The sequence below is a fragment of the Pseudogemmobacter lacusdianii genome, assembly GCF_030848395.1.
Lineage (GTDB): Bacteria > Pseudomonadota > Alphaproteobacteria > Rhodobacterales > Rhodobacteraceae > Pseudogemmobacter > Pseudogemmobacter lacusdianii.
Window position 1 is genome coordinate 1 of the sequence record NZ_JAVDBT010000011.1, and the last position, 55,993, is coordinate 55,993.

A 55,993-nucleotide genomic window follows, 5' to 3' on the forward strand; every position below is an offset into this window, starting at 1 on the left:
TTGTCTAGCGCTCGGATACAGGCGATCTTCACCTCAAACGACACGCCACTTGGGGAATGCAGGCTCCTGGTCCGAACGAGATAGGCTTGATCTGAGTTTGATATTCGAGGCACGATGCGGTTTACCATTTCCAGATCTGCGCACTTTCTTGCCGCGACGGTTCTCCTTGGCCTAAGTGCACCCGCATCAGCGATGCAGGATTGTTCAAGCACCAAACTGGAAGCGGGTCCGAATTTCATGACAGGTCCCGATTGCACGATCAGCTGGATCGAGCATGGGCGGCTCAATACGTTGATCTGGCGGCCGGTGCAGGACGATTTCCAAGAGGCTTCGCTGGAGATTGTCGGCGATCGCCCTGTGCTGACGGCCAGCGGCCTGCCTGAGCTGATTGATGTCGATCAAGATGGCTGGCTGGACCTTGTGACATTCACCCCGGTCGGGATGGTGAATGGGACCTTCGGGGTCTCGTTGCGGGGAGCGAATGGCGGGTCCTTCACTGCCGCACAACAGATCTACGGTCACACGCTGTCGCGCGATCGCGATGGCTATATCGTAGCCGCCAGTCGCAATGGGCCCGGGCAGCTCTATCAGCTCTACATGATCGACGCTGGAGCCTTTGTCTTCCAAGTCGAGATCGACCCTTTCGCTGCGGCGGCGCCGGGCAGCGTAGATGCCTTTACCTGCTACATCAATTCCGCTCGAAACGGCGGCGTGCCTCAGCCATTGCCGAGCGGGAAGGTTCCGGAAGACAAAGCAGTGCTGGAGCATTACTGCGATCCATCAGCCAATGAGCCGCGCCGCGATGTCGATATCACCGTCCATGCCGCGAGCCCAAGCTATACTCCGACGGACACGGTCTTCTATTGTCGCTTGGAGGGCGGCACTCATGCGGTGTCGATCAGCCAAACACCGAAGGGCATGCGTTATGCCTACGGCTATCTCAACGCAAAGCCCGAACTGATCCTGGAGCAGACCCACGAGGATACTGGCCTCGTGACGGAGGGGGGCGGCAACGCTGCACGCGTAAGTGCCATCACCTTTGGCAGCGGCCCATTCCTCTACATGGCCGGAACCAGATTGGACCCCAGCTCTGGCATTGCGCAGCCTGGGCTCACCGTGGTTCGGGCCGGCATAGCTGTTCCGATCTTCGACAAGGATTGTCTGCCAGAGCACAGCTACGATGGTCTTGCGGCCTTTTATCAGGACTTTAACGGCGGGTGATACTCTTTGGCGGGGAACTTCTGCACAAATCTATGTTGTTTCAGTGTCTTGCCTGATCGTGCTACGCTGTTTGCATGAGCTGCTCATCCAAACCCCGCTAGAAGACCAGTAACTGGCGTGCCTATAATCAAGCGCTGAAGCAACATGACTCACTGACCTGTCCGATGCCACCATTCCCCAAACAGGTTGAGCATGACGCTCATTCGATAAAACCAGGCGATGTTTTTCGATTTAAGCCTTTGGTTAAAAAGGGGTGAAACCTCGTCGATCAGCACATCGGCGCTGGCTTCCGACACAACGCAGGGGACCGGTGCGATTTTGGCGAGACGCTTTTGCTTGACCAGCAATTCCAGTGCCCGGAAACGGCGACCGCCGGCGGGCACCTCGAATATGCCGGTTTCCTTGCCCTCGGCATCCACGACCGGGCGGACATGCAGGGACTGGATCAGGCCGCGACGGGCGATGGATTCGGCCAGTTCCTCAACAGAGATGCCGGCCTTGACGCGCCGGACGTTGAACTGGCTGAGGACCAGCTTGTTGAAAGGAATGTCGCGTGAGGACGACAGGGTGATCTTCTGAACGGCAGTGGCCATGTCAGTGACTCCATGACGGACGCCGGTGAGCCTCTCTCTCCGGCTATCAGCCCGTCACGAAGCGAAGCGCCGCCCTCTTCCTCTGAAGAGAGCGACGCCAGCCGCAGAACCTGAAACCCGGAAATCAGGCACTCCGGTTTTCTGTATCGGCGGATGTACGGGAAAAGCTCGCTCAGACGAAAAGCAGTTTTTTGCTGTGGATCATAATGGGAACACCATACTCCACCTCGCAGCCGAGAATGCAGCCGATCCGTTGGTTATCGACCAGATCCTAAAGTCTGCGGAGACCCCTAAATTACTTGTAGAAAAACGAAACTCTTCCGGAAATACTCCCCTGCATCTTGTCGCTGAGACAGGAGAATCCGCTGAAGTTCTGCTGCAACTTCTCGCCTGGGGCGCCAATCCGAACACGCTTGCCAGCCCGACGGACAATTGGGTCGGTAAGAAGCGCGGCCTCACTCCCCTTCATATGGCCGCAACCCGGAAGGATGATCTCCGCGAAGACATGATCTTGGCGCTACTCGCCTTCGGGGCGGACACGATGGTTAAAGACACTAAGGAGGGCTGGACTGCTCTGCATCGCGCACTCCTGGATCCAAACCCAACTGTTCTGCTTATGCTACTTGAAGGTCAGTTCCAGCAAGAGAACCTGATTGACAGGGCAGGATCGCGCTTATGCCAAATGTGTCTCTGATCGCATCGCAACCAAAGACCTCAACCCACCCAGCTGTGCCGGTTACGATCCTGCCTTACCTGTAATCGAAGACACTCCGGAAGAACCAGGCGCGCCGAGCGCCCTGCTCCCGAGGATCGAATAAGGGGCGCAAAGCTGAAGGTTTAAAGCCTCGCTCGGAGCACTACTGCGCAGCCTGAGCTAGTATGCGCCCCATTTTCTCGTCAGTCGGAGATGTTAGAGGCGATCCCGAGCTCTGGAATACACCATTCCGGTGATGTGGCCGACGAGGCCGACGAGGCCGCTTTCCGGGCGCTGGTTGCGGAGAGCGCAGAACACCAGCGTGAACGGGCGGCGGGAGATCGTCTCTCGGGTCCATACGCCATGGGGCCATCGCAGGGCGCGTCAGTCTATGATGAAGGTGTGCTTTGCCATTCCACCGCCGGGCATGGCGGATTCCAGCTTGCGCCAGAGCAGCATGCCCGTGTGCATCCGCTGCTGCGTTCCTCCTCGGGGTTTTACGAGGAGGACGCTGAATGGGCGGCGGTCGCGCTGGCGTTCCCGGAACTGTTCACAGCCTATGCTGTCACGCAAAGCTTCTGAGCCTTCCAACCCTGTGTCTCGGGCCGCCCGTTCGCGTTTCAAGAGAGGATCTTTCGCCTCTAACGCGATGAAAGCGCACGGTTTAACCCATTCGGGTTATTCATCGGCCCGGCGGGGCCGCCTAGAGCGAAGGGGTTAACAAACCCAAGGACCAGTCCCTTGCCAGTTCCAGCCCCATTCGCCCGTCTTTTCGGTTCTGCCGCTTTCGTCCTTTGCTTTGCGCCTTCGGCCTTCGCAGGCGGCCTCGGCGACGTCGTCGTGACGCCCCCGCCCGAGGCGCCGCGCGCCGCCCCGAGCTTCACGCCCGGCTGGGGCGGTGCCGTTCTGGGCATCGGGGTCGGCACCAGCAAGGCGCGCATCTCGTCGGAAAATGCGCCCGAGGCGCCCAACGTGGAGGAACCCTCGATAACGATCCAAAGCCTGCCGTCCATTACGGACGAGATGCCCGTCCAGATCATGGCGGCCGTACAGGATTTCTCGTCGCTCGCCGCCGATGAGAGCGCCACGACCCTGACCCTGCGCGCCGGCTACAATTGGCAGTTCGGCCGCATCGTCGCCGGTGTGATGGGCGAATATACCTCGGCGGTCGACGCGTTCGGCGTCGCGACCAGCGACGGCTCGCCCGCCGAACTCGGGATCGCCGCGCAGAAGACGCTCTCGCTCCGCCTCGGGTACGACATGGGCCGCTTCATGCCCTATGCCATTGCCGGCCGCTCGTGGAGCGAGGCGGAGCTGACGCGTCTCGGCTTCGACGATGCGAGCACCTCGGTCTCCGGCACCACGCTCGGCCTCGGCGGCGCCTACCGTCTGGCCGATCACTTGAGCGTCTTCGCCGAGGCGACCGAGACGCGCTACGACGATTTCACCTTCGACGGCTTCACCGAGCCGACCTCGGTCTCGGCCAAGGTGCAACGCATCAGCCTCGGCCTCGATTACCGCTTCTAAGTCTCCTCCCGCCTGCCGATGCAGGTCCCTTGCGGCAGCCGAGGATGCCCCTCCCCTCGGCTGCCGTCTTCGTTTAGGGATCGCGCAGGTCAGACGGGGGGCTGCGATGTCGGACACAGGGTTGCGAGATCTCGACATCGACACCGCGCTGGACCTCAAGCTGATGAAAGTGACGCTGCTCTTGCTCAAGGAGCGGTCGGTCACCCGCGTCGCGGGGCAATTGGCACAAAGCCAGCCGGCCGTCGCGGCGCTACTCAAACGCGCGCGGCAGGTGTTCGGCGATCCGCTTCTGGTGCGCGACGGCCAGCACATGGTGCTGACGACGCGCGGCGAAGAAATCTACCGCCAGCTCGAGCGCGCCATCGCGCCGCTTCTGGCCGCCATCAGCGACGGCGGAGCCTTCGAACCCTCCCTGTCGCAAAAACGCTTCCAAGTCTCGATCCTCAGCGCTTTCGCCGAATATCTCGTTCCCGACATCTGCCAGCGGCTGGCCCGCGAGGCGCCGCAGGCCAGCATCGTCTTCTCGACGCCGCGCTCGACCGAGCACATCACGCGCGACCTCGGCTCGGGGCAGTTGGACCTCGTCATCGGAAACAGCCCCGAACCGCCCGGCCATCTGCGCTTCGCGGCTCACTGTTCGCATCCGTTCGGCTGCCTGATGCGGGCCGACCACCCGCTCGCGGCCGAGCCCCTGACCACCGAGCGCTATCTTTCGGCCAAACATATTGCGCCGGATTCAAGTTCCGAGATGAACCTTGGGCCGGTGAAGGGCCGTCTGTCGCAACTCGGCCTGCGCCGCGAGGTCAGCATCAAGGTGGCTGACTTCCACCATGTGCCGGCGATTCTCGCGCAGACGGACGTCATTTTCACCAGCGCCGCGCCCTATGTGCAGGACCTCACGCGGCAAAGCGGCGGTCGGTTGGTCGCGCGCGAGGCACCCGCCGTTCTCAAGAAGATGGACCTCTACGGCTGGTGATCGAACTGACGGCGCATCGAACCCTCGCGCTGCGCGATGCCGTGGCCAACAACCCGCGCATCGCGATGACGGCGCTGCTGCACCGCCTGGTGCTCGACTGCTTCGGGATCCGCAGCTCGGGCAATGCGCTGCCAGATGTTTCCTTGTCGAGCCTGCCGACCGTCGAAATCGCCGGATCCCGCCGCCGCCAGCGGGTCGGGAGCAGATCGTAAACCAGTGGCCCGGCATCGCTGTGCGAGCATGTCACCCCGGCGGGCTTGTTCAGGAGGATCACCAGTCCTGCAACGGGATCAAGCTGTTCCCCGCCCACGGTCATGCGCCTGGGCAGCTCCGCCGTGACCGCAATACGCCGCGTCACGTCATTGACCTTCTCGCCGTCCAATATGATGCGGCCCGCTTGCGCCAGCCCGCCGATCTCGCGGCGCGATCCATAGCCCATCGAGGACAGCAACTTGTCGATACGGGCGTTTACCGCTTTCGACATGACGCAGCCCTCCGATCTGGTTTGATGGTGCGTGGGATGCGGTTCGTCATGCCGTCCCCTCAACCAATGGCTTCAGGCTTATGCCCTTCTCACGCAGGGCCGCGTCGATCCGGCTGAATACCTCGTTGCGGCAGGCCATCTCGCGGTCATGCTGGGGAACCCAGTATTTCACGCGATAGGTGATGCCCTGAGGCCCGAACATCGCCACCTGTACTTCAGGCGATTTGCCGGTGGCGATGGTCTCCGCGCTGACAAGCGCTTCCGTTATCAGTGTCCGTGCCTCTGCGACTGGAAGCGTGGCCGGGAGTGTCAGTTCGGCATGGTCGCGATACTCTGGCCGAGGGGCGCTGTAGTTTGTGATCCTCTGGCGGGAAATCTGGCTGTTGGGCAGGATCACATGGGTGCTGTCGCGGGTAATCAGCCTTGTGCTGCGCCAGCCGATCTCCTGAACCCGACCCTGCGCCAGCCCATCGATCGCAACCCAGTCGCCGATGCGGAACGGTGCCTCGAGCCCAAGCGCGAGGCCCGAGAATGTGTCGGCGACCACATTGCGAATGGCAAATCCCAGCACCGCCAGCAGAAGGCCGGAGCCGGTCAGGATCCCCGACAGGTCCTGGCGGAAGAACAGCGACAGGCTGGCCAGCGTGGCTGCGGCAAAGAGGGCGAGGCGAAGCAGGTCCAGCGCGACTTTCGGCACGGGGCGTCTGCCCTTCCGTCGTCGTGTCAGGCGCGCGGAGGAAATGGCATGCAGAAGATGCGCGCCAAGGAACAATACGCCCGAAAGCGCGGTGTTGCGCAACGGCTCCCACCATGCCGCGCCACCCTCGACCATGGCAGGCAGGGCTTCGCCGAAAAGCGCGAACAACAGCAGTGCCAGCAATGCTCCGATCTGATTTTTAGGGATGTCGGGCCAGATCATTCGCCGTCTCGGTGCATCGGCCGCCTGCGCATCTCTGGTTTGGGGCGCGTTCGCGTCTGATCCAGAGGCATGCGCGAAAACGGATTCAGGCAGATCGGGCAGCGGTGTGCTGCGGCGCGTGGGACTTCCTCGCCGCAGGCATGGCACTGGGCGGGCAAGAGATTACGATACATGGGACTATCCTTTTGGCGGGACATTGAAACAGGGCATCCTCCCCGGTCCCTGTCGCCCGCCGAAAGGCAGGGGCTAACAGGGCCGGGGCGGGACATGCGCCTGTTCGGCGCGCAGGATCGCTGGCATGGGACGTGACCTGTTCATGGAGAAACCTTCATCAGGGGGCACCGCGTGGCAGAGCCTGAGTGTGATATGGATCTTTATAAAAATATTTCAATAGGTTGGCTTCTGTCGTGTCCGCGACGTTCGGCCTTCTGCCGGAGAGGCTTTTCGGGGCGGAAAGATCAAGAGCCAGCAACAACAGCGGCTTTCTCCGGCCGCGTTGCCTGTTTCACCGTGATCGGTTTGTCGTAAAAGACGGCAGGATGATTTTTCTCGACAGGGGCTCAGCATGACGATTGCACTTTGGCATAGCGATGAAGACCTTGATCGCCTCGACGCGGTGCTTTCGGCGCTGCCCGAAGACAACGATCCGATGATCCTTGCCGAATTCGATGGCTTTTGTGCGGGTCTCATCACTTGTCCGGAAATGATTTCGCCGTCTGTCTGGCTTGCCAAGGTCTGGGGGACTGGCGGCCCGCCGGAGTTCGGCAGCGCCGAAGAGCTTCAGGCGGCTCTCGATCTCATCATGGCGCATTACAACCGCGTTGCCGGAATGCTGATGATCCCGGGGGAGTATTTCCCTGTCCTCGACGAGGATCAGCGCAACGGGGACATCATCTGGGAGTTCTGGATGATGGGTTTCGTCGCGGCGATGCGACTGCGGCCTGACGCCTGGGATCTGATTGAGGACAGCAAGGACCGGCGGGCGAAGAAGGCGCTGGATCTCGCAGGCAAACTCTCGCGTATCTCGACCGGGTTCGCCGAAGGGAAAGGCTGGAAGGCTACGAAATTGTCGCGCGAGGCCCATGATCTGATCCCCGATATGGTCGAGGATCTGAACGCCTTCGCCAAGGCGCATACGGCTAAATCCATGCCCGGTCTGCCGCTGGCCGCCAATCTGACTGCTGCGCCCTCAGCTGCATCGAAGCCCGGTCGCAATGATGCGTGCAGCTGCGGTTCAGGGCGCAAGTACAAGAAATGCTGCGGCGCTGTTCACTGATCTCAGCCTTGCGGGAACAGGATCGCGTCAACGTCCATCGCGCCGTTCACGACATGAAGCACTGTCACCTGATCCCCGCGGATCTGGTAGAAGATCAGGTAGCGGCCATGAACGCGGCGCCGGATGCTTTGCGTCTCATAGCGTGGGACAATCGGCCAGGCCTCGGGGAACTCGGCGAGTTCCATGCAGCTTCGGCCGAGTTCACGCACGAAGCTGATAGCGCGTGCGGGATTGTCGCGTGCGATGTAGTCGCCGATGACTTCCAGATCCGCTTCGGCCTCTGCGGTGATCTCGACGATCATTTCGCAGGTTTGCCCATCGCCTGATACTTGGCCTCAAGCCGCGCGAATACGTCGCCGGCCGGTTTGACCCGCCCGGCATCAGCATCTGCAAGCCCCCTGGCCAGGGCCTGATCCAGGACAGCAAGGCGGGCTTCTCGCTCCTGGATCAGGCGGATGCCTTCGCGCAGGACCTCGCTCTTGGAATTGTAACGGCCGGTTTCGACCAGCTTTGTCACAAAGCTCTCCAGCTGTGTTCCCAGATCGGCACTGATCATCGCGGCCTCCGCTATTGCTGGTTTCACAATGCCACGCTTAATAACTGTTATCAATCCTTGCGGTATAACGTTCATGGCGCGGCCTTCCTGCCTATCGCCGGGATCGGTGTTGGATTTCCCCGTCGTCATGAGCTCACAGGGATCAATCTTTCCCTCTTTCCGGCCACTTTGATCGCGGGGTTGGCAGATCGGTTGCATGCTGTGATCGCGCATCAGGCCCTGTCCCTTTTCCCTGTCGAGCACTTGGGCGGCAGGTGCCGATCAGGTGGCCCGCCCAGTATCCGGTCTGATGCGGTGCGGTGCCCGTGGCTGCAGGTCAGGGGGAAGGGCGCGCACTGACATGTTCGTGGTCTGGGTGATCATCGCCGGTGGTTGCCTGTCGGGTCTTCCTGCCGGATCCTTCAGGATCGCCGCTGTCTCCTGTCTCTCTGGAGGTGACGGGACCGCTCGCATGCGTCCTCTGTGATGGGCTGATCTGGCCGAAGATCAGCGCGCGGGAGCGCGCTTCGACGTCTCGGCGCAACAGCGTCGTTGAACTTTCTTCCCCTGCCGGCGGTGCCGTCATTCCTCGCGGAAGACAAGAAAGCCCTGCCTGTGCTGTCAGGGTCCCGGACGGGACTGCGCCGGCCGTCGTCCCCGGCCTCTAGATCGCCATCGAGGCCGCAATGGAGCGGGCCGGAACACGAGAGAATGGAGACAGACAATGGCGACCATCGGCACCTTCAAGAAGACCGGCAACGAATACACCGGCGAAATCGTTACCCTGAGCGTCCAGGCCAAGGGCGTGCGCATCGTCCCCGACCTGCGGGCCACCGGCGAGAATGCGCCCTCGCACCGGATCCTGGTAGGCCGCGCGGAGATCGGCGCCGCCTGGTCGAAGCGCTCGAACGAGGGGCGGGACTATCTGGGTCTGAAGCTGGACGATCCGAGCTTTGCGCACCCGATCTATGCCAACCTCTTCGACGATGAGGACGGCGAGGGCTCGAGCCTGATCTGGTCGCGCCCCAACAGCCGCCGAGGGGAGTAATCCCCCCAACCAGGGCCCCGGTCGAAAGGCCGGGGCCTTTCATCTTGCCAGCGAGCAATCGCCCTCAGCGCAACTCTTCTGTCACGAAGCTGCGCTCGGCCTTGCCGAACCAGGCCGTCTGCGTCTCGCCCGTGTTCCATTCATAAACCAGGCCAATGACCCTGCCATCGTCCTTGTGGCGAAGCCGGGCGATTGGCCGGGCCTCGATGCGGTTGGTGCGGCATGAGCCGCCGCGATGGTCACTGGTCTGCACGTTCATAATACTTGTCTCGACTGTCACAGAACTTCGCTGGCTGGCGATCGGAACCCTTTTCGCAAGGTCGCTTCACGGTTGATTTGCGCGCGCTTTCATCACAACCTGACACAACGGTGGGGGAGCGGCCATGCCGTTACCCTTTTTGGTATCGCTGTTTGAGGACTGCACATTTTCTCGTGCGGGAGGGGTAATGGTTTGGACTACTGTTCCGGAAATGGCCCATTTGGATGCCCGGCTGCGGGCGATTGCACCGATGGGCTATTCACTCGTCATCCATGTGCGCAGTTTGACGCCAGAGCATTATGTCTCCACCTATCCGGAGCGTTGGGTCGAGATTTACACTGAGCGGCAATATGCGATGTTTGATCCGGTCAATCTCTGGGCCAGGACGCATTCAGGTCGCATCAGATGGAGTGAAGTGCCGGTCGAAAAGCTCTCGCCTGCTGGAACTCTGATCATGGATCACGCGCGCGAGTATGGCCTCAACTATGGTTGCGGCGTTTCTCGCAGTCGCATTGAAGAATATGGCACGCTCAGCTGCCTGTTTTGCGCCCGCGAGGATCGGGAACTGACCGACGGTGAGCTGGACGAGGTTGAGGGCATATTCAAACAGCTGCTCGCCTCTATCGAGGCGGCAAGACCGCTTTCAGAGATGGAGCGTGCTATCCTTTCTGATCTGGCGAACGGTTTGCCCTATAAGGAAGTCGCGCATCGGCAGGGCGTCAGCACCGAGACCATAAAGAAGCGCCTGGAGCGGATAAGGGACCTGCTCGGGGCGCGGAACTCGGTACAGGCAGTGGCAATCGCTACCAAGCGCGGTCTGATCCTGAACCAGCCAGCGTCAGGGCCTGAATAGCCCGTGCCAGCGTGGGTCAGCGGACATCGTCGGAGTCGTCACTGAGCGATGCGAGGAGAGCATCGATTTCCGCCCAGACCAGCGGCTCCAGCTGACCCCGCACCAATGACCAGCGGCTGTCGACCCCCAGAGGGTCCTGATCGGCAAGCAGCCGATCAAAGATGGCGGCGGGCACTGCGACGCTGGTCCTGACGGTCCAGCTTGCCTGACTTGCCCGCCTGTCACTGGAGGGGATGGCATATGTTGCTGAGAGCCCCCACTTCTTGACGGCCTTCCGCAGGGCGGCCCGGATCACCTGTCGGGGGGCAATGCCGCAGGCAACCAGCCCTTGTTCCTGGCGCTTCAACGCGTTCACGCGCACGTCGACTTGGATCGAGGCTTTCGAGTCATCTCTTGAGGCTTGATCCTCCGATGCGATGCTGGCGCTCGGCTGCGCCGGCGCACGGGCCTCGGCCGTGCTGGCTGGTTCGTCTCTGTCTCGCGTCTGTGCCGGGTCGGTCCTGTTTTGTTGGGACAGACTGAACGAATAGGCCTGATCCGGCCGTGTCACGAGGGGGATGCGTTTGCGGACCATGTCACTCTCAGCCGCTGATGATGGTGTTCAAGATGTCGGTGGCTTCTTCCAGCGCCTCGACGAGCGGGCGGGCATGGGGCTTCATCAGCGGGTTGGGATCATTCTGCCGCGCAAGAGCGATGGCATGAAGCAGACCAAGCCGATCCATCTCCTTGAAGGCGTTTCGGTGCATCATCACGGTCTCGATGACCGGGAAGCAGTTGACCGCCTGTGCGATCAGTTCCGCATCGGCCTTGGTCGGTTTCGCGGGGACCATGTTCAGAACCACATGATGCTGGGGTAGGGCGCTCGGGTCGTCCACACGGGTCCGCAGATGGGCGAACCAGTCTGCGGTCTGGATGCCGACCTTGAAGTCGGTCGTTGAGAGCATCACCGGGGTGACGATGTGATCGGCCAGCACCGCGACGCTGTCCGACCAGTCCGCTCCGACACCAGCGGTGTCGATGAAGATCAGATCGGCCAGATCCTCGTCGTAGATCCGCTCGATCTCCTGCTCGATGGCGGCAATGCTGAGCGCCCTGGTGCGGGTCAGCAGGGGTGAACTGTACCCGGCACCCTCGGCCCGTTCATACCAGGCACCGAGTGCATCGGTCCCGTCGGTGTCCATGAGGGTGACCCGGCGACCGGCGGCGATAGCGGCGCTGATCAGGGCGCGGCTCAGCGTGGTTTTGCCCGACCCGCCTTTGCGGGCCATCGCGGCGATTACGCGCAAGGAGTCATTTGGCATGGCACACCTGCAATAATGGTTACTCGTAAACATAAGAGCTTCATTGTCGTAGGGCGTTGACCGGGATGCGTCAAGCGGGACGCAAGGCGCAGATCGCAGGAAGCGGCAAGCATTATGCGGCTTCCAGAGGACGTGGCGCAGGCAACGTGATGCAGATCCCATTCCCCTTCCGGCACTTCCCACTCCGCAGGATGCAGGACGCAAAGAGCGCGATGCAGGTGCCAGAAGACATGCTCCAGAGCGCAGATAACGGGAGGCATTTCGCATGGGACGGGATGCAAATCGCAAGGCGCGTGATGCATTCCGCAGACAACGGGAAACCGCCCCTTTGGGTCGGTTTTTCATAATGAGTACAAGCCCGTAGGCCCGAATCCGCTTGTGCTGGGATTCGGCGGGCTTGTACGATTTTGGCAAGAAATAGGAGCGTTAACTTCAAAATGTCCCCGGCCCGCCGACTGACCGAAGAGGAGCGTCTGAGGATCGCCAAAGAGCGGTCTGAAGGCGTGCCCGCGGCCGATCTGGCACAACAGTTCGGGGTCAGCCTGAAGGCGGTCTACAACGCTGTGAACCATGCTCACGGACGGCGCACCTCGAACGGCAGTCGGCCTCAGGTGGTCGGATTGAGGCTCAGCGCGGCCGAGCTGCGCCAGTTTGATGCGGCGCTCTCGGCACGTGGCATCGGGCATCGTTCTGATGCTCTGCGCTGCATGATACTGGCCGCCAGCGACCTGCTCGCGCCCGATGTGCACATGACGGAGGAACTGCGCGGTCTTGGCGCGGCGATGAACCGGGTCGGCAACAACATCAACCAGATCGCCCGCCGCCTGAACGAGGGGCGTGTCCGTGGCGAGCAGGCGGTCCTGACCGGGTCGGAGAAGGCCGAGATCCGGGCTCTGGCCGGGCTGGTCTTCACCATCGCGGATCAGGTCCAGGAGATGAGCCGCAACCGGCGGGCGTCCATCAAGCTGGAGGTGGACAAGGCGCTCGCGCCCTTGATCCGGGAGGCACGCGATGGCGCGGGCTGATGCCGTGAGGGCGGTCAATCCGGCGCTTTTTGATCGCGGCTGGAGCAAGGTTTCTGGCTCGGCCTCCGGGGGCTTTGGCAAACGGGCACAGATGATCCGCGCGGCGCGCGGCCATTCCCCAGCGATATTCAAGGCGATCCGGCAAGGCGGTTGCCACACCGGGGCGCAGCTGCGCGCCCAGCTGTCCTACCTCACCACCAAATCGAGCTTCATCCTCGATTCCCGTGGCACCCATGACGGCAAGAAGCTGCTCTCGCCCGGCGAGATCGAGCGCGTGGCGCGGCGCTTCGAGAACCAGTGGAACGAGCGGCATGCACCAAAGCTCGGCCATACCGCGCATCTCCTGATGGCTTTCCCCATCGGAACCCGCTCCTCTGAGGCACAGGAGATCACGCGCGAGATCTGCGAGCGCTTCTTCGAAGGGGACGGCGCGCAGTTCGATTACATCGCGGCGATCCACGAGGATCGCGCCCATCCCCATGCCCATATCGTGCTGAATCGCCGCAGCAAGGATGGCGAGATGTTCTTCCTCGGGAAGGATCATCACTTCAACTACGACGCCTTCCGCGAAGCCATGGTTGAGGCGGCCGAACGTCATGGGCTGCGGCTTGAAGCCACGCGTAGGCTGGATCGGGGTGTGCTCACCCGCGCTGCCAGCGACGTCGAGATCCGCAAAGCCATGGAAGAGGGCAGGTCACCGGTCGAGCGACATCGCACCGGCGCTGACCTTGATCAGGCTATCGCCGAGGTGGCGCGCAATGCCACGATCTATCGGGGCCTCGCTGCCGAGGCCTCGCGTTCGAACTTCCACGATGTTGCGGAAGCCCTGTCCCGGGCCGGGGATGTGCTTGCCCGGGGTGATCGTATCCAGTCAGACGGAGTGTTGTATATGAGTGATGAAGTTCATGATTTTGACCAACTGATAGATCGGTTCTCGCAGAACATCCGCCAGATCGAAGGGCTGATCGAACGCGCTCCTGCGTCCGAGCGCCCGGTGATCGAGCGCAAATTGACCGATGTGCTGCGCGAGGTCTCGCATCTGCGTCCCCTTGGCGAGCGCTCCGACACATTGCATGAACCCGCATCCCGGGACGGGATCTACGCCGCGCCCAACCTGGTAGAGGCCCACCGAGATCAGCTCGAGGATCCAGGTCTCAAAGCCCGCATCACCGAAGCGGTGCAGGGGACAGGGATCGACAGCGATGCGGTTCTGGCCCGGATGAGTGAGGGTGCGGGCAATGCCGCGCTGGAGCAGCAATGGCTCGCGCAGGATCTACGCGCCATCGCAAAGGAAGAGCAGCTTGATCTGCGCGACACCGCGCAGCGTGATCAGGCGATGGACCGGCTTGAGGCGGTTCATGGCAAGCTGGGCGATGTGCTGACCGAGGTCCGCGTCCTGCGGGTTGTGGAGGATGTGGAGAGGGAAGGGCCGGAAGGGGATGAGGGGGCGCGGCTGTCGGAGACCTCCGCCCACAGGGTTTCGGCTGATAACGAAACCCTGCGCAGCGAGCCGGACATCTTCAGTCCCACTGAGCGTCAGGAATTCCGGGCGCTGGTCAAACAGTTCCAGCGGACTGATTTCAGCTATTCCTATTCCGATGACCCGCGGGCGCGGCGTGATGGCGAGAAGCAGGTGGCCGAGGCGAAAGAGGCCTTCGACCGCTTTGCCGAACGCTCGCCCCAGCATGCTGAAATTGCGACCATGGCATGGGAAAAGGCCACCGATGTCATTCAGCCTCCAGCCAACGGCATTCGGGCCGCACATCGAACCCTCCATGCCGGTGATATGGATATTGCGCAGCGTGATCCGTCGATCCACCTCGGCCCGATCACGGAAGAGGTCCGCGAGATGGCGCGCTTGCGGGCCGAGACCCCCCAAGAGCAGATCCGCGATGCCGTCAGCCAGGAGATCAACCAGCTCCATGCTGCAGGCGCATCCCGCGACCGCATCATCGAGAGGCTGGCCGAAGTTGAGGACGACACCCGCCAGGCCTATGCCGAACGCCGCAACCTTGATCTGACAGCTCCCCAGCTTGCCTCCGCCTTACGACAGGCCGCCGACGGCAAGGTCGATCTGGCCTCGGATGCGGCGCGCCAACGTTTTGTCGAACAGGTCAATGACCGCCTGACGCCAGCCGAAATCAATGATCTGCATCGCGGCGACGCCAAAGTGCTGGACCGGCTCACCCCAAATGCGCTGGAACAGCTGCAGCTGGCGCGGGCCTATCTCGAGGCCAGAGATGTCCACACCAATGATCCGGCGGTGGACCGGGTGCTCGAGCGGATCGTGGAAGAGCGCCATGGCGACGATCTGAGGCACTCCCTCTCCCATGGTGAGAAGGGGATCACCCATGGATAAGGGACGCATGCTTCTTGGCGCCGCAGTTCTGACGCTACTCGGGCTCGCCATCGGCTATGTGCTGGCGACGATCTATTTTGCCGTCCAATTCGGATACTCGACGCGCAGCTTCGATCTCACTCTGTTGGCGCGGAACTGGTTGGGGCTGAGAACCTCGGCTCCGCAGGATTTCCTCTGGGTGAACGGCATCATCCTTGGGACGGGTCTCGCTGCCCTCCTCCTGACCGCGACCATGCTCGGCGATGCGCTGACCCGCTTCGGCACCACGCATTGGCAGAGCCGGGCCGAGATGAAGCGCAACGGCTTCTTTGCCGGACCCGGGGCCGGGTTCCTGCTCGGCAAGATGGGCTCGCCGAAATCGAAAAAGCCCTTCATTGTCTCACGCACCTTTCCGCATGCCCTGGTCGTGGCCCCGACAGGCCGAGGCAAAGGGGTCGGCTTCGTGATCCCTAACCTCCTGACCTATCGAGGCTCAGCCGTGGTGCTCGACGTCAAGGGCGAGAACTTCCGTGAGACCTCGCGCTTCAGGGCCTCGACCGGAGACAAGGTGTTCCGCTTCGCGCCCACCGATTGGGAGCGACCGACGCATCGCTACAACCCGCTGGCCCGGATCGCGGCTCTGAAAAACCCCGATCGCCAGCAGATGGAATTGAAGCTGACCGCCAAGCTCTTCCTGCAGACCGACAACGAAAAGCTCAGTGGTCTTCTCGCCGGCGGGATCGATCTTTTTGTGGCTGCGGGGCTGCTGGCCTTCGAGCGCGGGAACCCGACCATCGGCGAGATCTATCGCATCACGGCGTCGGGCGGAAACAAGCAGCTGGAGTTCCTGAAGCGGGCAGAGGAGGTGAAGAACCCATCGGCCAAGCTGATCTTCGAGCGCATGGCCTCGACCAACAACGACACGTTGACCTCTTACCTCTCACTCCTGATGACCTCCGGTCTTGATACCTGGGACAACCGGGCGATTGACGCCGCCACAGCGACCTCGGATTTTTCGTTCCGAGACATCCGCCGGCAGCCGCATGCGATTTATCTGGTGGTGGAATCTGAGATGGTTGGGCCGCTGGCGCCGCTGATCCGGCTGTTCTTCTCGGATCTGATCGCCTCGCTGCAGGCCGCTGAACCCGGAAAGGATGAGCCCTGGCCGGTGATGATCATGCTTGATGAGTTTGATCGGCTCGGAAAGATGCCGATTGTGGCGGAAAGCATCAAGACGCTGCGCTCCTATGGCGGCAACCTCGCCATCGTCACCCAGACCATTCCGGCATTGGACGAGATCTATGGCGAGAACACGCGTCGCTCCCTTCAAGGCGGGGCGGGGGTTAAGCTCTATCTGACCCCATCCGACCAGAAGACCATTGAAGAGCTGAGCCAGGCTGTCGGCAAGACGACCAAACGGGTGGTCACGCGGTCTCGCTCGGTGGGACGTAACCCGTTCGAGGGCCGCAGCGTCACCGAGCGTACAGAGGAAACTCCGCTCCTCAATGAGGATGAGGCGCGGCGGCTGGATCTGGAGGAGGTGATCCTCGTCGTCGATGCCCAGATGCCAATCCGGGCACGGCGCGTCAAATACTATGAGGATCCCGCCCTGAAGGCGATCCATGCCGCACAGAAGGGGGATCTTCCTTATCCGGACGCCGAAAAGCGGCAATACGATGCACGGCTGCATGAGGCCGAGGCGGCGGTTGCGAAACTGGCGCAGCAGTTGCAGGCGGTGCAGCAGGGAGCGACGCGAGGGCAGGGACCCGATACCCCACCCGACCCGAAGCCGGTGTTGCGAGCACCAGCCCGGCGTGGAACGCTGGCTCTCGCGCCAGAGCCGATCAGTTTGGACCTTTCCGCGCTTGGGCAGACTGAGCAAAGCCGCCTTGCGGTTCAGAAAGCTGTCGTCACGACCGCCGAGATCATCGCTGGACATGGAGGCCTGGGAGCCACTGACTAAACCCGAGCGGGTTCAAAGCATGCCATCTTTGATCGGGGCCGAGGCGTCAACAGTTTTGGCTCTTTTCGGTCGGTCGGCCTCGACCAATGCTGCGTGGACGCATGACCGGAAACTACCGTTCGCCTTGCTCCGCAGAGATCTTCCCGTCAGAATGATATCGATGCGGGACAAAGCCGTCATCCTGCATTCAGGAGATCCAGGACGAAAGTAACACGCTCCTCGACTGTCACTTTGGAAAGCTCAACAAGCTGGTAGCCGAAGCGGGCGTAAGTATCAGCCATGACCCGGCCGGTTGCTTCGGCTTCCTCGTGATCCTGCCTTCTTTCTGCGTCCTGCCCGAAAATGGTCTCCCAATATGGAGCGATAAAGACTATCCTGTTGTAGCGATATGTCTTCGCGGCAGCCTCGACATGGGCGGGAACCCGAAGGCCAGACAGCGTCAGATAGCCGACGACATCGGGGACGCCCCTGTCCATGAAAACCGGATTTTCCAAAGCCGAAGCTTCATGCCACGACCGCAGCTCCCATCCGAGCATGAGTTCGGCAAACATGGCTTTGTCTGCCCATGGCAAAGCGGTGCCGCCAATCTGGACCTGATCGCGGATGATCGCCCGCCCGGCCTCGGGCATGGACGCAAATCCCCGTTCGTGCAGGGCGTCGATCAACGTGCTCTTGCCGGAACCGGGACCACCAGTCACGACAAACATATGGCCACACATGTGCCATCCTTATTTTCCAATGGAGGGGGGCGCTGATGATCGACCCTGCAGGTCGATCTTTATGCGCGTCCCTACAGGCTAGCGTCGTCGACGAAGGTCAGCAATGGGCTCCAAGCGTTGCCAGTGGTTTCATGCGCTGACGGCCGTCCGGCACAAGCTCCACGATGGCTGCTCTGCGGGACAAAGCAGCCATTCGGCGGCAGCCAATTGGATACGCTTGCAATGCACAACCTCTAGGTGATCTCTACAACTTTCGAATACCACTGGGTTCCGAACTGAGCAGCAGGCTCAAGGTACACCTAGGCGCGCAAAGTTGTCGAATGCCGTCAGCTTATTTTAGGGGGCAACTCGCCGCCATCAAGATTGTCGAACATGTCCAGAACATCGACCACGCTTTTTCCTTTCGATTCCATTTCTTTTCGAATGGCCTCTATCATTGGGAGCATCTTCAAGAATGCATGATATATTCTTGACTTTTCTTCGAGCTTCTCAGCGTCGGGTAAGGTTTTTAACTTCTCTCGACGAGCAGCGTGCTCCCTAATGCGATCAGCATTTGTATCAATTTCCTCTACGCCGATATCTTCGTATGCTTGCTCTTCGATGATAAAGTCAAATCCCTTCATCTTCGAAGTGAGATCTCCAGAAATCCTCCTGTAAAGAACGGTCGCAACACAAAGAACGGCTTCAATCTGAACGTAGCTTAACTCATGAAGAGTTGCATCATGGTCTCGATCCGCATGCTTCAGGAAATTTGCGGGATTAGCCAATAATCTCCGAAAATCAGAAGGTAGCTTCTCCGATACTAACAGCAAGAAACCATCATCACGGTGATGGCTGTAAATATCGTTCAGAACTTGGTGCGCGGCAAATGCGATGGTGTAGATGGCAAGAAAATCCCCACCCGAAAAATACAAATCAATCGCAGTATCTATTTGCCGCCTTGCAGCGTCCACCTTAGAAACTGCACCCATTATATGCTTCGTCTCCCTGCCAATGCTATAATGGGAGAATAGCCCTTTCGAAAAGTTGGGCAAGCTATTGCTGAGGACAGCAGATCAGCGGGCGAAAGCGCAGATTCAGGTGGCCACGCGGTGGAGAGATCATGCCCCGCGTTAGGTTGGAACAGCACCTCAGGGTCGAAAATCTCGGTGTACAGTGTCGGCGCTGATCGTCAGCAATGGGCTCTTTGCACCAACGCACGCTACAGTAGGTGCGATCCGCATTGGCATGACGGACCTCGTCGGCCATTTGTCGCGAGCAGGCGTTCGCACCTGCATCCGTGCGCACTCAGGTCGACGATGCCCATCTTGGCCCGAAACGTGATACAGTCTCGTGGTCGGCATGACCGAAGAAGGGTGGGGCCGGTGGACTGGAGGTAGTCCCATGCCCGTTGATTTTCTTCCTATCCTTCGTCCCGTCCGTTCGCCGTGGAACAAGGGACGTATTGTTGGCCAGAAACGCCCGCTTCTACCCCGGCATGTCTGGTCCATACGCGTTCGCCTCGAGATGGCAGGCAATTTACGTGACCTAGCGCTGTTCAACATGGCCGTGGACAGCAAGTTGCGTGGTTGCGATCTCGTCAGTCTCAGGGTCCGGGATGTATTCGCTGCTGGGCGTGTCAAGGAACGAGCGTCGATGATCCAGAGCAAGACCGCGAAGCCGCTCCGGTTCGAAATCACCGAGACGACGCGGCTGTCTCTCGAGCGCTGGATCCACGACCCCGAAATGATCGGCCTGGAGTTCCTTTGGCCCAGCCGAATCCATGGCAGTCCGCATCTGTCGACGCGACAGTATGCCCGGATCGTCCGGGGATGGGTTGTATCGGTCGGACTGGAGCCTAGCGCCTACGGTACACATTCGATGCGGCGAACCAAGGTCGCGCAGATCTACAAGAAGACCGGAAACCTACGGGCGGTCCAGCTGCTGCTTGGCCATACGAAGATGGACAGCACGGTGCGCTATCTCGGTGTCGACATCGAGGATGCTTTGACGCTCTCTGAGGGGATCGACCTTTAAAAAATAATCCGACCGGCGCATTCCGCGCTGGTCGGCCCATAGCCGCCGCTCATGTCGATCGCAGCACATGACGGTAGCCTTGTTCGATCAAAATATTCATTTATGGCGAAGGGACTATTCAGACGTGTAGGCGCAAACGCTACCCACTCATAATTGTACGAAAACTTTCATGGTGCCCTGCCGGAATTCAGCAATGCTGAAGGTCACATGAATGAAGTAGCAAACCTAAGCACTCTGATCCTGCGCATCTAAAGGGATTAAGCCTTCCAGAGCGATCACCGAGTTGCCGGGGCAACCAGGCAATCGCTCCTTCCAGTACCAATCTTCGGTGTGTGCCCATTCGCTTCATAGGAGGGACGCATCTAGATGCGTCCCTCAACAGACGCTAGCGGGCTACCCCTTCCAGGGTTGACGACCCGCCCCAAAAGGGACGTGCCGTTTATGCAAACCACTTCCCCCTCGCACCTCTGGCTTCGCGAAGTAGTACCACCATCGGCTTCAGGAGCTTGATCGGTTGCCCAATCGTAGTCGGCACAATAAGACTGATGCGCGCTATGTTAGATTAAGAGTAGCCACTCCTCAACCGTTTCTTTTGGATGAGCCGCAGCAAATCGATCTTCTCCCAATCGACAAACCATGGATTCTTCTCCATGTATTCGAGCATATCGTCTATAGCTGCGTTGCTGGCCTTGTTGGGGAGGGACCGCCCTGGCTTCTCCGCACTCCTCATAAGTTCGTTGAACCTGCTGATGACGTCCCTGTATAGTTGCCTGCGTTCTATGCGAGCAATGTGAGGGCAGGACAGTAAATCCAGAAATAGGTGCAAGTTTTCTGAATTAAGCCGCAAGTCTGCGTCGTTTAATATCTTTGTTTTCGCAGACTCAAACACCAATGATACCGCCTTCTCGCTCCCAGCCATCCTGCTTAACACGAAGATCTTTGTTATGAACTCGAAGTAGTTTAAAGAACTCTCAATTCCGACAGTTGCGGACACCAGCTCTTCAATATGTTTCGCATTGTAGTCGAAGGCAGTAAGAGCACAAAGAATATTCAAAACTTCAATCGGAACTGCGAAATTGTTTCCAACTAGTTCCGCAATGGCGGATGAAGTCATGAGCTTTGAGATGGCCAGTTGCAGCCTCTCTTGCATGTGAAGGAAATGGTCCAAGTCAGCTTTCTTTAATGCCTCTGCTGACAGAAGAAGAATTGTAGCGACATCTAGTGAGCTGGGAACTGAAGGTGCAAGGGTGTACATGTGCATGCACATGTCGACTGCTGTTGAGATGTATGAAGCTAGGTTTGACTTATATTCAAGACGTACCTCCTCTTCAGACTGGTCGCTCGTTGCTACTAGATGACTTTCAAAAACTCTTTGGGATTCTAGTACCCGCTGAATGCGTGATCTCAGGGCGGCAATGAGAAACCCAGTAACACTCGAGTAATCACTATTCGCCATGAAACATGCGCGACGGAGGCTATTAGGGAAGTCGCTGACAGGAGGAGTGGATCTGGCCTGTGACTTTACTCCCGAAATACGTCTTCCATCCCTCCATATAGTCTCAATAGGTGCATCGAAGAACCGATCTCTTATTTGCTTAGCCTCAGATATCGCCATTGATTTTCTTGTAAAGAAGGGACGGCGGGCAATCTCTGACTTAGACTTGTTTAGGCTCATTTTGTAATCATCGAGGCTACGTTCAAAAGTCTCAATGATGTCTCTTCTTACGCGATCATTGTTATAGAAAATATATATGTTGTCCACATACCTAAAGACGTCGTAGTCTTTTCCCCTAATGTAAGGGCCAGCGCCATTCGCTCCAGGGGCTCGACCTAATGCCGCCTCGACATCAACATCAATCCTGTCTAGGATTATTTCCGCAAATATTCGGCTGACTTCAGGTCCGATGATGATCCCATTAGTCTCGTTGTAGTTCATAAGCTGCATTAATCGATCAAAAGACCCGCCAAAAGTTTCCGCGTTAGTGTCGCTTTTAGCTTCATCTTTCGACTTGGTGGCCCATGCAATTGAATGGGTGTAGATGCTGTCGAAGCATTTACTCACATCTATGGAGGCCATGCTGGAGTACTTAATTTCAAGATTGGAAAAAATTGATGAATCAAAAAACTCATGAAGTCGCCTAAAGCTTCGGTAGGAGAAAATACTTACGGGATGCTTCGCAGACTTATCACGATCTGCGATCTCGATCATTTGGGATCGGTAGGCGAATGCGTTTTCGTTGACACCTTCAACATAGTAGTGGCTAGCGATCTGGTATGGGCGGCGAATTGAGAAATTGCCGCGATTACAATAGTGAGAAATAAGGCTGTGATACTTCCGATAGAAAGTCACTACCTCAAGCTGTGAGCGTGGGTGGGGCAAGCTGAGCCGACGCAATGATCCTTCATCTTTTGAAATCTTGTAGCTAAAGGGAATTGAGAATTGCTTGGATTTTGATGGCGCCAGGAATTCGTCTATCAATACCTGTAGCGTCGCCGGAAAGTCTCCAGATCTCATATTTAAGTAGAAGCCATCATTCGAAATAAGTACTGGAATCTCCGAGGGAGTGGTTTCGCTAAGAAGGGCGCGGTTCCAATCATTCTTTTGAATGATAATGTTCTTGGATTTTCTCATTTTTTCCAGCAGCTAGATAAGTTTTGGAGTGCTTCGGGCGAAAAATTAAAATGCTTCCGATCCTGAACGTGCCTTTGAAGGTCAAGGGATATAATTGCACGGCGGGTGTGTGTTGAAAGGTGTGATAATCTAAGCCTATGGTAAAGTTGAAACTTTTTGTTCATCATGCTTGCGCGGTAAAAATGCATAAGGCTTGATAGTGCTTCCGAGGGCAGATCGATTTCAGAGTAAGTATTGCATAGTCCCGCGCTCATTTTGCGCCCCCTGCTACTGTCCCAAAAGGAGTACCCGCTGTTTAGAAGTAGAAACCTTTGTCGGAGATCTTCCTCGTTTCCGTCTTTCAAGAACTGCAATAATGTATGGACGAAGCGCTTCTTTCTTTTGACGATCTTGGATGGTGCAACATCTAGATTCACTGGCCTATGGCCAGTCTTATTAATTTTCGCACCTATAGAGAACCTATATCCAAGATAATTAAAAGAGCCATGATCCTCAGGTACGTGCAACGTTATAATATCACGCTTTTCAGGCGCTGAGTTGAATTCAAGCTCCTCTGGCAGGATACACTTTAATTCGTCGATGTAATCTTTTGCAGGGCGTCGGCTGCTGCAAACCATAATTATGTCATCGACGTAACGCCTGTAGAAGTGAACCCCAGGAAGTGAGTTGGCAAATTTATCAAGATGCTCCATAAGATAGTACTCGGCTAGCGAGGAGGATAGCGAGACTCCAGTTGGGACGCCTTTGACACGACTCCTTGACCAATTGATGTAGTGTTCCAGGTTCCTGCGTAGTGCATAGGTGCTTTTTGTTCCTCTACTGGCACAGTGAAGAATTTTATCTATATCAACGCTTTCATAAAATTTTTTGATGTCTAAGCGAATGATCGTCATAGGAAGCCCTTCTGAGCAGATGGACTTCAGGGCAGAAATCGTTTCAACACGATTCGTAACCCTTGCTTTGGTCAGGTCAGCAAAATCTTTGTTCACTTTTCTGATGAGAATTGCCGTTTCAAGATCATCAGGTTTACACATCGTTCGACCGTTCTTCGTGAAGACCTTAAAGGAATACGGCTGTATATTGCTGTGAAGCCTTGACTGAATGCGGTCAATAACATCCGCTTGCTGCTGCGCGCTTGCGATCCCATATGCTGCCCAGTCGTCGCGGGTAATTAGATTTTCCAGGCTATATTTTGTGTAAGCGAAGGTTCTCATTTTAAAGTATCCCTATGGTACTTTTAAAAGTAACGTATTTGGGAGAAAGCCTTTTTCTGCCGTTGCTCATGCATAACAACGGCGCTTGCTCTTTGTTATTCTTTGCAAAGGATGCCAGTACAAGCAAATTCGAATTTTTCCTGGTTTTGGCGGCGAGGAATGCTCGCCAATCTTTGCAGGAAGGTTTGGAAGTGATCAAGGCGGCACCACTGATATCCTGAAGGAGCACTTAACGCTGAACGTCTGCTACTCGTGGGCACATACGACATTAGTATGCTGTCGTGCCGTCAAAACCTGCGCCTTCGGAAACGGTTCCGTTGTTCTAGACAGTCGTTCGCGACGCGTGTGGGGGCGACCGCTTTCCGCCTTTCCCGCTCATCCGCAGAAGGCTGATCGACAAGATCTTCCGCCTTGACTTTAGTCGCAGGTTTCACATGTAGTAACGTGACTACAAATGGAGGCCGCGATGACGATTCATACGATCAGCAGCCGTGAACTGAACCAGGATCTGGCCCGGGCAAAACGTGCGGCGCTCGACGGGCCGGTGTTCATCACGGATAGGGGCCGACCGGCCCATGTGCTGATGAGCTTTGCGCAGTATCAGCAGATGAGCGGCCAGCGCCGCAACATCCTCGATGCGCTTGCGGTGCCGGGGCTGTCGGACATCGAGTTCGAGCCGACAAAGGCTGAGATCGTGTCCCGACCGGCCGATCTGTCCTGATGTTCCTGCTCGATACCAATGTGATTTCCGAGTTGCGTAAGGCGGGGGATGGCAGAGCCGATGCCAATGTCACCGCCTGGCTGAGCGGTCAGGATGCCGGAGCACTGTTCATCTCGGCCATCACGGTGATGGAGCTGGATATCGGTGTACGCCGCATCGAGCGGCGCGATGCGGTGCAGGGAGCCATGCTGCGGGCATGGTTCGCAGAACGGGTCATGCCGGAGTTCCAGGACCGGGTTTTGCCGTTAGATACAAGCGTGGCACTGCGATGCGCGGGTCTTCACGTTCCTGATCCGAGATCAGAACGGGACGCACTGATAACGGCGACGGGGCTCGTCCATGGTTTCACGGTCGTGACCCGAAACACCGGTGATTTCAAGGACACAGGGGTGATCTTGCTTAACCCTTGGGTCAGGGTTTGACTGACAGCCAGCGCGCTCTGGTACAGGCTTTCGGGCCGAGCGCATATTACTAGGACACCTGTTCAGGGGACGCCTTCTCCCGGTTCTCGGACGAAATGCAACCGGGATAGGGATTGGCGGGTCCGTAGCCTATCCCATTCTCAACGAAGAAGCCCAATCGCCCGAGCAGCCACGCCCGGCGCCAGCACGAGCCCGCCAGCAGCAGGCGCAGCCAGCGTGGCGGTTGGCGGCCCGAATAGCCAGCGAGATACATCTGGTTCAGAAGACCGCTGCGAAGGCGGGTTGCAGTGCAACCCTTACCCATCTTTCCCGACCGGCACGACTGCAAAGCGATCAGCCGTGAGTGAGGTCTCATAGACGGTCTGCCCGTCTTTGGCGTAATTGCTCTCGCCGATCCGCCCCCTCACATGGACGAGGTCGCCGGGTTTCAGGTTCTCCTTCAGCCAGGCGAAACCCGCCGTGCTGCGCTCAAAAAGGGTGACGGTGTTCCAGTCAGTGCGCTCGCGCAACTCGCCGCTGTCCTTGTCCTTCCAGCTGTCGGTTGCAGCGATGCTGACCTTCAGGACCTTGCCGCCGCCAAGCTCGGTTCTACGGCCGACATAGCCCTGAATCTGGAATTCCGCAAAGGTGTACAACATCTTATCTTTCCTCGTTACGATACTGGATTGAAGGCTCGCCCTCGAAAGGGCGCCTACTTCCCGAGCCTCCGTGCCCGCTCTGCGACCCGGACGATTTGCCCGCCGGCGGCAAGAGCCGCAGATTTCACGGCGGGGGCATTCTGGGTGATCTGGCGGCCGACCATTTCGCCGGTGCTGAGATTTCCCATTCGCTCGCGCGCCTGCACGCCGCGCGTATTCAGCATCCCGCGGGTCATGGCCGCAGTCCCGGCTGCAACCGCTGGCCCAGCCACCACCATGAAGTTCCCCGACAGCCCGCGCACGATCAGAGGCGTTGCAGCGACGAAGCCCTTCGCAAGGAAGATCATCACGAAGAAGGGGATGAGTGAGCCGATGTTCGTGGCGGATGCTGGGTCCCCAACCTGGTCCAGCAAAGCATTTGCCATGCCGACCACGGTCGAGAACATCGCGGCGATGACGACGGGGTAGAAGGCGTAGCTGACGGTGGTCGAGACCCAGCGATGGAAGAAGTCCTTGGTCGCATCGAACAGCGACAGCGCGATCATAACCGGGGCGAGGCCCAACATCAGCGAGAGCATCATCTTGGCGAAGATCAGCACGATCCCGGTCATGAAACCGAGGATGCTCAGCAGGATCAGGCCGATGCCGCCAAGGATCGCACCGGTCATCCAGCCGAGATTGTTGCCTATCGCGTTCAGATAGGCCGAGAACTGTTCGATCAGATTGTCGAACTCGCCGGCAAAGTGGGTCGCGCCAGCCCCGCCGCCTCCGACCGATGCGACTAGTGCGCCCGCAATGTAGTCCAGGCCGCCAATCACAGCGTTCGCAACCGCGTTGAAGCGGGTCCAGTTGAAGGCGAAGAACCCGATCAGGGTCAGCTTCAGCAGGTACCAGAAGAAGGTCGCGCCATCCATGCTGCGGTACTGAAAGGCCATGTTGATGCAGAGGCCGATGAGGGAGAGTGTGACCATCAGCAGGGTGATCGTGCCGATATTGCTCGCCATGGCCCCAAACTGCGATTCCGCAGCCGAGGCGAGGAAGCTATCGGCCGAACCGACCATCCAGCTGACGACGCCCATTACCAGTTGCCCTGCGCTTCGCAGATCACGCGCACTTGGTCTTCAAGCAACCGCTGCGCTGCCATGAATTCGCTGCGCAAGGCAGTCTGCTCGCCTTGGCTGAGCGGGAAGTAGCGCGCTCGGTATTCTTCATCGGCCAGCGTCCAGTCAGGGAAGCGGGTCCCGCATGAACAGTCTTGGCTCGACACGATGTTTTCCCAGGCACGCAGCTCATAAAGGTGTCGCAATGTCAGAGCCTTCCATGCCTCCCGAATATGGAGCTCATCCGCCCATGCCGGGCGCTCGGGCCTGTCATTGCAGATCCGGTAGCGCTGCGGCTGAAGCGTGGGTGTCAGATCGTTGTTTACCGGCGTCTGGCCGATCGCCGGGAGGGCGGCGGCGCAGATGGCAGCGGCGAGAACAAGAACACGCATGGGGTTTCCTTTCATCATTCAGCGGCAAGGCGTGAGGGGGCATCATCAGGACCAATGCCGGGCAGGTAGAATTCGGTGATGCCTCTGGCCCCCTCATGGCGGCCGGCCTGAATGATCACGTCGATGGAGCCCTCGATGTAGGTGATCATGTCAGCATAGGTCATCGGAAGGTCCGTCTTCAGGGCGGCAATGGCAAGACGGCGGACGGCGAGTTGCGGTGTCTCGGCGTGAAGCGTGGTCAGAGAGCCGCCATGGCCAGTGTTGATCGCCTCGAGGAAGGTCATCGCCTCCTTGCCTCGCACCTCGCCTAGAACGATCCGATCCGGCCGCATGCGCAGAGTCGAGGTCAGGAGCGCGTCGGCGCTGCGGACGTCAGATTCCCGGTCCGAAATCAGCGTCACGACATTGAGCTGCTCGGGCCTGAGTTCGGCAGCTTCCTCAATGGTCAGGATGCGCTCTTCATCCGGGATGAGGGAGATGATCTTGCGGGCGGCGACAGTCTTTCCGGTGGAGGTGCCTCCGGAGACGATCATGTTCAGCTTGTTCTCGACGCAAAAGCGCAGGGCAGCTTCGATCTCGCCCGACGCCACCACCTTTCGAAGCGCGAGATTGCGTTCCCGGCGCAGGCCCTCAAGACTGCGCTCGCGCCCATAGAGAAATCCGAGCCTGATCTGCTCGAGGGGGAGCGTCGAGAAGAACCGCAGCGAGATAGAAAACCCGCCCTCGACTGCTGGCGGCTGGATGACCTGGGCTCGGATCGGTCGGTCTCCCCATAGGATGCTGACCGAGACGATGGGCTTTCGGTTACTGAGCGTGGTGTTCGCCGCCGAGGCGATCTGGTTGCCAAGGTCCCTGATCTCGATCTGCGTGAGCGGCTGACCCAGGTCTCGCATGAAGTGATCGCCCTGGAACTCGCCCCAGACCCGGCCATCGGGGTTGATGCAGATCTCGATCACATCAGGGCGGCGGATCGGATCCCCCAGCCGTGCCAGCGAGGCTTCGAGATAGCTTGCCGCCATCAGAGGATCTCCAGATCCCGGTCGACCATCACGGTGATGCGCGTTCCCTGCGGCACGCGGATCACCGGACGGATCGAAAGGTAGTCCTGCATCACGCTGCGGCTGGCATCGCGCAGGTCCGTCGCCACATCGCCTGCCGCATCTGAGGTCCTGTCATCATCGATGCTTGCCGCGACGGCCGCGGGAACCGCGCCGATCAGGGAAATGAGTGCGGCAGAGCCAAACCGCGTGCCAAATCGGCTGTCGACACCGCCTGTAACGCCAGAGCGGCCGAGTTCATCCCCGCCAAAGGCGCTGATCTGGACAGTCTGGTTGTCGGGAAGGATGATCCGATCCCAGCCGACCATCACCCGGGATTGCGCGAGCGAGACCTCAGAGCGGTAGCGCCCGATCAACTGGGCACCGCGCGGGATCAGGATACGGGTGCCGTCAAAGGAATGTACATCTTCTGAGACGACCGCCCGGATCACGCCGGGTAGGGTGCTGTCCATCGCGGTTTCCAAGACGGCCTGGATCATCGTGCCTTGCACCACGGTATGACCGGGGTTCACGATGATCTCGGCGCGGGTCATGGGCGCCGCCGCCGCGCCACCCCGCACGAAGGCCTCGTCGGCGCTCAGCCGGGCTGCTTCGACCTCGGATTCCCCGTTCGCTCCCCCACCCACACCAGACCAGGCTAGCATGGGGGAGGTGATGCGGGCCTCGCGCGCGGCTGCCTCGGCGGCCCGCCGGCGTTCGACTTCGGCAAGCCTTGCATCTTCCTCGCCGGTGCCGGGCGCTCCAAGCCGGGCAATCTCAAGATCCATGCGGATGCGCTCCAACTCGCGGTCGCGCTCGACGATCTGCCGCTCAAGAGCGCTGCGGGCTTCCGCGTTCGAGGCATCCAGTGCCACCAGCTGCGCCGTCAGATCCGCGATTGCCGCCTGCGCCGCTGGATCTCCGGTCTCGACGGGACGCGCGCGTAATTCGGCCAGTTCGGCTTGCAATCTGCCGAGCGTTTCTCGCAACTCGAGCTCTGCAGCGCTTGGCCCTTCAGGAACCGGCGCGGGTGCCGGAGCAGGTTCTGGCGCCGGCGCTGTCGGGAATTCGCCGAAGCCTGACCCGGTGCTTTGGAACTCCTCAGCCGCCGCCGTGGGCAAGCTGGGCTCGGGCTTTGGCTGCATCAGCATCCATCCCAAGCCGCCTGCCATCAGAATGGCGGCGCTGCCGAGCAGGGCCGCAAAGAGAGAGGGGCGTGCGGGCGCTTTACGCTTTCCCGTCGAGGCCTCTATGGCTTTGAGGCGAGCGGAAAGATCGTCAGGATCACTGCTCATGACGATGCCGCGCCCTCAGCGCCTGACATATCCTGGATGCAGATGACCTCCTCCCCGAGGCGCAACACCCATTGGCGGTGAACGCCGGAGACACGGATCACGCCTTCTTCCTGCGCGACGGAATTCACAATTCTCTCGCGGCCGCCGGTCCAGCGGAAAATCGCGGGGATTGGCGCATTCCGCGGGAAGCGGAAGTACGTGAAGGTGCCATCGTCCCAGACGGCAGTTGGTGTGAACTCGGCCTGGCTGCTGACAGCATAATTGCTGTTCGGCACACCTGCAGCAACGGCATTGACGGCGGGCGTGGCGGCATCCGGATAACGGAACTGCACGACATAGTGCGGGGTCTCGCGCGCCTCCACGACATGGAAATAGTAAGAACGCCGGTTGGTATAGACGGTGATATTGGTGGCCACATTCGACGCCACCGGCTTGATGGCAAAGGCCCGGCCGCCGGGCACGCCGTCGAATTGGAATCCCGCCGTGTCGCCCGCGATGATCGAGCGGATGGTTTCCCCCTCACCGAACTCGATCGAGGTCACGCGGGTCAGATTGGTGACCACGCGGTAAACTTGACCCTCGGTCCAGGTTGCCACGCGCACCCGGCTGTCATGCGATCCGGGGCGCGGTGTGGTCTCGGCGAATGCTGGCAGGGCCGCGACGATCAGGATTGCGGAAAGAAGCCGGGAGGGGAGGAGTAGGCGGGGCAGGGCGAGCTTCATTCCGACCGGTCCGATCTGATGGCATATTGGGTGACGGTGAAGCCGAAGGGGTTTTGCCAGACATCGTCGATGCTGCGGGCGCGCTCCGGGCGGAATTCGAACATCAGCGTTGCGGTGAAGAGGCCGACCTGGCCCCCCTGCGGGCTTGTCAGGCGCTTGCGCAGCCGGACCTGGGCGCGGTTCTCGCCGATCAGAGTGATGCTGGCGATCTCGACTGCCATCTCGGATGTCGCGCCGTAGCGGGTGGGAGGGAAACTCTCCTGGCCGCTGGTCCACATCGCCCGCATGCTAGCCTCGGCCGCGCCGATAGACTGCGCCAGCACCCGGTTCACCCGCAGGTCGTTGTCGAGCTGGTTATAGGTCTCGCGGTCGAGAATGTAGCGATAGATCTGGGACTCGATCACCGCCGGACGCTCGGACAGCCGCACCGGCTGGACAGTGGCGTTGGGTAAGGCGAGGCCGCTTTCCGGGTCATAGGGCACAACCACGGGCAGGGGCGGCTCGACAAGGATCGCGACTGCCGCAGCCGCGAGGCAGCCCAGAACACCGAAACTGGCTCCGGACAGACCGATCACCCGCCACTGGCGCTCCCGGCGCAGCGCACCGTAAACCAGCTCTTCCTCGACGACTTCGCGCAGGGCCATACTCGCGCCCGCCGTCATTCGAGGCTCGGCATGGTGAAATCCATGTAACGCCGTTCCTCAGCAATGGTCGCGGCATCGACCACCCCGGCGTTGCCCGCACCAATGGTCTGGATCGCTTCCAGCTCCCACATGCGTGTCATGGCGATGGCCAGTTCCGCAGTGACGCGGGTGTTGTGATCCATCGAGGCCTTGAGATCGTCCATGTCGGGGATCATCGCGACCAGTCGCTCGACCCGTGCCAAGGACTGCGCAGCCTCCTCATGGCTGTTCTGCGCTGCAGCCGAGAGCACCGCGCCTGTGGTGGCCCGCGTGGCGATGCCTTCGGCCCCTGGGTTCCCGCTCGTGGCGATCTCACGCAGCGAGTTCTCGTCGAAACCCGCGCTCGCGAGCGCCTGCTCCATCTGGGTGCGCATCGGCCCGGCGGTGGCCCCGAGCAGATTGCTCCAGTCGCCTTGCTGGATGCCGCGGATCAGGCCGAGGATGTTCTCGAACTTTGCCTCGAGAAGCTGGTCCAACTCACCGCCCATGATGAGACCGAGGATTTCGCGCGGGCCGGTCAGCGAGGCATACATGCTCTGCAACTGGTCGAACTGCTGCTGGAGCATGTCCAGCTGCTCGAGCGCATTCTCGAAGATGTCGCTCTGGATCCCGAAATCCTCCAGCATCTGCTGCAGCTGGCGGATTTCCTGGGCGATGTTCTGAGTATCGACCGTCGGCACGCCCTGGGCCGAGGCGCCGCTGGCGAGACCAAGGCAAAGTGCCGTGCTGATCAGAAACCGTCTCATCGCAAATCCTCCAATCGGAAATCCATGAACCGCCGCTCGGCCGCCTGTGCAGCGGCCAGCGCGATCTGTTCGTCACTCAAGGGTTGGGTCTGCGCCGCTTTGAGCCGGGTGCGGATCGCGACAATCCGGGCCAGCTCGGCACGCGCATAGGTGTTCAGGGCGATGGACGCCTGCACGTCTTCAATCGTTCCGATAAGACTAATTATGTCATGCAAGCGCTGCGCCGCAGCCCGGACCGACACCATGGAATAGTCGCCGTAGACGCCGGATCCATGCGCCGAGAGGCTGAAACTCGCATTGGCCAGCAGCACGGGATCGATGGTGCCAAGCGCATCGGGGCCGCCCACCATCGCGAGGTACCGATTGTATTGCGCCGGGATGACCACGACATAGTTCTGGGTCTCGGCAAAGGGTGGCACGCCGCTGTATTGCTGCACACGGCCGGGCCCGGCGTTATAGGCGGCGAGCGCATGGATGATGTTGCCATCGAACATGCCGAGCATCTGTGCGAGGTAGCGCGCGCCGCCGGTCACCTGCAAATAGGGATCATCGTAATAGGCCGGGTAGATACCGAGGTCACCTGCGGTGCCGGGCATGATCTGCGTCAGGCCAAAGGCACCGACACCAGACTGCGCTCCGATCTGGAAGCGGCTTTCCTGCCAGATCAGCGCCTGCAGCAGGCAGCGCCATTGCACCGGCGTCAGCCCTGCGCGCGACACGCCGGAAAGAGAGTAGGTGTCGCGAGCCCCGCGGATGATCAATTCCTCGACCGTTTCGCGGGCGTCGCCGAACAGTCGGGTCGCGGCGGGGTTGCCGTCTTCGGTCGCAAAGAGCGCCGATGCAGCCGTCTCTCCCCCGTTCCCGGCCTCCAGCGCGGCCACACTCGCACCAACGGACACACTGGCGCCGACAGTCATGGCGCCAAGGATGTTCTCCAATGAGGCCAATTGCTGGCGCTCGATTTCGGCCAGTTGCTCTTCCCGGCTCAGCCGATCCCGCTGCAGCGCGATGTCCAGATCTCGCTGTGCAATCGTCGCCGCCGTCCTGGCAAAGCCCTGAGCGTCAAAGGTCGGTACGCCCTGCGCGCCCAAAGGCTGTGCCAGAGAAATGCCGATCAGAACCTGTGGCAGGATCGGTGCCAGAACCCGGGCCATAGCGTCAGTCCGCCACACCGATCAGGGTGAATGCGCAGGGGTCCGCCACTCGCGAGACCTCGCCGCCCATGGTCGAGACCGTGACGCCAGTTGAGCGATCAGCGAAACTGAAGCAATTGGCTCGTGGGGCCTGCCCACCTGCACAAGCGGCAAGGAGCAGAAGACTGCTGAAGACGGGAAGATGAATAGACCGGGCACCATTTACACCAAACAAGACACTACACCTTCCAGAAATCAGGGCGGTCGCGGTAATCCGCCCCCACGAGTTGCTCGCCCTTCTCCATCCCACCAAGGACGGTCACGAGAGGGCCGAGGGCTGAGAGATCGGCATCGATGACGACCGAGCCACGGTCGTCGCGCACCAGCGCAAGGCGCGAGGCGGTGCCCACGCCCAGAAGGACATCGAGTTCCTTCTCGCTGAGACCGAGCATCGCGTAATCGGCTGCGCTGGCGCGGATGTTTGGCAGCAGGATCTGCGTCGGCACCGCTTCGACGATGGTCTTGCCGGTGCGGGTGCGCTCGAGCTGGCTCGCATATTGCGTCATCATCACAACGACCGCGTTTTGTTTCCGGGCTGTGACGAGCCAGTTGCTCAATCGGTCCGCGAAATAGCCATTGTCGAGCGCCTTCCAGGCTTCATCAATCAGGATCACCGTCGGGCGGCGATCCTCGATCACCCGCTCGACCCGGCGGAAAAGGTAGGAGAGGACGGCCATCCGCTCGCGCTCACTCTCGGAATCGAGGATGCCCGTCAGATCGAACCCGGAGACTTCACCGCCGAGCGAGAAGCTGTCTTGCGGGTTGGCCCCGAAGATCCAGCCATAGCGGCCGGTCTCGGTCCATTCCTGCATTCGCTCGAAGAGATCGCCGTCATCATCGGTCGAGACCAGCAGTGAGGCGAAGTCTGACCAGTTGCGAAGCCCCGCGTGGTCGGCACCGGCGTTCTGGCGCACGACTTCCTGCAGGCGGTTGGTCTGAACAGGGGTCAGCGGCCGGTCGCGGCGTTCAAGGAGCGTTGCCAACCAATCGGCAAGCCAGGCCTGACCTCGATTGTCGATCTCGGTCTGAAGTGGGTTCAGCCCGGTGGGTTTGCCCGCGCGTACGGTGGCATAGCTGCCGCCGAGAGCGCGGACCGCCATTTCCATGCCGGCGCGGTAATCAAAGATGAAGAGCCGGGCGCCGGCCCGGCGGGCCATGGTCATCAGAAACGCAGCCAGCACCGATTTGCCGGAACCGGGACGTCCGAGGATCAGAGTGTGCCCGCCGGTCGGCTCTTTCAGAGGCGAGCCCTGTTCATGGAAACTGAACCGGAAACCGCTGCGCTCCGGGGTTGGAAACAGCGTGATCGGCACGCCCCAGGGCAGTTCCTCACCGGTCTTCCCAAGTGGGGTGCGGTGGAATGTCGCCAGATCCGCGAAATTGTGATTGGTGATCGCCGCCTTGCGGCTCCGCGCGCCGGTGTTCCCCGGGTGCTGCGCCATGTAATGCGCGCGCGAACCAAAGCCTTCCGAGATGAGGTTGATGCCGGAACTGGCCGAGATGTTGCGGATCTCGGCGCAGATATCGTCGAGATGGGCCCGGGATCTGGCATAGACCGCCACGGTCATATGGTGTTCGCCGAAGATCAGGCGCTTCGATTCCAGATCGTCCTGTGCCAGCTCCAATTCCTGCGCGAGGCTGACCGCGCCATCATTCGCGGCCTGCATCAGCCGTAGCTGGCGTTTGATCCGGCCGGCCATGATGTTCGAATTGATCGGTACGAAGGAATGGGTGACGACCATATCGACCGGCAGGTTCAACTCATCGAGCATCAGACTGTCGGTCTTGGCCGGGTAGTTCTTGACGGCAAAGATCGCGCCGAACTTGTCGCCCACGGCGCCATCAGTCAGATGGATCTCTGCGCTGCGGAAGGTCACGCGCGTGTTGGCCACGTCCTCGGCGAGGATGCCGAGGCGCGAGGCCGGGAAGAGAGGGTGCTCCTCGCCCGTGTTCAGGCTGCCGAGGAAGCCCAGCAATTCGCCGCTTTCGGCGGTCAGCAGGCGGGGCTTCAGATCGGAGAAGCTGGAGAGCATGAAGCCCACCACCTCATCGAGCTTGCGTAGGCGCCGCACAGTTTCAGCGGCCAGCCGGGCGCGAGAGGCCGCCGCAACGAAGGGGATCCGGCTGCCTGGGTCTGGGCGTTTCAGGATTGAGAGCGTCAGGGTCTTGTCGCGCAGCCCACTCTTCGCAAGCTGTGCCTGCCAGCGGGCGTCGACTGCCGCTGCAAACCCATCACCCGGGATCGGTGGCAGCCGCGTGTCCACCGCTTTTGACACCTTGTGCAGATAGAAGGAGAACTCCGTCCCGACCTGCGCCACCACACCAGCAAGCAGTGCCCCGATCCGGTCGAGATAGCTATCCTCAGACGTGGTGCTGTTCACCCCCTCAAGGCGGATGCATTGCATCAACTCGTTGCCCCGGGTGCGGATCGTGTTGCCGGCGACCAAGCTGACATAGGGCAGCATATGTGCGAGCCGCTTTTCCTTCCCGGTCCATTCCGGCAGCGCCGAGATCGGGTCGAGTGCGAGATCGGCGCTATATATTGCTTTGGTCGCAGCATCACGGGGCATAACTGTCGCCCCCGTGATGCTTGCGGTTCCGCGTCGGCGGGGTTTCCTGAAGCGTGATCACCAGTACGTCGAGGAAGTTCGGGTCCCAGTCCGCCGCCTTCCACAAGAGCGGCCAGGCAATCCCGGCCGCAACCACGATGATCCAGCTCTGGACCCAGAGGAACAGCATCGACGAGCCAAAGAGCCAGACCATGGCATACATGACCGGCAGCCCCATCAGCTTGGGGGGCCGCAAGAGGCCGATGAAGACGCGCGACTGTTCCGCCATGATGCCCTGGCCTCAGGTGGTCCAGATCGCGGCAACGATGGTCGGTGCGGCGGCAATCCCAGCGATCGCCACCAGCACCCAAAGCGCCTGACGAAAATCGAGAATGCCGAAAAGCCAGGACAGGAAGACCCCGATCAGCGCCAGTGTGCCAATCACGATGCCCAGAGGGCCGGTGATCGCATCAACGATGCCTTGCAGCAGTGTCTGCACCGGCGAGAGGTCGATACTCTGTGCTAGCGCAGGACCTGCGAGCACCACAAAGGCCATCGTTATGACGGCCGTGACGGAAGGGGACTTCATCAACTCGTTCCTTTCAGCCGCGCAAAAACGGCCTGCACTCGGGCCACATGGCCCTGGGTCTCAACGTAAGGGGGGATGCCACCGTGGCGGCTGACGGCCTCGGGTCCGGCGTTATAGGCGGCAAGCGCCAGTTCCGGCGTGCCGAAGGTCTCGAGCATCAGGAGGAGATAACGGGCCGATCCATCGAGATTCTGCCGCCAGTCGTTCGGATCGACCCCGAGAAAGCTGGCGGTATCGGGCATCAGCTGGCCAAGGCCGATTGCACCGGCATGGCTCAGGGCCACCGGGTTATAGGCGCTCTCGACCTCGATATTGGCCCGGTAGAAAAGTGCCCAGTCGGTGACAGAAAGGCCCGCCCGCCTCAGCGCGGCATGGCCACCATAGCGCAAGGCGGTGTCTTCGATGCCTTGGAGTATTTCGGGACTAGCAGAAGCAGGCCGTGGCGCGACGACACTGGCACCAGTGTCACCATCAGTTTGCGGAGTGCTGAAGAGGAAAAGGCGATCCGGCGTCTCGGTGCCGAACTGACGCATGAAGCCCGCGTCGGATGACACCGAGGCCAGTTGGCCGTCCAGCGCCACCCGAAACACAAAGCCCTCGGCCCTCACACCGGCAGGGGTGAACCCGGCTAGGGCGCAGAGGGCCAGAATAAGGGATGAAGCGTCAGCCCTGCTGCGCGGGCGCGGATTCCGGCAGTTGGTGGAGAGAGCGGCCGCCCTCATCGAGCGGAATATGCGCCGTGCGCATTCCGATATCCGAGAGGAAGCTGACAAGCCCAGCGACGGTTTTGAACTCACGGGCCTTGATGTAATTGCGGCTGGTGACAACGATCTTCTCATCGCCGCCCGAAGGGCCGATGGCCCGCACATACCAGGAGCCGTACCAGGCGTTGAGGCGCTTCTCGGCCGCGGTCCGACAGACCACTTCGGCCGAATAGCCCTGGGCGAGCAGCTGTCGCAATCCGTCTTCTGTAACCACATTCGGGGCGTCTTCTAGCATGGTCTCCCCGCGGCTCCTCTCCATAGAATGGGTCAGGCCATGGGGAATCAAATCACCATAGCCGTAGCATTACACCATTATTGATGGCAATGACTATTTGATGCCTTGACGGCAGATCATCGCTCCATAAAGGTGGATAGCCCAAGTCTGTGGCAAATCAAAGCAATGACGGGGCCTCGTCCGAAACATGGTGAAGCTGCGCCTGATATCCTGCCTTGTCGCCATCATGGTGAGTTGCTCCGCCGCCTTAGCATCATGCGATCCCCCTGAACGGCCATGGTTGCCAAGCGACCCGGCCGATGTACGGGCCTATGCCGATCTGATCCGGGACGACTTCGAGGACTACATCTCCGCAGTGCAGGACTACTTCCGCTGCCTCGATGCCGAGCGTGCCCGGGCCTTCTCCGAGGCACAGGAGGTCAGTCAGGATTACGGGCGTTTCCAGAGCGTGGTGGGACACTGAGCCGAAGATCGGACGCGTCAGCCATGCGATAAGCAATGCAATAATGTTGCATTCAATAGTGGTGTATCGTAGCGATAGGGGGTAACTGAGCGAGTCGCCTCCATGTACCCTGCCTTTCGAACCATCGTTTTGACAGCCTCTCTGGCCATGACCGCCGCAGTCTCGAGCCCTGCCCCCGTTCAGGCGCAGACCTACCAGATCGACTGTGCCATCCTCCTTTGCCTCGCCGGCGGCTGGCCAGCCTCCGTCCCCTGCGCACGGGCCCGCGCCGAGTTCATTCGCCGCATCACGCCCTGGCCGGTCGAGCCGCCCCTACAAATCTGGCGCTGCCCGATGGGCGCATCCTTCGGCGGTCAAGCGCCGCTCAGCCCGATGGAGCGGCTCTATGACATTGCGTTCCGCGAGCTACAGGAAAGCGCTCTGTCCACTCCTGCCGAGGCTGTACCCGGGTTGATCCTCGCGCAGACCCAGGAGCAGGCCGATATCGACATTTCCGGGGATGCTTTTGATTTCGTGCGCAGCATCCGGGTCTACCACATCCAGTTCAGCCAGCATCAGAACCGCGATGGCGACTGCATTCGCAGCGATTCCACCCGTCTCGGCTCCTATGGCACGCAAGGCGACTATGGCTGGGCCAGATCCTCGGTTTCCGCTGTCCCGGAGGCATCGAGCCTCGCGTTGCCGGAGCATTGCCGAAGCTATTCCTGGCGCTCGGTCTTCGTGGACTGGCGCGACCATGCCGGAAACTATGGATCGGAAGAGGTCCGCTATTGAGAAGCCGCCGGGGCATTGCGGCCCCGGCGGCTCTCTGTGTCGGGGACGGTCGATCCCCTTTTTGAAGACGACGCCAGACCAAAGGTCCAACACCAAAACCTCAAAGAACACTCACCTAGCCAGAGTATTCTAGACCATCCTTTGAGGTTGCGCAACCAATAATGTTTGATTGATTGCGATGGTGTATTTTTGCTTTGTGTCTGCGACGTCGCCCTGGAGACGACGATCATGGAACTCACCACCGGCGCCATCCTTCGCCGCATCACCCACACCGAACTTTCCTGTGCCGCGCACAAGCTTGCGACTGTCATCCTTGACGCCATTGCCTGGAAGGACGGCTACAATGGCCTGCCGCATGGCACAGCAGCCTTTACCCTCGGTGATCTGGCCGATCGCATGACGGTATCGCGACAGCACCTGCACGCTCTTCTGGCAGAACTGGCAGCCTCAGGGCTGCGCCTACTGCGTCAGCGGGGTAAGGGCCGGTTTGCGCCATGGCTCTTCCGCTTCGGGTGCTGTGACCAACCTGATGCAGATGGCGAAGTGTCAACCACAGCTGACACCACCCCTTATATAAGAGATTCAAACAAAAATGTATTCTCAGGAACGATAGTGGTTGATCGTGAAGAGCCTGAGAAAGCGGCACGCTGGCTGGCTTTGATCGGAAAGGCCAAGACCGCCCTGCCTTGTCGCGCCGCAGACAGCCGGCACATCTGGGAACGATTCAGGGAGTTCAACCGTGGACGAGGTCATGACGCCGTGCCAGCCCGGTATCTGCTGGGGTTCATGCGGAAGTGGCGAGGTGGTGACGTTTCCGGGTCCGACCCTTCCCTCGCAAGCGGCAAACCAATCACGCGACAGGCTGACAAATTGCAGCGCCTGATGGCGCCAGCGCCGTTCATCAATCGATATTTCCACGAAAGTGATCTGAAGCGGAAACTCGGGGTGGATCGCTATGAGAAGCGAGTAGAAGATCTGCGCAGCAGGTTCGGCTGTTCGGTGTTCCAGGCACAGCTGGCTGTGCACGGAATGGCCGTAGCAGAAGGAGTGATCCAGCGATGAGACAAAACCGCGTCTCGGGCTTCGTCCGCAATGATCTTCCGGCCGAGATATCAATGTCGAATGTCGGCAGAAACCACATGTTCCAGACGTTATGTCAGCAGAGTTCAGCGACCCTGACCGCTAGAAAGGGCGGGAAGCGGACTTTCGCCACACCGCCCATAAACGACAGCGCAACGCAGAAAGCGGACCTTAGCGTCTGCAGAATGGTAGGCCGCCGGGCATAGGTAGCTCCCGGTGAACGCCGCCCTGACGGGGTAGCACTGCGCAGGTAGGCGCTCCTTCAGACGCCGTTACTGTGCGTCTTGAGGCGAGAATGCCTCGAATAATCCGACCCAGCGATCCACCACATCCTGCGGAATCGCATTCAATCCTCGTGTCAGCATTCGCTGTTTGACTCTGATCGACAGCGGCACTTTCCAGTGCTCGTCAAGGTTTACGCCCTGCGCCCGCGCCCAGGCTTCGATCTGGCCAACAATCGGCTGGCCTGCCTGCACAACATCCGCAAACCTTACGTCTGGATCGCGCTCCATTCGGTCCAACTCATCGGCGATGATGTCGAACGGTATTAGGTCTTCAATCTCTGCACGCTCGTAGCCAACGTGGTCTGCCACGTTCAGCACCTTCTCCGGGCTTTCCGCATACAGGCCCTGAGCCAAGTTGCCGCGCATCTGGCGGCCAGGCCCATCATCGTCCAACAGCATCATCGGCAGCACTTCATCGCGACCGGTGAGGATGCTTGCCACCACCCGCGCCGTTTTCGTTCCTCCAGACGGTGGGAAAACCAGCTCTCGCTTCGGTGTGATTTTTGCTCCGGAGACCAACAGCGCCTTGATTGCGGTCAGGTAGTGCTGGTCTGACGGGCCCTCAACCAGCACGGGTCGACAACCAACAAGCAGGCTTTCTGCAACGCTCAGGTTCAGTGCGGAATGGACGGCATACGCCGCCCCTGCCTGTTCGTCGCGGCCCTCGCTGTGGCGCAGGTTTGGCGTTGCCTTCGTGGTCCCGTCTGCTGACACATACACCTTCCGAGCCCGCTCAAGTCGATCCGCATCGACAAGGAAGGGCGAATGGGACGTATAGATGATCTGGTTTGTCTTGGAGAGACTCTCAAAGAACGCGGAAAGGTCACGTTGGGCAAGCGGGTGCAGCGACACGCCTGGTTCGTCTAAAAGTAGGACCGCCTTTTTGTGGTCGCCCCGGCTTTCGACGAGAAAGACGAGATAGAAACTCAGGAACCATTGCAAACCCGTGCTCCGGTTCTCAAGTTCGACCTCCGTCGGACGCCGGTCGTCAGCAACCCAAATGCGAAAGTGATTTCCGTCTGCCTCGAACCGGAACCGGTAGTCTCCTTGCTTCCACCAATCCCGAAAACGAGTGGTCAGCGTTGCACCCGCTGATTGAAGCAAGATTGAGCGTGTCCGCTTCTGCTCCGCGATTACCGCAATCTCATCAGCGGTTGGTTCTCGGTTCTCGCCATTCACCTCTTTAAAGTCACGACCGAGTTCGAGGATTTCCTTTGCCTCCAACTTCACGAAGCTAAACAGCACCCGCAGCGTTCTCGTCTTTGCTGCTTCTTTCGCACCCAAATCCAAGCGCGCGAGGTTCTCAACGACATGCGGCAGGTAGATTTCTGAGTCGAGATTGCCGTAGTTGGAGTAGTAGACAAAAGGCGGGATGGCTTTGACCACCGCGTCGGTGACGCCCTCGACCTCACCTGGCGGCAGCGTCGTGAGGACGTGAAGTTGGTCGCCTAGCTCCGAAGACAGTTGACGGACCATAGGGACAATAACGCTAGTCTCTGCCGGTTCTGCTGGTATCAGCGCATCGACGGCAGTTATGGCAGCGCTCAACGGAGCCGCGCTAAGGTTCTCAGCCTCGGGCAGCGCGTCGGCGGCCGCCCTGAGGCCGTGGACCAACTGAGGCTGCAACTCGGCTTCTTTCTTGAGTGCCTGTGCTGCCCCAACAGCATCTGCTGCCCCGGTGAGTTTGCTTGCGAGCCACGCTCGCGCGACAGTCGTTGTCCGTTGGTGCTTTGGAAACTCGATGTAGTAGGTACCATCGAAAAAACGCGTAACACGGACTGTCTCGGCAATCTCGGGCGAGACACCGGCGGCACGCGCGATGGCAGCGCCAGAGACCCCGGTACTAAATTCTGCCTCGATGAAGTGATAGTCGCCCGGCGCGTTACGGATTTCTCCGAACATTGTTTTTGGGTAATCTGAAGTAGGTTGAATCTCACCGTCTTGGGCAGGCTTGAGTTTCCAAAGTGGCAGTAGCAAGTTCGTCTTGCCAGACTCATTGACCCCAATCAGCGCTGTCACATCGTCGGCATCAAGCCAGCCGCTGTCCGACACGGACCGGAAATTGGTGACTCTGAACCTGGTCAACTTCATCTGCGGGCACTCCTAATCAGGCACCATACTACTGGTTGTGCTACCACAAAGCAATGAAACACCATGTGCCGCCATCGACGACAAGAAGGGGAGCACACGAGGATAAGATCGCTGCGGCAAGTCTGAGTGTCCGTTCTGGAGAAGTCGTACTGTGGCATCGCTGCGCACTCGACCGACCGCTTAGGGCCGAATGCGTCAACCCCTGCTACTTCGTGCGCGTCATCTTCATGCGAGCTTTTGGTTAGAAGCTTGCATGAAGATGGCGGCTAAAATCCCAATAGAATAAAGAGAAATTCTCAAGGACGAGAGTTTTCCTTTCCCTGATGCAAGCTTTCTCGCCATATTCATCTGATAGCCTGCAAGGAAGAAGCCGTGTCAGAGACGTCAGAAACGACATGGAACAAGGGGCGTGTGGTCGGAAAAAAGCCTCCCCTGACGCCGGATCAGGTTGCCCTGATCCGGCTGCTCCTGCGCCAGGAGAAGGCGCAGCGCGATCTGGCATTGTTCAACACCGCCCTCGATACCAGCTTCCGAGGCTCGGACTTGGTGCGCCTGCGGGTCTCGGACGTCGCCACCGCGGCAGGGGTGCGCGAGATCATCGAAATCCGGCAGAAGAAAACCGAAAGCCGCAACGTCCGCCCGGTTCAGGTTCGGCTGTCCGAGAATACACGTGACAGCCTACGCGCCTATCTCGCTGCCGCTGATAAACCTCTGCACGACTGGCTCTTTACCGGACAGGGGCCCAGATGGTCCCACAACCATCTCAGCGAAAGCCAGCTCTGGCGGCTGTTCAAATCCTGGCTCGAAAAAGCACGTCTCGATCCCAGTCTCTATGGGCTGCACTCCCTGCGCCGGACCTTCCCAACCCATATCTATCAGCAAACCGGCAACCTACGGGCAGCCCAACTTCTACTCGGCCATGCCAGCATCGAGAGCACCAAGGATTACATCGGTACGGAGCAGGCTGAAGCTCTAGAAATTGCGCGGAGGCATCACCTCTGAGCCATGCAGACCTATCTCGAAAAGCGCCATCCAGCAAAAAACATCGCCCGGTTTTATCGGATGGCCGTCATGCCCAACCTGTTTGGGGAATGGTCGCTTTATCGGGAATGGGGTCGCATCGGACAGGACGGTCAGGTCCGCTTGGACTGGTTTGAAGAAGAGCACCACGCCATCGCCGCCCTGCTCGCGTTAGAAAAGTCCAAACGACAGCGCGGATATTGGGTCATGCCTCAGCAGCTTTCAATGTTTGATTGATAACTGCCCATTATCACCGTACATCCAGACTAAACGGGGAGATATTATGATCCATCCTGGAATCCTGGTCCGGCGAGAATGCCTTGGCCCCAATGCTCTTTCCGTCACTGAGGCTGCGCAAGTGCTCGGGTGTAACCGGCAGACCCTTAGCAATCTCCTCAATGGACGATCTGGTATTTCTCCGGAGATGGCCCTGCGTTTGGAGAAAGCCTTCGGCACATCCGCCCGCGCTTGGATGGAACGGCAACTGAATTACGAACTGGAAACGGTCATGGCACGTGCCGATGAGATCGAAGTCCAGCCATTTACGAGGCAGACCCCATGAACCCGGTTGAAATTGAACAGGCCATTTCGGACCTCGCCGAAGCGCCCTTCGACGCCACAGAATTCCCCTACGCCTTCCTTGAAGCCTTCGGCCGCAAGGAAACGGAAATTAAGAAGCTGCGCAAAGGCGATTCCAACAAGTCGGACCTCGGCGGCGTTCTGCAACGCAACAACATCCACATCGCGACCTGCGCGCCTGGTGAGGTGTCTCAGACCCTCGCGGCACTCAAGGCCAGCCCCGCCACGGCCAAGCACAAGGCCAAGTTCATCCTCGCAACCGATGGGCAGACCTTCGAAGCGGAAGATCTGATCGGCGGCGACACGGTGGCTTGCGCCTACCCAGATTTTCCGGACAGCTTTGGCGTTTTCCTGCCGCTCGCGGGCATCTCGACCGTCAAGCAAATCAAAGAAAGTGCCTTCGACATCAAGGCAACTGGCCGCCTGAATCGGCTCTATATGGAGTTGCTGAAGGACAACCCGGACTGGGGGAAAATCGATCGGCGGCCCGATATGAACCATTTCATGGCACGACTGATCTTCTGCTTCTTCGCCGAAGACACCGATATCTTTGCCTCATCTCGGCTGTTCACCGGCACGATCGAGCAGATGTCGAACCGTGATGGCACCAACACGCATGAGATCATCAGCGAAATCTTCCGCGCAATGAACGTGCCGCTAGCAGACCGAGCCGATGCCAATCTACCTCGGTGGGCCGATGCCTTCCCCTATGTGAACGGCGGGCTGTTCTCTGGCTCTACCGAAGTGCCGCGCTTCTCCAAGATCGCTCAACGTTATCTTAGCCATATCGGTGGGCTGGACTGGACCAAGATCAACCCCGACATCTTCGGCTCGATGATTCAGGCTGTGGCGGACGAAAGCGAACGTTCTGCCCTCGGCATGCACTACACCTCCGTTCCTAACATTCTGAAGGTGCTGAACCCACTGTTTCTCGACGACTTGAACGCGGCGCTGGAAGAGGCGGGCGACAATGCTCGCAAGCTCCTGAACTTGCGTAACCGCATCGCGAAAATTCGGGTGTTCGATCCAGCTTGTGGGTCCGGAAACTTTCTGGTCATTGCCTACAAGCAACTTCGTGCGATCGAGGCTGAGATCAACCGCCGTCGTGGCGAGGCCGATCGTAAGACAGACATCCCCCTGACAAACTTCCGAGGCATTGAGCTCCGGGATTTTTCCGCCGAGATCGCTCGTCTGGCGCTAATCATTGCGGAATATCAGTGCGATGTGACTTATCGCGGACAGAAAGAAGCTCTGGCCGAGTTTCTGCCGCTAGACAGCCAAAACTGGATCACCTGCGGTAACGCGCTGCGGCTGGATTGGTTGTCAATCTGCCCGCCGACTGGGACCGGTGTGAAGTTCCAAGCCGAAGATCTGTTTCAAACACCACTGGATCAAGCTCAGATTGATTTTGAGAACGCAGGTGGAGAAACCTATATTTGCGGAAACCCACCATATGTCGGTGATAAAAATCAAACTATAGACCAAAAATCAGATTTAAAGCACATTGCAGGTGGTCGTAAAGACTATAAAGCCGCAGATTATGTCACCGGGTGGATATGGAAGGCATCTGATTTCATAAAGGTTGAAGGATCTTTTGCGTTCGTCACAACGAATTCGATTTGTCAAGGTGTGCAAGTTCCAATAGTGTGGGGGGATTTGGAAAGCAAGGGTCAAGAAATATATTTTGCACACAGAAGCTTTTATTGGAAGAACAATGCAAGCAATAATGCAAACGTAATTTGTGTTATTGTGGGCGTGCGAAACAAGAGCTCTCAAAAAAAATATATCTATGATGCGGGAATAAAAAGAGAAGTTTCAAACATCAACGCATATTTAGTTGATGGTCCGAGCCTTATAGTTTTGAAGCATCCCTCCCCAATTGCCGCGTTACCTCAAATGGTGGCAGGAAATATTCCAAGGGACCAAGCAAATTTCATGCTTAGCCATGAGGAGCGTAATCATATTATCGCTTCCCACCCGGGAGCTGAGGCTATTATTCGGAGAATTCAAGGCTCAAGAGAATTTATAAATGGTATTGAGAGGTACTGTTTGTGGATTCCCGATCACTTAAGTCAATTTGCATGGGAAATACCAGAGGTTGCTGAGCGTCTGAAAAGAATTGTAGAGTATAGACGATACGGAAGTGAAAGGGGGAAACTTGGCTTGGACACACCACATCGCTTTGAAAGGACAATAGTCGCTAAAGAAAGAACTATTATTGTTCCGAGAGTTTCATCCGAACGTAGAGAATATCTTCCTGTCGGCGTCCTTGAAAAGGATATAATTGTATCCGATGCTGCGCAGGCAATTTACGATGCGCCGTTATATGTCATTTCAATAGTCGGGTCTAAGTTGCATCGTGCGTGGGTCGATGTCACTGCTGGGAGAATGAAGTCAGATTTTCGGTATTCTAGTGGAGTATGTTATAATAGCTTCCCTATACCTAAACTTACCGAGAAAAACCGCAAAGACCTAACCCGCTGCGCCGAAGATATTCTTCTGGCGCGCGAGGCGCATTTCCCAGCCACAATTGCTGATCTCTATGATCCTGAGAAGATGCCGGCCAACCTCCGTGCTGCCCATGATCGCAACGACGAGACACTAGAGCGCATCTACATCGGTCGCCGTTTTAAGAACGATACCGAACGACTCGAAAAGCTCTTCGATATGTATACGAAGATGACTATGAAGGTGCCCGCCTGAAATGTTTGCGCGTGTGCCATATACAGCCCTCAATGCCAGGCAGCGCGAGAACTACAATTTTCATAAGTTCGCAGCTCGCATGGCAGACTACGGGTTCAATTGCATAAGATTGACGGATGATTGGCAGGGTGCCGATTTCATCGCGATCCACATCGACGGCGAAACGTTCTTGAAGGTCCAGTTGAAAGGGCGGCTCATTATCGACAGGAAATATCTCGGCAAAAAAATCTACGTTGCCTTTCTAAACGGCAACGACGCCTACCTTTATGATCATGATGCTTTTGTCCGACACCTTGAAGTGAATGGGCTGATCGGAGATGGCAGCGTGAGCTGGCATGTTCAGGGCTTCCGCAGCTGGCCCAGCCCTCCTTCTTGGGCCATTTCTTATTTGCAAGATTTCAGGATTTCCACATGACCAAATCCATTCCTTCTGTCTCCGTTTCCTATCCAGCAAATGGAAGCTCCACCAAGTCCAACGAGCTTGGAATGCGCACTATGCAGGAGCGCGCCTATGAAAAGCGCGGCGAGCAATACCTACTGATCAAGTCGCCGCCCGCCTCTGGGAAAAGCCGGGCACTGATGTTCATCGCGCTCGACAAGCTGCACAATCAGGGCCTGAAGCAGGCGATCATTGTCGTCCCGGAAAAGTCAATCGGATCCAGCTTTGCTAATGAGCCTCTGTCTAAGTTCGGGTTTTATTGGGACTGGACCGTGGAACCGCGCTGGAATCTGTGCAACGCGCCGGGAGGCGACAGCGGCAAAGTCGGCGCACTTGGCAAGTTTTTAGAAGGTGACGATCGTATCCTCGTCTGCACCCATGCAACCTTCCGCTTCGCCGTAGACAAGTTTGGCATCGAAGCATTCGATGACCGCCTTATCGCCGTTGACGAGTTCCACCACGTCTCAGCCAACCCAGATAACAAGCTGGGGGCGCACCTAGGCACGCTTATCACACGCGATAAGGTGCATGTGGTTGCCATGACCGGATCGTATTTCCGAGGTGATACTGAAGCCGTGCTGTCGCCCGAAGATGAGGCGCGCTTTGAGACTGTTACCTATACCTATTATGAGCAGCTCAGCGGCTACACATGGCTGAAGACGCTCGACATCGGATATTTCTTTTACAGTGGCTCCTACGCCGACGAGCTTCTCAAAGTTTTGGATCCGAACGAGAAGACCATCCTGCACATCCCGAATGTCAACTCGCGTGAAAGCACGAAGGACAAGCATCGGGAAGTCGAGCATATCATCGACGCCTTAGGTGACTGGCAGGGTACCGATCCTGCTACGGGTTTCCAGCTGGTGAAGCGTCCCGATGGCAAAGTGCTGCGAATTGCGGACCTCGTGGATGATGATACCGCCAAGCGGGACAAGGTCTCGGCGTCACTGAAAGATCCAGCCCAAAAGAACAATCGTGACCATGTCGACATCATCATCGCGCTTGGCATGGCGAAGGAAGGCTTCGACTGGATTTGGTGTGAACATGCGCTGACCGTGGGCTATCGCTCCAGCCTAACCGAGATCGTTCAGATCATCGGACGCGCCACACGCGACGCCAAAGGCAAAACACGTGCTCGCTTCACCAACTTGATTGCAGAACCTGACGCGTCTGAAGAGGCGGTGCGTGAGGCCGTCAACGACACATTGAAGGCTATCGCCGCCAGTCTGTTGATGGAGCAGGTGCTGACACCGAAGTTCGAGTTCAAACCAAAGATGCCTGCAAACACTGCGCAGGATGGCTTCGACTATGGCGAAAACGGCTACGATGACAGCAAGTGCAACGTAGGATTCAATCAACAAAAGGGCATCTTCCAGATCGAGATCAAAGGGCTCATCCAGCCCAAGAGCCCAGAAGCAAATCGCATCTGTCAGAATGACCTGAACGAGGTCATCACCACCTTCTTACAGGATAAGACCGCGATCGAGCGTGGGCTTTTTGACGCCGAAATGGTGCCGGAGGAGCTGACCCAGGTGAAAATGGGGAAGATCGTTCGCGACAAGTATCCTGAGCTGGACGAAGCCGACCAGGAGGCGGTGCGTCAGCACGCCATTGCTGCGATGAACTTCACGCAACAGGCCAAGAAGACTCTTCTTGGTGATGGCACGGACGCCCCCTCAAACACAGCTTTTGTTGACGGTGTTCGCCAGTTCGCTATGAGCGTCAAAGAGCTCGATATTGACCTGATCGACCGGATCAACCCGTTCAGCGAAGCCTATGCGATCCTCGCCAAAACCATGAGCGAAGAAAGCCTCAAAGAGGTTGCCGCCGTGATCGAGGCCAAGAAGATCAAACTGTCGCCGGAAGAGGCGCGTGACCTCGTCAAGCGCGCCGTGAAGTTCAAGCAAGAACGCGGGCGGCTTCCGTCTTTGACTTCCGCTGACGCGTGGGAGAAACGCATGGCCGAAGGCGTGGCCTTCCTTGCCCGGATGAAGCAGGAGGCGATGAATGGCTAATACATTCACGGACGAAGATGATGCCCTCTTGTCAGAGCTTGGCATCGAAATCGAGAAAAAGACGCAAGCTTTACGGACCCCACGTGAAGAGCGGATCATCGCTGGATTCGAAGATATCCAGAAGTTCGTATCCGACCATGGACGTGTCCCGCAGCATTCAGAAGATGGAGATATCTTCGAACGGCTTTATGCTGTTCGTTTGCAGCGCCTGCGGGAGCTGCCCGAAGCCGTCGATCTTCTCACGGGGCTGGACACTGGCGGCCTGCTAACGGGAAATAACTTCGCGCCGATCTCTGAAGATCTGGATGATGACGCACTGCTTGCGGCACTCGGTATCACGGTTGAAGCATCGCCCCTCACTCAGCTGAAGCATGTCCGATCGAACGCAGAGAGAAAAGCTGTGGACGACATTGCCAGTCGGCAACGCTGCACGGATTTTGAGACTTTCAAGCCGCTTTTCGAAAAGGTTCAGCGTGAGCTGGATTCCGGCGAGCGTGAAACCCGCCCGTTCGAACTGAAAGCCGAAATTCAAAAAGGCCGCTTCTTCATCGTAGAAGGTCAAAAGGCATATGTCGCCGAGATGGGCGAACAGACCCTGACCGACCAAGGCCGAACTGATGCGCGCTTGCGCGTCATCTTCGACAACGGCACCGAAAGCAACATGCTGATGCGATCGCTTCAGCGCGCCTTGAATAAGGATGAATCTGGGCGGCGGATCACCGAGTCTGTGGCGGGACCGCTCTTCGCAGACGCGCCGGAAGAGGGCGACAGCACCACTGGCACAATCTACGTTTTGCGCAGCAAATCCGACCATCCCATGGTGGCTGAGAACCGGGAGCTGGTCCACAAAATTGGCGTCACTACCTTGGGAGTCGAAAAGCGGATTGCGGGTGCACAGCTACAGCCCACATTCCTCATGGCTCCAGTGGAAGTTGTCGCGACCTATGAGCTCTACAATATCAACCAAACTCGGCTTGAGAACCTGATCCATCGGATTTTCGGCAGTGCACAGCTCGACATCGAGATTGCCGATCGGTTCGGAAGACCCGTAATTCCGCGCGAATGGTTCCTGGTACCGCTCTTCGTGATTGATGAGGCCGTTCAGAAGATCAAGGACGGAACGATCACAAAGTTTCACTATGACCCAGAGACGGCCAGTCTCGTCCTGCGGCCAGACAAATAAAGCCTACAGACATCTGTCTCCCAAGGCGGCATAAATTCTGAAGTCACATCGCCGGTTTGGATTATAAAACTCGTTGACCAGCCGCTGCCCTCGCCCTGCCTGCTAAATCGCAGGCAGGGCGCAACCTACAGCATGGCAGTCCGCACATAGTGCCCAAATTAGAAAACCCGCCGCGAACGCGACGGGCTTTCTGCAGATCTTACGACGATGAGGGAAGGCAGATGCCCGCGAACCTCAAAGCCTTGCCTACTCTAGATAGGTCACTATGGTCTTCTGGTCAATATCGCTATACCGCAACGCCCCATGCACACACGATTTTCGAACCAGTTGATTTTTGATCTTGAGGCCGTGCTGTCACCTCCACGGTTCAGCTCTTATCTGCGTGAAACCGCGGGCGATCGCCAGAGAGCGATGGATCTCTACTGCTGGAACACCGATGTGTCTGCCGCTTTCTACGTCATGCTGCAGTACTGCGAACTGTCGATCCGAAACGGAGCAGTCGAGGCGATTGAGGCGGTTTTCGGGGGCAACTGGCATCTCAACCGCGGTTTCGTCTACACGCTCCCAGCACCAGCAAGGGGCTACAGGCCCAGAGAAGATCTGACAGATTGCGCAGCGAAGCTTCCCACAGCGGGAAAGGTCGTCGCCGAGCTGAAGTTCGCCTTTTGGCGCTTCCTGTTCTTGAAAGGCCAGCAGCCTCGGATCTGGGATCCCCACCTCGCGGCGACATTTCCGGGATATGACAAAGCACTGACGCTGTCAGAAGCCCGCGCCAGATTGTTCGATGACATCGACGAGGTCCGGAAGCTGAGAAACCGGATCGCGCATCACGAGCCCATCTTCGCTCGAAATCTGCATGAAGATCACCAGCGCATTCGCAGGATCATAGAATGGCGCCGTCCAGACGTGGCCGCCTGGCTGGACAGCACGCAGCAGATCACGGCTCTCCTCTCCCGTCGGCCTTGAACAGTTAGCGTCCTGAGCAGGCGCAATCATTCCTGCTCAGCGGCGATGGGCATGTCCAGATCGACATCAGCCACCGGTTTCAGCAGTCCGGCATCCTGCAGCGCCTCGATATCCGGAAGATCGCGCAGGGTTTCCAAACCGAACTGAATGAGGAAACCCGGCGTGGTGACATAGGTGTAGGGCGCGCCTGGTTCCGGGCTGCGCGGACCTCGGGCGATCAGGGCCTGGCGGTGCAGCCGTGCGATCAGATCACGGCTGACCTCACGGCCCGTCAACCGCGCGATCGCACCACGGGTCACCGGCTGCATATAGGCAATAATGGTCAAGACGAGGGCCTCATTCGGGGTAAAATCGCGACCCTCTTCCCCCTCCTTGCGGGCGGCGCGGATCGCCGCCGCGTGTTGCGGCTTGGTGCGAAACTGCCAACCTCCCGCAATACGCGCAATCTCGTAAGGCCTACCCGCCAGTTCAGCAGAAATATCCTCGATCAGGAGATCAAGCGCACAGTCCCGGCCCACCACACGCGCCAGCACCTCCCGGCCCACAGGCTCGGAGGAGGCGAACAGCACGGCCTCGACCCGCGCCATCCACTCCCGCCAGCGCAAAGCCTGTGGCAGATCGGCGAGTTCCGCGTCCAGCGGCTCAGATGATTTAGGGGCCATGGTCATAACCCATACAGCCGGAACGTCGGGCGGCCGGTCAGCTCGCGCACCAGCCCGAGCGATGTCAGCCTGCCGAGCAAGCGCCGCGCCGCACGATCACTGGCCTCCTTCCCCGCCTGTGCCGCCAGCGCATCCTCGGACTGAAGGGCGGTGATGATCGCGGCCGTGTCCTTTCCCGGCCGCCGCAGGTTTGCAGCACGCAGGGCATCGGCACGGCGGGCCAGATCGACGTGGAGATCAATAGCCGCAACCGCTGCCCTGCCCCAGGCGCGCGCGCAGGCGGCAAGCCATGCGTCTCCCTCCAGCCGAAAAGCCGAACGCGGCAGATGGGGCGCGAGCAGTGGCACAGGACGATCCTGTCCAAGCGCCCGGGCCAAAGCTGCATCCGCCAGCCAGAGGGCGAGACCGCGATAGGCCGGGCCCAGGGCAAGAACGTCCCTGGCCGCCTGAGCCGCAAAGCGCATCGGATGGGCGCGACCAACAAACCGCGCCCCAAGGTCCTGCAAGAGCACTGATACGGGCTCAGGCGACAGATCAAAGAAGCCGGGCAGCCGCGCCGGCCATTCCGCCGAGCGCAGGGCACGCGCCTCGCCCAAAGCACGCCAGCCGATCAGCATTCGCCCGGCCGGGCCAGGGTCATCTCCAGATTTACAAAGAGCCAGGACATCGCGTAGTTCTGCTTCCCCTTCCCGGCGACCCTCAAACCCTGAGATCGCCGCTGCAGCAGTAAGCGCCAACCGCTTGCGCCAGAGCATCCCAACGAGATCGTCAGAACGCACGAACGGATCCAAAGTGGCGAGCGCTGCCCCGGCAGAAAGCATTGCAATTTCAGGGTCATCACGACCCACGGCCTGCCGTATCCATCGCGGCACGGCCGGTGGGATTAGGGCAGGCGGAGGAGGTTTCACGGCACGGTACATGCGGTAACGCTAGCAAGGAGCGGCGCTTTATACCAGTATATTTTAACTTATCCGCCGCACCTGTCTTCTCTCTATAATGTCCAATAAGGTTGCATTATCGGACTAATTGTTCTTCTATCCAGAGATGCGCTCCAGAACGCTAAAAATGACCCGGAACCCTGCCCGAGACGCGCCAGAAAGGCCGTGCGGAGCGCGTGCATCTGTCTGGGGTCCTGCGGCGGCTACGTCCGCATCTCGCAACAGAGCCCCCGCGCCAGTGCCTGCCGCCCAAGGAGATCGCCATGACAGATGAGACAGCCGATCAGGAGGAGTTGACGCGGGACGCCCCCACCCCTGCCCTGCTCGACCACCAGCCCCCTGCCCTGCGGGATCTGGCCGAACGGGCGCGCATCTATGCCGTGGCGGCCAGTTCCGTCAACACCCGCAAGGCCTATGCCGCCGACTGGAAGCACTTTGCCGGATGGTGTCGGCGCGAGGGGTTGGATGCGCTGAGGCCCGAGCCGCAGGTCGTCGGTCTCTATATCACCGCCTGTGCTTCCGGGGCGAAATCGGTCGGCGGGCGCAAGAACGCGGTCTCGACTATCGAGCGGCGTCTCTCGGCGCTGGTCTGGGCCTATGCCCAACGCGGCCTGACCCTCGACCGGCGCGACCGCCATATCGCCACCGTCCTCGCCGGCATCCGCAACAGCCATGCCGCCCCGCCGCGCCAGAAGGAGGCGATCCTGCCCGAGGATCTGCTGGCCATGCTCGAGACCTGCGACCGGGGCACCCTGAGAGGGCTGCGCGACCGAGCGATGCTGTTGGTCGGATTCGCCGGAGGCCTGCGCCGATCCGAGATTACCGGGCTAGATGTGGGCCGAGGCCAGACCGAGGATGGGCGCGGCTGGATCGAGGTTCTTCCCGGCGGGCTGCTTCTCACCTTGCGCGGTAAGACCGGCTGGCGCGAGGTCGAGATCGGTCGCGGGTCGTCACCCGCAACCTGCCCGGTCGAAGCGCTGGAACTCTGGCTGAAGTTCGCCCGCATCAGCCAGGGACCGCTGTTCCGTCGGGTCACCGGCGGGGGCAAGGAACCGGGGCCGTTCCGTCTCAATGACCGCGAGGTCGCGAGACTGGTCAAGCGGGCCGCTCAAACAGCGGGACTGCGGGGCGATCTGCCCGAGAAGGACCGCCCTGCCCTCTTCTCCGGCCACAGCCTTCGCGCCGGTCTCGCCTCCTCAGCCGAGGTCGACGAGCGGCATGTGCAAAAGCAGCTCGGCCACGCCAGCGCCGAGATGACCCGCAGGTATCAGCGCCGCCGCGATAGGTTCAGGGTGAACCTGACCAAGGCGGCGGGCCTGTGACCGCCGCGAAGGCATCGAGCACCGGGATTGGCGGTTCCCGGTCTGTTTTGGCAACGAGACCTTCGCAAGAGCAGGAGAACGCGAGACCTGAAGTGCAGATGAGAATCGCAACCCGTCCAGTCGGCTTCATCGGACGGCGCTCCACTCACTATCGAGAAAATGCCGTTCCGGTGCCTCATGTAGCGAACAGGGACACTTTCGGGCAGAATGGTTGGACACCAGCCCCTGTTGGCAACATTGTGGATAAAATTAAGTCTTCTAAATCAGTTATTTATGGCACTATGTTGATATAATCTGTAAGCTGTCGGAACGGTTTCTAACCACTATATCTATGAACTTCCGTTCCGACAGCCGCAAAATTTTCTTGCGCTCCGACCATCCTATCAGCATAGAGTGGACGCAATAATCGAAAAATTCGGGCGGTTACCGTTCCTAACCCCACCGAACAGCGAGAGCGGACAGATGCCACAGGCGCTACACGAGCACCTTTTGGGCTTCGCAAAGGATCTTACCACAGCGCTCAAAGCGCTGTCAGAGAGTTCATTTGCGCCCCACGAAGTCAAAACGCTTCGGACCTTTTCGGCCGGGGAAGCAAGCTATTACCTTACCGTCGCGGACGGTTATCTGAGGAAGGCCCACCACGAGGGCCGGATCCCTGAAGTTGAGATGGGCCCGGGCGGGCGCAGAAAGTATACCGCCGAACAGATCCATGAGATCCGGCGGGTATTGGCTTCCTCAGCAAAGAACCCCGATCAATTCCGCCCCGGTCGACGCAGCGCTGATGACCCGACGCAGGTCATTGCCTTCGTCAACTTTAAGGGCGGTTCGGGGAAGACCTCCACCGCCATTCACGCGGCCCAGGACCTCGCGTTGCGCGGCTATCGGGTGCTCGCCGTGGACTGCGACCCGCAAGCCTCGCTAACGACCTTTTTTGGCTATCAGCCGGAGCTCGATTTTTTCGATGGCGGATCGCTCTACGATGTCATCCGTTACCGTGATCGGGAGACGGGGGAAGGGCCTAGGCCGATCACAGACGTGATCAAGCGCAGCTATTTTCCAAATCTTGATCTGGTGCCGGGCGGCATACAGGTAGCAGAGTTCGAACATGAAACGCCTGCGGCACTTAGCAAGGGTGAACTGCCCGTATTCTTCGACAAGATCCGCTCGGCTTTGCAGGTGGTGAAGGATGACTATGATGTGGTCATCCTCGACTGCCCGCCGCAACTTGGCTACGTGACCCTCTCTGCTATCTGCGCCGCGCAGAACATCGTGATGACGATCATCCCGGAGCGCGTCGACCTCGCCTCCGCGGCTCAGTTCCTCAACATGGCGTCGTCGTTGACCGAGGTCTTGCACGAAAGTGCCGGAGTGGGCCTGTTCGACAACTTCCGCTTCTTGCTAAGCCGCTTCGACACGAATGTGTCGACCCAGGTCGATTTCGCGTCGTTCATTCGCGACCTATTCGGCGATGCCGTCATGAAATCATCCTTCCTGAAGTCGGCCGCAATCAGCGAGGCCGGGGTTTCGCAGCAGACCGTGCTCGAGGTCGAGCTCGGCGAGATGCGCAACCGGAAGACCTACGAGCGGGCAATACAGTCGGTGCATGAAGTGACCGAAGAACTGCACGCTATGCTTCAGCAGAGTTGGGGGAGAGCGTGATGCGAAAGAACTTGCTTGCCAACAGCCTGAAGGCAGTCCGCGACGGCAAGGCCGCAGCTGCCGAAGACGAACAGAAGCCTCGGAAACTCTCGGGTGTGCTCGACGTTCAGCGCGGCCTGGATCAGCTCAGCGCCGGTGCGGCCCGTCAGATCGATCCGGCTCAGATTTCAGAAAGCGCCGTCAAGGACCGCTTCGACCTTCAGGATGGCTTGGAGGATCTGATAAACTCGATAAAGGCGTCGGGGCAGAAGCTTCCGGTACTGCTCCGACGCACACCTCAGGGTCCCCTGCCCTATGAAGTGGTTTACGGTCGGCGCCGTATCGAGGCATGTCGGCAGCTCGGCATTCAGGTTCTTGCCCATATCGCAGAGCTCAGCGATCGCGAGGCGTTGATCTCCCAAGGGCTCGAGAACGCGGCGCGCCTCCAGCGCAGCTTCATTGAACAGTCAGTCTACGCAGAGCAGCTGCTACACCACGAGTTTTCGCGCGAAGACATCATGGAGGTACTCGCGGTCGACAAAACCACGATTAGCAGGATGCTGGGCGTGGTATCTGATGTGCCCCGCTCCATCATCGAGCGGATCGGACCGGCACATGACTCTGGCCGCCGACCATGGCAGCAGCTGCGAGAGCTTCTGAAAGAGCGTGCGGACCTCGATGAGCCCGCAGTCAAAAGTTTGATCCCGACGGACGCCGCCGACAGCAATGAACGTCTGCAGGGGCTGATCCGAGCACTCTGTCACAAGCCTACCCCCGCCCCGCAGATCAGCGCCAAGCGCACACTCGCGGACGGCAGAATAAAGGTTGAGACAACACGCGGCAGGATCCTCGTGAAGGCATCGGACGAAGAGATGCTTGGCTTTGCCGCTTTCCTCGATGAGAGGCTCGAACAGCTACTCGCCGAGTTTGGAAGTCTCAAGCACAGCTGAGTTGACCACCGGTCAAAATAGGTCCGGATTGATACATAAATTGACCAGTGGTCAACAATCCGATGCCAGTGGCTGGAAGGCTAAACTAGAAACGAGCAGAAAAGGGAGCAGACTCTAGGCAAAAAGAAACCCCCCGAAAGCGGTGATGCTTCCAGAGGGCTCCGATAGCTTGAACACCTATTTCGTAGCCCGAAAAACGAATCAGCG

The 55,993-nt window shown here is 59.1% G+C and carries 55 protein-coding genes and 2 pseudogenes; 28 read left to right on the top strand and 29 right to left on the bottom strand.

Annotated elements, in window-relative coordinates; translation table 11 throughout:
* The first annotated feature begins 114 nt into the window (after positions 1-114).
* Positions 115-1,221 (top strand): hypothetical protein, encoded by a 1,107-nt coding sequence (locus tag Q9295_RS11900; RefSeq protein WP_306680799.1) that lies wholly within the window; start codon positions 115-117, stop codon positions 1,219-1,221.
* Between the two features lie 254 nt (positions 1,222-1,475).
* Here Q9295_RS11900 and Q9295_RS11905 read toward each other — a convergent pair.
* Positions 1,476-1,814 (bottom strand): annotated as a pseudogene (locus Q9295_RS11905) (ParB/Srx family N-terminal domain-containing protein); the annotation flags it as partial.
* Between the two features lie 196 nt (positions 1,815-2,010).
* Here Q9295_RS11905 and Q9295_RS11910 point away from each other — a divergent pair.
* The 4 genes from Q9295_RS11910 to Q9295_RS11925 all read left to right on the top strand — a co-directional run bounded on the left by Q9295_RS11910 (position 2,011) and on the right by Q9295_RS11925 (position 5,011).
* Positions 2,011-2,508, top strand: coding sequence for an ankyrin repeat domain-containing protein (locus tag Q9295_RS11910; protein WP_306680800.1), 498 nt, complete (start codon positions 2,011-2,013; stop codon positions 2,506-2,508).
* 213 nt (positions 2,509-2,721) lie between these two features.
* Positions 2,722-3,090, top strand: a complete 369-nt coding sequence (locus Q9295_RS11915; RefSeq protein WP_306680801.1) for a DUF7007 domain-containing protein — start codon at positions 2,722-2,724, stop codon at positions 3,088-3,090.
* Positions 3,091-3,249: 159 nt separating this feature from the next.
* Positions 3,250-4,035 carry an outer membrane protein gene (locus tag Q9295_RS11920; protein ID WP_306680802.1) on the top strand — a complete coding sequence of 262 codons (786 nt, stop codon included), beginning with the start codon at positions 3,250-3,252 and terminating at the stop codon, positions 4,033-4,035.
* Between the two features lie 163 nt (positions 4,036-4,198).
* Positions 4,199-5,011: a LysR family transcriptional regulator gene (locus Q9295_RS11925; RefSeq protein ID WP_373457461.1), complete on the top strand. Its 813-nt coding sequence runs from the start codon at positions 4,199-4,201 to the stop codon at positions 5,009-5,011.
* Positions 5,012-5,369: 358 nt separating this feature from the next.
* Here the strand turns inward: Q9295_RS11925 and Q9295_RS17985 are convergent.
* Together Q9295_RS17985 and Q9295_RS11935 are read right to left on the bottom strand one after the other, a co-directional pair.
* Positions 5,370-5,495, bottom strand: a pseudogene (locus tag Q9295_RS17985) (S4 domain-containing protein); the annotation flags it as partial.
* Positions 5,496-5,541: 46 nt separating this feature from the next.
* Positions 5,542-6,414 (bottom strand): mechanosensitive ion channel family protein, encoded by an 873-nt coding sequence (locus Q9295_RS11935; RefSeq protein WP_306680807.1) that lies wholly within the window; start codon positions 6,412-6,414, stop codon positions 5,542-5,544.
* A 565-nt stretch (positions 6,415-6,979) separates the two neighbouring features.
* Between Q9295_RS11935 and Q9295_RS11940 the strand changes: the two genes are divergently transcribed.
* Positions 6,980-7,690: a UPF0149 family protein gene (locus Q9295_RS11940; RefSeq protein WP_306680808.1), complete on the top strand. Its 711-nt coding sequence runs from the start codon at positions 6,980-6,982 to the stop codon at positions 7,688-7,690.
* A 2-nt stretch (positions 7,691-7,692) separates the two neighbouring features.
* On the opposite strand, the gene Q9295_RS11945 is transcribed toward Q9295_RS11940, so the two are convergent.
* Entirely contained in the window at positions 7,693-7,992 is a 300-nt protein-coding gene (locus Q9295_RS11945; protein WP_128490995.1) for a type II toxin-antitoxin system RelE/ParE family toxin, read from the bottom strand.
* Complete coding sequence (locus Q9295_RS11950; protein WP_306680809.1) at positions 7,989-8,459, bottom strand: type II toxin-antitoxin system ParD family antitoxin; 471 nt, start codon at positions 8,457-8,459, stop codon at positions 7,989-7,991. Before Q9295_RS11950 ends, Q9295_RS11945 begins: the two co-directional genes overlap by 4 nt.
* Positions 8,460-8,949: 490 nt before the next feature.
* Between Q9295_RS11950 and Q9295_RS11955 the strand changes: the two genes are divergently transcribed.
* Positions 8,950-9,273, top strand: a complete 324-nt coding sequence (locus Q9295_RS11955; protein WP_124088753.1) for a DUF736 domain-containing protein — start codon at positions 8,950-8,952, stop codon at positions 9,271-9,273.
* A 64-nt stretch (positions 9,274-9,337) separates the two neighbouring features.
* On the opposite strand, the gene Q9295_RS11960 is transcribed toward Q9295_RS11955, so the two are convergent.
* A complete protein-coding gene (locus tag Q9295_RS11960) occupies positions 9,338-9,532 on the bottom strand; it encodes a hypothetical protein (RefSeq protein ID WP_226937104.1) in 195 nt (64 codons plus the stop codon).
* Between the two features lie 124 nt (positions 9,533-9,656).
* Between Q9295_RS11960 and Q9295_RS11965 the strand changes: the two genes are divergently transcribed.
* Entirely contained in the window at positions 9,657-10,385 is a 729-nt protein-coding gene (locus Q9295_RS11965) for a helix-turn-helix transcriptional regulator (protein ID WP_306680811.1), read from the top strand.
* A gap of 16 nt (positions 10,386-10,401) precedes the next feature.
* Here Q9295_RS11965 and Q9295_RS11970 read toward each other — a convergent pair whose 3' ends face one another.
* Both Q9295_RS11970 and Q9295_RS11975 read right to left on the bottom strand, forming a co-directional pair.
* Positions 10,402-10,959: a hypothetical protein gene (locus tag Q9295_RS11970; protein ID WP_306680812.1), complete on the bottom strand. Its 558-nt coding sequence runs from the start codon at positions 10,957-10,959 to the stop codon at positions 10,402-10,404.
* 7 nt (positions 10,960-10,966) lie between these two features.
* On the bottom strand, positions 10,967-11,686 hold the full coding sequence (locus Q9295_RS11975) for a nucleotide-binding protein (RefSeq protein WP_306680813.1): 720 nt from the start codon (positions 11,684-11,686) through the stop codon (positions 10,967-10,969).
* A gap of 437 nt (positions 11,687-12,123) precedes the next feature.
* On the opposite strand from Q9295_RS11975, the gene mobC reads away from it, so the two are divergent.
* From mobC to Q9295_RS11990, 3 genes are all read left to right on the top strand, one after another.
* Positions 12,124-12,711 (top strand): plasmid mobilization relaxosome protein MobC, encoded by a 588-nt coding sequence (gene mobC / locus Q9295_RS11980; protein ID WP_306680814.1) that lies wholly within the window; start codon positions 12,124-12,126, stop codon positions 12,709-12,711.
* Positions 12,712-12,802: 91 nt separating this feature from the next.
* Positions 12,803-15,070: a relaxase/mobilization nuclease domain-containing protein gene (locus Q9295_RS11985; RefSeq protein ID WP_306680815.1), complete on the top strand. Its 2,268-nt coding sequence runs from the start codon at positions 12,803-12,805 to the stop codon at positions 15,068-15,070.
* Positions 15,063-17,012 carry a type IV secretory system conjugative DNA transfer family protein gene (locus tag Q9295_RS11990; RefSeq protein WP_306680816.1) on the top strand — a complete coding sequence of 650 codons (1,950 nt, stop codon included), beginning with the start codon at positions 15,063-15,065 and terminating at the stop codon, positions 17,010-17,012. The genes Q9295_RS11985 and Q9295_RS11990 overlap by 8 nt, the downstream gene beginning before the upstream one ends.
* A 176-nt stretch (positions 17,013-17,188) precedes the next feature.
* Here Q9295_RS11990 and Q9295_RS11995 read toward each other — a convergent pair whose 3' ends face one another.
* Positions 17,189-17,731 (bottom strand): AAA family ATPase, encoded by a 543-nt coding sequence (locus Q9295_RS11995; protein ID WP_306680817.1) that lies wholly within the window; start codon positions 17,729-17,731, stop codon positions 17,189-17,191.
* Between the two features lie 326 nt (positions 17,732-18,057).
* Positions 18,058-18,702: a hypothetical protein gene (locus tag Q9295_RS12000; protein WP_306680818.1), complete on the bottom strand. Its 645-nt coding sequence runs from the start codon at positions 18,700-18,702 to the stop codon at positions 18,058-18,060.
* A gap of 412 nt (positions 18,703-19,114) precedes the next feature.
* Between Q9295_RS12000 and Q9295_RS12005 the strand changes: the two genes are divergently transcribed.
* The gene (locus tag Q9295_RS12005; RefSeq protein ID WP_306680819.1) at positions 19,115-19,747 is read left to right on the top strand and encodes a tyrosine-type recombinase/integrase; all 633 of its coding nucleotides are present in this window, start codon (positions 19,115-19,117) and stop codon (positions 19,745-19,747) included.
* A gap of 562 nt (positions 19,748-20,309) precedes the next feature.
* On the opposite strand, the gene drt3b is transcribed toward Q9295_RS12005, so the two are convergent.
* The gene (gene drt3b, locus Q9295_RS12010) at positions 20,310-22,379 is read right to left on the bottom strand and encodes an antiviral reverse transcriptase Drt3b (RefSeq protein WP_306680820.1); all 2,070 of its coding nucleotides are present in this window, start codon (positions 22,377-22,379) and stop codon (positions 20,310-20,312) included.
* Positions 22,376-23,593, bottom strand: a complete 1,218-nt coding sequence (drt3a, locus tag Q9295_RS12015) for an antiviral reverse transcriptase Drt3a (RefSeq protein WP_306680821.1) — start codon at positions 23,591-23,593, stop codon at positions 22,376-22,378. The genes drt3b and drt3a overlap by 4 nt, the downstream gene beginning before the upstream one ends.
* Positions 23,594-24,059: 466 nt before the next feature.
* On the opposite strand from drt3a, the gene Q9295_RS12020 reads away from it, so the two are divergent.
* Together Q9295_RS12020 and Q9295_RS12025 are read left to right on the top strand one after the other, a co-directional pair.
* Positions 24,060-24,314 carry a type II toxin-antitoxin system Phd/YefM family antitoxin gene (locus tag Q9295_RS12020; protein ID WP_306680822.1) on the top strand — a complete coding sequence of 85 codons (255 nt, stop codon included), beginning with the start codon at positions 24,060-24,062 and terminating at the stop codon, positions 24,312-24,314.
* Positions 24,314-24,736 carry a type II toxin-antitoxin system VapC family toxin gene (locus Q9295_RS12025; RefSeq protein WP_306680823.1) on the top strand — a complete coding sequence of 141 codons (423 nt, stop codon included), beginning with the start codon at positions 24,314-24,316 and terminating at the stop codon, positions 24,734-24,736. The genes Q9295_RS12020 and Q9295_RS12025 overlap by 1 nt, the downstream gene beginning before the upstream one ends.
* Positions 24,737-25,032: 296 nt before the next feature.
* Here Q9295_RS12025 and Q9295_RS12030 read toward each other — a convergent pair whose 3' ends face one another.
* The 14 genes from Q9295_RS12030 to Q9295_RS12095 all read right to left on the bottom strand — a co-directional run bounded on the left by Q9295_RS12030 (position 25,033) and on the right by Q9295_RS12095 (position 36,679).
* Positions 25,033-25,374 carry a single-stranded DNA-binding protein gene (locus Q9295_RS12030; protein ID WP_020952590.1) on the bottom strand — a complete coding sequence of 114 codons (342 nt, stop codon included), beginning with the start codon at positions 25,372-25,374 and terminating at the stop codon, positions 25,033-25,035.
* Positions 25,375-25,427: 53 nt separating this feature from the next.
* A complete protein-coding gene (locus tag Q9295_RS12035; protein WP_306680824.1) occupies positions 25,428-26,453 on the bottom strand; it encodes a TrbL/VirB6 family protein in 1,026 nt (341 codons plus the stop codon).
* Complete coding sequence (locus tag Q9295_RS12040) at positions 26,453-26,866, bottom strand: hypothetical protein (RefSeq protein WP_306680825.1); 414 nt, start codon at positions 26,864-26,866, stop codon at positions 26,453-26,455. Before Q9295_RS12040 ends, Q9295_RS12035 begins: the two co-directional genes overlap by 1 nt.
* A gap of 14 nt (positions 26,867-26,880) precedes the next feature.
* Positions 26,881-27,885, bottom strand: a complete 1,005-nt coding sequence (locus Q9295_RS12045; RefSeq protein ID WP_306680826.1) for an ATPase, T2SS/T4P/T4SS family — start codon at positions 27,883-27,885, stop codon at positions 26,881-26,883.
* Positions 27,885-29,198, bottom strand: a complete 1,314-nt coding sequence (locus tag Q9295_RS12050; protein WP_306680827.1) for a TraB/TrbI/VirB10 family type IV secretion system protein — start codon at positions 29,196-29,198, stop codon at positions 27,885-27,887. The genes Q9295_RS12045 and Q9295_RS12050 overlap by 1 nt, the downstream gene beginning before the upstream one ends.
* Positions 29,195-29,920 (bottom strand): TrbG/VirB9 family P-type conjugative transfer protein, encoded by a 726-nt coding sequence (locus tag Q9295_RS12055; RefSeq protein WP_306680828.1) that lies wholly within the window; start codon positions 29,918-29,920, stop codon positions 29,195-29,197. The genes Q9295_RS12050 and Q9295_RS12055 overlap by 4 nt, the downstream gene beginning before the upstream one ends.
* Positions 29,917-30,564, bottom strand: a complete 648-nt coding sequence (locus tag Q9295_RS12060; protein ID WP_306680829.1) for a VirB8 family type IV secretion system protein — start codon at positions 30,562-30,564, stop codon at positions 29,917-29,919. The genes Q9295_RS12055 and Q9295_RS12060 overlap by 4 nt, the downstream gene beginning before the upstream one ends.
* Positions 30,565-30,578: 14 nt before the next feature.
* Positions 30,579-31,349, bottom strand: a complete 771-nt coding sequence (locus tag Q9295_RS12065) for a type IV secretion system protein (RefSeq protein WP_306680830.1) — start codon at positions 31,347-31,349, stop codon at positions 30,579-30,581.
* On the bottom strand, positions 31,346-32,503 hold the full coding sequence (locus tag Q9295_RS12070; RefSeq protein ID WP_306680831.1) for a lytic transglycosylase domain-containing protein: 1,158 nt from the start codon (positions 32,501-32,503) through the stop codon (positions 31,346-31,348). Before Q9295_RS12070 ends, Q9295_RS12065 begins: the two co-directional genes overlap by 4 nt.
* A gap of 218 nt (positions 32,504-32,721) precedes the next feature.
* Positions 32,722-35,112, bottom strand: coding sequence for a VirB4 family type IV secretion/conjugal transfer ATPase (locus Q9295_RS12075; RefSeq protein WP_306680832.1), 2,391 nt, complete (start codon positions 35,110-35,112; stop codon positions 32,722-32,724).
* Complete coding sequence (locus tag Q9295_RS12080; RefSeq protein WP_306680833.1) at positions 35,102-35,380, bottom strand: VirB3 family type IV secretion system protein; 279 nt, start codon at positions 35,378-35,380, stop codon at positions 35,102-35,104. Before Q9295_RS12080 ends, Q9295_RS12075 begins: the two co-directional genes overlap by 11 nt.
* A gap of 12 nt (positions 35,381-35,392) precedes the next feature.
* Positions 35,393-35,680 (bottom strand): TrbC/VirB2 family protein, encoded by a 288-nt coding sequence (locus tag Q9295_RS12085; protein ID WP_306680834.1) that lies wholly within the window; start codon positions 35,678-35,680, stop codon positions 35,393-35,395.
* Positions 35,680-36,261 carry a lytic transglycosylase domain-containing protein gene (locus tag Q9295_RS12090; RefSeq protein WP_306680931.1) on the bottom strand — a complete coding sequence of 194 codons (582 nt, stop codon included), beginning with the start codon at positions 36,259-36,261 and terminating at the stop codon, positions 35,680-35,682. Before Q9295_RS12090 ends, Q9295_RS12085 begins: the two co-directional genes overlap by 1 nt.
* Positions 36,262-36,343: 82 nt before the next feature.
* A complete protein-coding gene (locus Q9295_RS12095) occupies positions 36,344-36,679 on the bottom strand; it encodes a hypothetical protein (RefSeq protein WP_306680835.1) in 336 nt (111 codons plus the stop codon).
* Between the two features lie 226 nt (positions 36,680-36,905).
* On the opposite strand from Q9295_RS12095, the gene Q9295_RS12100 reads away from it, so the two are divergent.
* The 3 genes from Q9295_RS12100 (at position 36,906) to Q9295_RS12110 (ending at position 38,978) form a co-directional block, all read left to right on the top strand.
* Positions 36,906-37,142 (top strand): hypothetical protein, encoded by a 237-nt coding sequence (locus Q9295_RS12100; protein WP_112310073.1) that lies wholly within the window; start codon positions 36,906-36,908, stop codon positions 37,140-37,142.
* A gap of 147 nt (positions 37,143-37,289) precedes the next feature.
* Positions 37,290-37,916, top strand: a complete 627-nt coding sequence (locus tag Q9295_RS12105) for a hypothetical protein (protein WP_306680836.1) — start codon at positions 37,290-37,292, stop codon at positions 37,914-37,916.
* 228 nt (positions 37,917-38,144) lie between these two features.
* Complete coding sequence (locus Q9295_RS12110; RefSeq protein WP_306680837.1) at positions 38,145-38,978, top strand: hypothetical protein; 834 nt, start codon at positions 38,145-38,147, stop codon at positions 38,976-38,978.
* Positions 38,979-39,268: 290 nt separating this feature from the next.
* On the opposite strand, the gene Q9295_RS12115 is transcribed toward Q9295_RS12110, so the two are convergent.
* On the bottom strand, positions 39,269-41,371 hold the full coding sequence (locus tag Q9295_RS12115) for an ATP-dependent nuclease (protein WP_306680838.1): 2,103 nt from the start codon (positions 41,369-41,371) through the stop codon (positions 39,269-39,271).
* Between the two features lie 372 nt (positions 41,372-41,743).
* Between Q9295_RS12115 and Q9295_RS12120 the strand changes: the two genes are divergently transcribed.
* From Q9295_RS12120 to Q9295_RS12155, 8 genes are all read left to right on the top strand, one after another.
* The gene (locus Q9295_RS12120) at positions 41,744-42,373 is read left to right on the top strand and encodes a tyrosine-type recombinase/integrase (protein WP_306680839.1); all 630 of its coding nucleotides are present in this window, start codon (positions 41,744-41,746) and stop codon (positions 42,371-42,373) included.
* Positions 42,374-42,376: 3 nt separating this feature from the next.
* Positions 42,377-42,628, top strand: a complete 252-nt coding sequence (locus Q9295_RS12125; RefSeq protein ID WP_226937069.1) for a WGR domain-containing protein — start codon at positions 42,377-42,379, stop codon at positions 42,626-42,628.
* 46 nt (positions 42,629-42,674) lie between these two features.
* Positions 42,675-42,953, top strand: coding sequence for a HigA family addiction module antitoxin (locus Q9295_RS12130; protein WP_226937068.1), 279 nt, complete (start codon positions 42,675-42,677; stop codon positions 42,951-42,953).
* Positions 42,950-45,673, top strand: coding sequence for a class I SAM-dependent DNA methyltransferase (locus tag Q9295_RS12135; RefSeq protein WP_306680840.1), 2,724 nt, complete (start codon positions 42,950-42,952; stop codon positions 45,671-45,673). Before Q9295_RS12130 ends, Q9295_RS12135 begins: the two co-directional genes overlap by 4 nt.
* Before the next feature lies 1 nt (position 45,674).
* Positions 45,675-46,088: a hypothetical protein gene (locus tag Q9295_RS12140; RefSeq protein ID WP_306680841.1), complete on the top strand. Its 414-nt coding sequence runs from the start codon at positions 45,675-45,677 to the stop codon at positions 46,086-46,088.
* The gene (locus tag Q9295_RS12145) at positions 46,085-48,127 is read left to right on the top strand and encodes a DEAD/DEAH box helicase (RefSeq protein ID WP_306680842.1); all 2,043 of its coding nucleotides are present in this window, start codon (positions 46,085-46,087) and stop codon (positions 48,125-48,127) included. The genes Q9295_RS12140 and Q9295_RS12145 overlap by 4 nt, the downstream gene beginning before the upstream one ends.
* Positions 48,120-49,310: a GIY-YIG nuclease family protein gene (locus Q9295_RS12150; RefSeq protein WP_306680843.1), complete on the top strand. Its 1,191-nt coding sequence runs from the start codon at positions 48,120-48,122 to the stop codon at positions 49,308-49,310. The genes Q9295_RS12145 and Q9295_RS12150 overlap by 8 nt, the downstream gene beginning before the upstream one ends.
* 303 nt (positions 49,311-49,613) lie before the next feature.
* Positions 49,614-50,276, top strand: coding sequence for a hypothetical protein (locus Q9295_RS12155; protein WP_306680844.1), 663 nt, complete (start codon positions 49,614-49,616; stop codon positions 50,274-50,276).
* A gap of 26 nt (positions 50,277-50,302) precedes the next feature.
* Here Q9295_RS12155 and scpB read toward each other — a convergent pair whose 3' ends face one another.
* Together scpB and Q9295_RS12165 are read right to left on the bottom strand one after the other, a co-directional pair.
* On the bottom strand, positions 50,303-50,938 hold the full coding sequence (gene scpB, locus Q9295_RS12160) for an SMC-Scp complex subunit ScpB (protein ID WP_306680845.1): 636 nt from the start codon (positions 50,936-50,938) through the stop codon (positions 50,303-50,305).
* Positions 50,939-50,940: 2 nt separating this feature from the next.
* A complete protein-coding gene (locus tag Q9295_RS12165) occupies positions 50,941-51,858 on the bottom strand; it encodes a DUF1403 family protein (RefSeq protein WP_306680846.1) in 918 nt (305 codons plus the stop codon).
* 281 nt (positions 51,859-52,139) lie between these two features.
* Here Q9295_RS12165 and Q9295_RS12170 point away from each other — a divergent pair, with 281 nt between their 5' ends.
* The 3 genes from Q9295_RS12170 to repB all read left to right on the top strand — a co-directional run bounded on the left by Q9295_RS12170 (position 52,140) and on the right by repB (position 55,786).
* The gene (locus Q9295_RS12170; protein WP_306680847.1) at positions 52,140-53,198 is read left to right on the top strand and encodes a site-specific integrase; all 1,059 of its coding nucleotides are present in this window, start codon (positions 52,140-52,142) and stop codon (positions 53,196-53,198) included.
* 462 nt (positions 53,199-53,660) lie between these two features.
* Positions 53,661-54,857, top strand: a complete 1,197-nt coding sequence (repA, locus tag Q9295_RS12175; protein WP_088234143.1) for a plasmid partitioning protein RepA — start codon at positions 53,661-53,663, stop codon at positions 54,855-54,857.
* A complete protein-coding gene (repB, locus tag Q9295_RS12180) occupies positions 54,857-55,786 on the top strand; it encodes a plasmid partitioning protein RepB (protein WP_306680848.1) in 930 nt (309 codons plus the stop codon). Before repA ends, repB begins: the two co-directional genes overlap by 1 nt.
* The last annotated feature ends 207 nt before the right edge of the window (positions 55,787-55,993 follow it).

Bases quoted from the DNA above. Each gene is read 5' to 3' on its own strand.
- Q9295_RS11900 (WP_306680799.1), top strand. From the start codon at position 115: ATGCGGTTTACCATTTCCAGATCTGCGCACTTTCTTGCCGCGACGGTT.
- Q9295_RS11915 (WP_306680801.1), top strand. From the start codon at position 2,722: ATGTTAGAGGCGATCCCGAGCTCTGGAATACACCATTCCGGTGATGTG.
- Q9295_RS11925 (WP_373457461.1), top strand. From the start codon at position 4,199: ATGAAAGTGACGCTGCTCTTGCTCAAGGAGCGGTCGGTCACCCGCGTC.
- Q9295_RS11935 (WP_306680807.1), bottom strand. From the start codon at position 6,414: ATGATCTGGCCCGACATCCCTAAAAATCAGATCGGAGCATTGCTGGCA.
- Q9295_RS11940 (WP_306680808.1), top strand. From the start codon at position 6,980: ATGACGATTGCACTTTGGCATAGCGATGAAGACCTTGATCGCCTCGAC.
- Q9295_RS11945 (WP_128490995.1), bottom strand. From the start codon at position 7,992: ATGATCGTCGAGATCACCGCAGAGGCCGAAGCGGATCTGGAAGTCATC.
- Q9295_RS11950 (WP_306680809.1), bottom strand. From the start codon at position 8,459: ATGCGCGATCACAGCATGCAACCGATCTGCCAACCCCGCGATCAAAGT.
- Q9295_RS11955 (WP_124088753.1), top strand. From the start codon at position 8,950: ATGGCGACCATCGGCACCTTCAAGAAGACCGGCAACGAATACACCGGC.
- Q9295_RS11960 (WP_226937104.1), bottom strand. From the start codon at position 9,532: ATGAACGTGCAGACCAGTGACCATCGCGGCGGCTCATGCCGCACCAAC.
- Q9295_RS11965 (WP_306680811.1), top strand. From the start codon at position 9,657: ATGCCGTTACCCTTTTTGGTATCGCTGTTTGAGGACTGCACATTTTCT.
- Q9295_RS11970 (WP_306680812.1), bottom strand. From the start codon at position 10,959: ATGGTCCGCAAACGCATCCCCCTCGTGACACGGCCGGATCAGGCCTAT.
- Q9295_RS11975 (WP_306680813.1), bottom strand. From the start codon at position 11,686: ATGCCAAATGACTCCTTGCGCGTAATCGCCGCGATGGCCCGCAAAGGC.
- mobC (WP_306680814.1), top strand. From the start codon at position 12,124: ATGTCCCCGGCCCGCCGACTGACCGAAGAGGAGCGTCTGAGGATCGCC.
- Q9295_RS11985 (WP_306680815.1), top strand. From the start codon at position 12,803: ATGATCCGCGCGGCGCGCGGCCATTCCCCAGCGATATTCAAGGCGATC.
- Q9295_RS11990 (WP_306680816.1), top strand. From the start codon at position 15,063: ATGGATAAGGGACGCATGCTTCTTGGCGCCGCAGTTCTGACGCTACTC.
- Q9295_RS11995 (WP_306680817.1), bottom strand. From the start codon at position 17,731: ATGTGTGGCCATATGTTTGTCGTGACTGGTGGTCCCGGTTCCGGCAAG.
- Q9295_RS12000 (WP_306680818.1), bottom strand. From the start codon at position 18,702: ATGGGTGCAGTTTCTAAGGTGGACGCTGCAAGGCGGCAAATAGATACT.
- Q9295_RS12005 (WP_306680819.1), top strand. From the start codon at position 19,115: ATGCCCGTTGATTTTCTTCCTATCCTTCGTCCCGTCCGTTCGCCGTGG.
- drt3b (WP_306680820.1), bottom strand. From the start codon at position 22,379: ATGAGAAAATCCAAGAACATTATCATTCAAAAGAATGATTGGAACCGC.
- drt3a (WP_306680821.1), bottom strand. From the start codon at position 23,593: ATGAGAACCTTCGCTTACACAAAATATAGCCTGGAAAATCTAATTACC.
- Q9295_RS12020 (WP_306680822.1), top strand. From the start codon at position 24,060: ATGACGATTCATACGATCAGCAGCCGTGAACTGAACCAGGATCTGGCC.
- Q9295_RS12025 (WP_306680823.1), top strand. From the start codon at position 24,314: ATGTTCCTGCTCGATACCAATGTGATTTCCGAGTTGCGTAAGGCGGGG.
- Q9295_RS12030 (WP_020952590.1), bottom strand. From the start codon at position 25,374: ATGTTGTACACCTTTGCGGAATTCCAGATTCAGGGCTATGTCGGCCGT.
- Q9295_RS12035 (WP_306680824.1), bottom strand. From the start codon at position 26,453: ATGGGCGTCGTCAGCTGGATGGTCGGTTCGGCCGATAGCTTCCTCGCC.
- Q9295_RS12040 (WP_306680825.1), bottom strand. From the start codon at position 26,866: ATGCGTGTTCTTGTTCTCGCCGCTGCCATCTGCGCCGCCGCCCTCCCG.
- Q9295_RS12045 (WP_306680826.1), bottom strand. From the start codon at position 27,885: ATGGCGGCAAGCTATCTCGAAGCCTCGCTGGCACGGCTGGGGGATCCG.
- Q9295_RS12050 (WP_306680827.1), bottom strand. From the start codon at position 29,198: ATGAGCAGTGATCCTGACGATCTTTCCGCTCGCCTCAAAGCCATAGAG.
- Q9295_RS12055 (WP_306680828.1), bottom strand. From the start codon at position 29,920: ATGAAGCTCGCCCTGCCCCGCCTACTCCTCCCCTCCCGGCTTCTTTCC.
- Q9295_RS12060 (WP_306680829.1), bottom strand. From the start codon at position 30,564: ATGGCCCTGCGCGAAGTCGTCGAGGAAGAGCTGGTTTACGGTGCGCTG.
- Q9295_RS12065 (WP_306680830.1), bottom strand. From the start codon at position 31,349: ATGAGACGGTTTCTGATCAGCACGGCACTTTGCCTTGGTCTCGCCAGC.
- Q9295_RS12070 (WP_306680831.1), bottom strand. From the start codon at position 32,503: ATGGCCCGGGTTCTGGCACCGATCCTGCCACAGGTTCTGATCGGCATT.
- Q9295_RS12075 (WP_306680832.1), bottom strand. From the start codon at position 35,112: ATGCCCCGTGATGCTGCGACCAAAGCAATATATAGCGCCGATCTCGCA.
- Q9295_RS12080 (WP_306680833.1), bottom strand. From the start codon at position 35,380: ATGGCGGAACAGTCGCGCGTCTTCATCGGCCTCTTGCGGCCCCCCAAG.
- Q9295_RS12085 (WP_306680834.1), bottom strand. From the start codon at position 35,680: ATGAAGTCCCCTTCCGTCACGGCCGTCATAACGATGGCCTTTGTGGTG.
- Q9295_RS12095 (WP_306680835.1), bottom strand. From the start codon at position 36,679: ATGCTAGAAGACGCCCCGAATGTGGTTACAGAAGACGGATTGCGACAG.
- Q9295_RS12100 (WP_112310073.1), top strand. From the start codon at position 36,906: ATGGTGAGTTGCTCCGCCGCCTTAGCATCATGCGATCCCCCTGAACGG.
- Q9295_RS12105 (WP_306680836.1), top strand. From the start codon at position 37,290: ATGACCGCCGCAGTCTCGAGCCCTGCCCCCGTTCAGGCGCAGACCTAC.
- Q9295_RS12110 (WP_306680837.1), top strand. From the start codon at position 38,145: ATGGAACTCACCACCGGCGCCATCCTTCGCCGCATCACCCACACCGAA.
- Q9295_RS12115 (WP_306680838.1), bottom strand. From the start codon at position 41,371: ATGAAGTTGACCAGGTTCAGAGTCACCAATTTCCGGTCCGTGTCGGAC.
- Q9295_RS12125 (WP_226937069.1), top strand. From the start codon at position 42,377: ATGCAGACCTATCTCGAAAAGCGCCATCCAGCAAAAAACATCGCCCGG.
- Q9295_RS12130 (WP_226937068.1), top strand. From the start codon at position 42,675: ATGATCCATCCTGGAATCCTGGTCCGGCGAGAATGCCTTGGCCCCAAT.
- Q9295_RS12135 (WP_306680840.1), top strand. From the start codon at position 42,950: ATGAACCCGGTTGAAATTGAACAGGCCATTTCGGACCTCGCCGAAGCG.
- Q9295_RS12140 (WP_306680841.1), top strand. From the start codon at position 45,675: ATGTTTGCGCGTGTGCCATATACAGCCCTCAATGCCAGGCAGCGCGAG.
- Q9295_RS12145 (WP_306680842.1), top strand. From the start codon at position 46,085: ATGACCAAATCCATTCCTTCTGTCTCCGTTTCCTATCCAGCAAATGGA.
- Q9295_RS12150 (WP_306680843.1), top strand. From the start codon at position 48,120: ATGGCTAATACATTCACGGACGAAGATGATGCCCTCTTGTCAGAGCTT.
- Q9295_RS12155 (WP_306680844.1), top strand. From the start codon at position 49,614: ATGCACACACGATTTTCGAACCAGTTGATTTTTGATCTTGAGGCCGTG.
- scpB (WP_306680845.1), bottom strand. From the start codon at position 50,938: ATGGCCCCTAAATCATCTGAGCCGCTGGACGCGGAACTCGCCGATCTG.
- Q9295_RS12165 (WP_306680846.1), bottom strand. From the start codon at position 51,858: ATGTACCGTGCCGTGAAACCTCCTCCGCCTGCCCTAATCCCACCGGCC.
- Q9295_RS12170 (WP_306680847.1), top strand. From the start codon at position 52,140: ATGACAGATGAGACAGCCGATCAGGAGGAGTTGACGCGGGACGCCCCC.
- repA (WP_088234143.1), top strand. From the start codon at position 53,661: ATGCCACAGGCGCTACACGAGCACCTTTTGGGCTTCGCAAAGGATCTT.
- repB (WP_306680848.1), top strand. From the start codon at position 54,857: ATGCGAAAGAACTTGCTTGCCAACAGCCTGAAGGCAGTCCGCGACGGC.